Annotated in this window: 44 protein-coding genes and 1 other RNA gene (1 of these 45 only partly in view); 20 read left to right on the forward strand and 25 right to left on the reverse strand. The window is 69.6% G+C overall.

From position 1 onward, the window contains the following. Positions 1-89: 89 nt before the first annotated feature. Complete coding sequence (locus tag ACVTJA_RS19470) at positions 90-1,091, reverse strand: sensor histidine kinase (protein WP_465840445.1); 1,002 nt, start codon at positions 1,089-1,091, stop codon at positions 90-92. Between the two features lie 174 nt (positions 1,092-1,265). Between ACVTJA_RS19470 and ACVTJA_RS19475 the strand changes: the two genes are divergently transcribed. The 3 genes from ACVTJA_RS19475 (at position 1,266) to ACVTJA_RS19485 (ending at position 3,372) form a co-directional block, all read left to right on the forward strand. Further along, positions 1,266-1,676: a response regulator gene (locus ACVTJA_RS19475; protein WP_465840447.1), complete on the forward strand. Its 411-nt coding sequence runs from the start codon at positions 1,266-1,268 to the stop codon at positions 1,674-1,676. A gap of 103 nt (positions 1,677-1,779) precedes the next feature. Next, positions 1,780-2,106, forward strand: a complete 327-nt coding sequence (locus ACVTJA_RS19480) for an SCP2 sterol-binding domain-containing protein (RefSeq protein ID WP_465838139.1) — start codon at positions 1,780-1,782, stop codon at positions 2,104-2,106. A gap of 93 nt (positions 2,107-2,199) precedes the next feature. Next, positions 2,200-3,372: a CaiB/BaiF CoA transferase family protein gene (locus ACVTJA_RS19485; protein ID WP_465838141.1), complete on the forward strand. Its 1,173-nt coding sequence runs from the start codon at positions 2,200-2,202 to the stop codon at positions 3,370-3,372. On the opposite strand, the gene ACVTJA_RS19490 is transcribed toward ACVTJA_RS19485, so the two are convergent. From ACVTJA_RS19490 to ACVTJA_RS19505, 4 genes are all read right to left on the reverse strand, one after another. Further along, a complete protein-coding gene (locus ACVTJA_RS19490; protein ID WP_465838143.1) occupies positions 3,338-4,474 on the reverse strand; it encodes a hypothetical protein in 1,137 nt (378 codons plus the stop codon). The genes ACVTJA_RS19485 and ACVTJA_RS19490 overlap by 35 nt on opposite strands. 61 nt (positions 4,475-4,535) lie before the next feature. Then, complete coding sequence (locus ACVTJA_RS19495) at positions 4,536-5,114, reverse strand: MarR family winged helix-turn-helix transcriptional regulator (RefSeq protein ID WP_465838145.1); 579 nt, start codon at positions 5,112-5,114, stop codon at positions 4,536-4,538. Next, positions 5,114-8,260 carry an efflux RND transporter permease subunit gene (locus tag ACVTJA_RS19500; RefSeq protein WP_465838146.1) on the reverse strand — a complete coding sequence of 1,049 codons (3,147 nt, stop codon included), beginning with the start codon at positions 8,258-8,260 and terminating at the stop codon, positions 5,114-5,116. Before ACVTJA_RS19500 ends, ACVTJA_RS19495 begins: the two co-directional genes overlap by 1 nt. Positions 8,261-8,301: 41 nt before the next feature. Continuing rightward, positions 8,302-9,384 carry an efflux RND transporter periplasmic adaptor subunit gene (locus ACVTJA_RS19505; protein WP_465840449.1) on the reverse strand — a complete coding sequence of 361 codons (1,083 nt, stop codon included), beginning with the start codon at positions 9,382-9,384 and terminating at the stop codon, positions 8,302-8,304. A gap of 348 nt (positions 9,385-9,732) precedes the next feature. Between ACVTJA_RS19505 and ACVTJA_RS19510 the strand changes: the two genes are divergently transcribed. Together ACVTJA_RS19510 and ACVTJA_RS19515 are read left to right on the forward strand one after the other, a co-directional pair. After that, complete coding sequence (locus ACVTJA_RS19510) at positions 9,733-10,875, forward strand: acyl-CoA dehydrogenase family protein (RefSeq protein ID WP_465838148.1); 1,143 nt, start codon at positions 9,733-9,735, stop codon at positions 10,873-10,875. A 343-nt stretch (positions 10,876-11,218) separates the two neighbouring features. After that, positions 11,219-12,310 carry a M35 family metallo-endopeptidase gene (locus ACVTJA_RS19515; RefSeq protein ID WP_465838150.1) on the forward strand — a complete coding sequence of 364 codons (1,092 nt, stop codon included), beginning with the start codon at positions 11,219-11,221 and terminating at the stop codon, positions 12,308-12,310. Positions 12,311-12,371: 61 nt separating this feature from the next. Here ACVTJA_RS19515 and ACVTJA_RS19520 read toward each other — a convergent pair whose 3' ends face one another. Beyond that, positions 12,372-12,998 (reverse strand): SAM-dependent methyltransferase, encoded by a 627-nt coding sequence (locus ACVTJA_RS19520; protein WP_465838152.1) that lies wholly within the window; start codon positions 12,996-12,998, stop codon positions 12,372-12,374. Positions 12,999-13,102: 104 nt separating this feature from the next. Between ACVTJA_RS19520 and ACVTJA_RS19525 the strand changes: the two genes are divergently transcribed. The 3 genes from ACVTJA_RS19525 to ACVTJA_RS19535 are packed head-to-tail and all read left to right on the forward strand — an operon-like array spanning position 13,103 to position 14,798. Next, positions 13,103-13,588, forward strand: a complete 486-nt coding sequence (locus tag ACVTJA_RS19525; protein WP_465838153.1) for a nucleic acid/nucleotide deaminase domain-containing protein — start codon at positions 13,103-13,105, stop codon at positions 13,586-13,588. Further along, on the forward strand, positions 13,588-14,196 hold the full coding sequence (locus ACVTJA_RS19530) for a hypothetical protein (protein ID WP_465838155.1): 609 nt from the start codon (positions 13,588-13,590) through the stop codon (positions 14,194-14,196). Before ACVTJA_RS19525 ends, ACVTJA_RS19530 begins: the two co-directional genes overlap by 1 nt. 8 nt (positions 14,197-14,204) lie before the next feature. After that, entirely contained in the window at positions 14,205-14,798 is a 594-nt protein-coding gene (locus tag ACVTJA_RS19535) for a hypothetical protein (protein WP_465838157.1), read from the forward strand. On the opposite strand, the gene ACVTJA_RS19540 is transcribed toward ACVTJA_RS19535, so the two are convergent. The 3 genes from ACVTJA_RS19540 to ACVTJA_RS19550 all read right to left on the reverse strand — a co-directional run bounded on the left by ACVTJA_RS19540 (position 14,795) and on the right by ACVTJA_RS19550 (position 16,587). Next, complete coding sequence (locus ACVTJA_RS19540; RefSeq protein ID WP_465838158.1) at positions 14,795-15,676, reverse strand: NHL repeat-containing protein; 882 nt, start codon at positions 15,674-15,676, stop codon at positions 14,795-14,797. The genes ACVTJA_RS19535 and ACVTJA_RS19540 overlap by 4 nt on opposite strands. A gap of 137 nt (positions 15,677-15,813) precedes the next feature. Next, complete coding sequence (locus ACVTJA_RS19545) at positions 15,814-16,101, reverse strand: hypothetical protein (RefSeq protein ID WP_465838160.1); 288 nt, start codon at positions 16,099-16,101, stop codon at positions 15,814-15,816. A 63-nt stretch (positions 16,102-16,164) separates the two neighbouring features. Then, complete coding sequence (locus tag ACVTJA_RS19550; RefSeq protein ID WP_465838162.1) at positions 16,165-16,587, reverse strand: hypothetical protein; 423 nt, start codon at positions 16,585-16,587, stop codon at positions 16,165-16,167. A 77-nt stretch (positions 16,588-16,664) separates the two neighbouring features. Here ACVTJA_RS19550 and ACVTJA_RS19555 point away from each other — a divergent pair, with 77 nt between their 5' ends. The 4 genes from ACVTJA_RS19555 to ACVTJA_RS19570 all read left to right on the forward strand — a co-directional run bounded on the left by ACVTJA_RS19555 (position 16,665) and on the right by ACVTJA_RS19570 (position 25,916). Continuing rightward, a complete protein-coding gene (locus ACVTJA_RS19555) occupies positions 16,665-17,303 on the forward strand; it encodes an SAM-dependent methyltransferase (protein WP_465838164.1) in 639 nt (212 codons plus the stop codon). Between the two features lie 783 nt (positions 17,304-18,086). Further along, entirely contained in the window at positions 18,087-19,352 is a 1,266-nt protein-coding gene (gene ltrA, locus ACVTJA_RS19560) for a group II intron reverse transcriptase/maturase (RefSeq protein WP_465825123.1), read from the forward strand. A gap of 25 nt (positions 19,353-19,377) precedes the next feature. Further along, positions 19,378-25,419, forward strand: coding sequence for an alpha-2-macroglobulin family protein (locus ACVTJA_RS19565; protein WP_465838166.1), 6,042 nt, complete (start codon positions 19,378-19,380; stop codon positions 25,417-25,419). A 134-nt stretch (positions 25,420-25,553) separates the two neighbouring features. Beyond that, entirely contained in the window at positions 25,554-25,916 is a 363-nt protein-coding gene (locus ACVTJA_RS19570; RefSeq protein WP_465838167.1) for a hypothetical protein, read from the forward strand. Between the two features lie 67 nt (positions 25,917-25,983). Here the strand turns inward: ACVTJA_RS19570 and ACVTJA_RS19575 are convergent, their stop codons facing one another. The 5 genes from ACVTJA_RS19575 to ssrS all read right to left on the reverse strand — a co-directional run bounded on the left by ACVTJA_RS19575 (position 25,984) and on the right by ssrS (position 30,191). Then, a complete protein-coding gene (locus ACVTJA_RS19575; protein ID WP_465838168.1) occupies positions 25,984-27,123 on the reverse strand; it encodes a hypothetical protein in 1,140 nt (379 codons plus the stop codon). A gap of 114 nt (positions 27,124-27,237) precedes the next feature. Further along, positions 27,238-28,509, reverse strand: a complete 1,272-nt coding sequence (gene tyrS, locus ACVTJA_RS19580; RefSeq protein WP_465838170.1) for a tyrosine--tRNA ligase — start codon at positions 28,507-28,509, stop codon at positions 27,238-27,240. Between the two features lie 57 nt (positions 28,510-28,566). Then, positions 28,567-29,355, reverse strand: a complete 789-nt coding sequence (locus ACVTJA_RS19585; RefSeq protein ID WP_465838172.1) for a TIGR00282 family metallophosphoesterase — start codon at positions 29,353-29,355, stop codon at positions 28,567-28,569. Then, a complete protein-coding gene (locus tag ACVTJA_RS19590) occupies positions 29,352-29,975 on the reverse strand; it encodes a 5-formyltetrahydrofolate cyclo-ligase (protein ID WP_465838174.1) in 624 nt (207 codons plus the stop codon). The genes ACVTJA_RS19585 and ACVTJA_RS19590 overlap by 4 nt, the downstream gene beginning before the upstream one ends. 19 nt (positions 29,976-29,994) lie before the next feature. Then, positions 29,995-30,191, reverse strand: a non-coding RNA gene (gene ssrS, locus ACVTJA_RS19595) — 6S RNA. Positions 30,192-30,431: 240 nt separating this feature from the next. Between ssrS and ACVTJA_RS19600 the strand changes: the two genes are divergently transcribed. The 3 genes from ACVTJA_RS19600 (at position 30,432) to ACVTJA_RS19610 (ending at position 32,608) form a co-directional block, all read left to right on the forward strand. After that, on the forward strand, positions 30,432-31,316 hold the full coding sequence (locus tag ACVTJA_RS19600) for a tetratricopeptide repeat protein (RefSeq protein WP_465838175.1): 885 nt from the start codon (positions 30,432-30,434) through the stop codon (positions 31,314-31,316). Beyond that, positions 31,313-32,320, forward strand: a complete 1,008-nt coding sequence (locus ACVTJA_RS19605) for a serine/threonine-protein kinase (RefSeq protein WP_465838177.1) — start codon at positions 31,313-31,315, stop codon at positions 32,318-32,320. Before ACVTJA_RS19600 ends, ACVTJA_RS19605 begins: the two co-directional genes overlap by 4 nt. 111 nt (positions 32,321-32,431) lie before the next feature. Continuing rightward, positions 32,432-32,608, forward strand: coding sequence for a hypothetical protein (locus ACVTJA_RS19610; protein WP_465838179.1), 177 nt, complete (start codon positions 32,432-32,434; stop codon positions 32,606-32,608). Between the two features lie 15 nt (positions 32,609-32,623). Here the strand turns inward: ACVTJA_RS19610 and ACVTJA_RS19615 are convergent, their stop codons facing one another. The 8 genes from ACVTJA_RS19615 to ACVTJA_RS19650 form a co-directional block, all read right to left on the reverse strand. After that, a complete protein-coding gene (locus ACVTJA_RS19615; RefSeq protein ID WP_465838181.1) occupies positions 32,624-33,772 on the reverse strand; it encodes a cysteine desulfurase family protein in 1,149 nt (382 codons plus the stop codon). Next, positions 33,769-34,911 (reverse strand): DHH family phosphoesterase, encoded by a 1,143-nt coding sequence (locus tag ACVTJA_RS19620; RefSeq protein WP_465838183.1) that lies wholly within the window; start codon positions 34,909-34,911, stop codon positions 33,769-33,771. Before ACVTJA_RS19620 ends, ACVTJA_RS19615 begins: the two co-directional genes overlap by 4 nt. Positions 34,912-34,923: 12 nt before the next feature. Then, on the reverse strand, positions 34,924-35,529 hold the full coding sequence (locus tag ACVTJA_RS19625) for a deoxyribonuclease IV (RefSeq protein ID WP_465838185.1): 606 nt from the start codon (positions 35,527-35,529) through the stop codon (positions 34,924-34,926). Between the two features lie 19 nt (positions 35,530-35,548). After that, complete coding sequence (locus ACVTJA_RS19630; RefSeq protein ID WP_465838186.1) at positions 35,549-36,391, reverse strand: Fic family protein; 843 nt, start codon at positions 36,389-36,391, stop codon at positions 35,549-35,551. Positions 36,392-36,508: 117 nt separating this feature from the next. Continuing rightward, positions 36,509-37,849 (reverse strand): AAA family ATPase, encoded by a 1,341-nt coding sequence (locus tag ACVTJA_RS19635; RefSeq protein ID WP_465838188.1) that lies wholly within the window; start codon positions 37,847-37,849, stop codon positions 36,509-36,511. A gap of 208 nt (positions 37,850-38,057) precedes the next feature. Then, positions 38,058-39,005 (reverse strand): branched-chain amino acid transaminase, encoded by a 948-nt coding sequence (locus ACVTJA_RS19640; RefSeq protein ID WP_465838190.1) that lies wholly within the window; start codon positions 39,003-39,005, stop codon positions 38,058-38,060. A 102-nt stretch (positions 39,006-39,107) separates the two neighbouring features. After that, positions 39,108-40,523, reverse strand: a complete 1,416-nt coding sequence (locus ACVTJA_RS19645) for a patatin-like phospholipase family protein (protein ID WP_465838192.1) — start codon at positions 40,521-40,523, stop codon at positions 39,108-39,110. Between the two features lie 15 nt (positions 40,524-40,538). Beyond that, a complete protein-coding gene (locus ACVTJA_RS19650; RefSeq protein WP_465838194.1) occupies positions 40,539-41,477 on the reverse strand; it encodes an AAA family ATPase in 939 nt (312 codons plus the stop codon). Between the two features lie 188 nt (positions 41,478-41,665). On the opposite strand from ACVTJA_RS19650, the gene ACVTJA_RS19655 reads away from it, so the two are divergent. Further along, positions 41,666-41,887: a hypothetical protein gene (locus tag ACVTJA_RS19655; RefSeq protein WP_465838196.1), complete on the forward strand. Its 222-nt coding sequence runs from the start codon at positions 41,666-41,668 to the stop codon at positions 41,885-41,887. Between the two features lie 231 nt (positions 41,888-42,118). Here ACVTJA_RS19655 and ACVTJA_RS19660 read toward each other — a convergent pair whose 3' ends face one another. Together ACVTJA_RS19660 and ACVTJA_RS19665 are read right to left on the reverse strand one after the other, a co-directional pair. Next, complete coding sequence (locus ACVTJA_RS19660; protein ID WP_465838197.1) at positions 42,119-46,348, reverse strand: response regulator; 4,230 nt, start codon at positions 46,346-46,348, stop codon at positions 42,119-42,121. Between the two features lie 99 nt (positions 46,349-46,447). After that, positions 46,448-49,996 carry a glycosyltransferase family 4 protein gene (locus tag ACVTJA_RS19665; protein ID WP_465838198.1) on the reverse strand — a complete coding sequence of 1,183 codons (3,549 nt, stop codon included), beginning with the start codon at positions 49,994-49,996 and terminating at the stop codon, positions 46,448-46,450. 291 nt (positions 49,997-50,287) lie between these two features. Here ACVTJA_RS19665 and ACVTJA_RS19670 point away from each other — a divergent pair, with 291 nt between their 5' ends. The 4 genes from ACVTJA_RS19670 (at position 50,288) to ACVTJA_RS19685 (ending at position 56,342) form a co-directional block, all read left to right on the forward strand. Beyond that, positions 50,288-52,534, forward strand: a complete 2,247-nt coding sequence (locus ACVTJA_RS19670) for a DUF4912 domain-containing protein (RefSeq protein ID WP_465838200.1) — start codon at positions 50,288-50,290, stop codon at positions 52,532-52,534. Positions 52,535-52,559: 25 nt separating this feature from the next. Beyond that, entirely contained in the window at positions 52,560-54,149 is a 1,590-nt protein-coding gene (locus tag ACVTJA_RS19675) for a glycoside hydrolase family 57 protein (protein ID WP_465838201.1), read from the forward strand. 101 nt (positions 54,150-54,250) lie between these two features. Next, positions 54,251-55,726 carry a Do family serine endopeptidase gene (locus ACVTJA_RS19680; RefSeq protein ID WP_465838203.1) on the forward strand — a complete coding sequence of 492 codons (1,476 nt, stop codon included), beginning with the start codon at positions 54,251-54,253 and terminating at the stop codon, positions 55,724-55,726. A gap of 22 nt (positions 55,727-55,748) precedes the next feature. After that, complete coding sequence (locus ACVTJA_RS19685; protein ID WP_465838204.1) at positions 55,749-56,342, forward strand: SGNH/GDSL hydrolase family protein; 594 nt, start codon at positions 55,749-55,751, stop codon at positions 56,340-56,342. A 22-nt stretch (positions 56,343-56,364) separates the two neighbouring features. On the opposite strand, the gene ACVTJA_RS19690 is transcribed toward ACVTJA_RS19685, so the two are convergent. Beyond that, positions 56,365-57,376, reverse strand: partial view of a GGDEF domain-containing protein gene (locus ACVTJA_RS19690; protein WP_465838206.1) — the 3' portion only. It continues 926 nt past the right edge of the window; 1,012 of the gene's 1,938 nt are visible here — the last part of the coding sequence; its start codon lies off the right edge, out of view — the gene reads right to left on this strand; it ends in the stop codon at positions 56,365-56,367.

Genomic DNA, 57,376 nt, shown 5'->3' on the forward strand with positions numbered 1-57,376 from the left:
TTCAGCCCGAGCATCGGACGGCTCCTTCGCGTAAACGCCGCGGAGCATACCGGTGGGCGCCTCCATCCGCCAGCAAAGCTGGAATCCGCCTACACCTGCATGCTCGCAGGAGGACCAAGCTCGGCCGGAGGGGCCAGGAGGAGTGTGAGGAACAGGGTACTCCCGGCGCGGTCCACCTCCACGCCCACGCCGCCGCCGTGCGCCTCCACCTCCTGCCGGGCCAGGGCGATGCGCAGCGGGTCCTCCAACTTCTTCTCGCGGAAGGCGCGCTCCTCGCGCTGGAAGATGGCGGAGGCGTCCTCGTCGGACAGGGGCACTCCGTCGCGGCGCACCTCCACCCTCACGTGGGGTGGGGCGGGGCGCACGCGCAGGTGGATGACCTCGCCGGCCTGGGCGCGCATCAGGTGGTACAGGATGAAGGACTCCACCGCGTGCTGGATTCGGGCTCCATCCACGGAGACGTCTGGCAGGCCCGCGTTCGGGTCCACGTCCAGCACCAGCGCGACATTGGCGGCCGTGGCCGCCGCGCGCTGGCGCTCCACCGCCGCGTCCAGCAGGGGCAGGAGCGACTGCCGCTCCGGCTCACAGGCGAGCGCACCCAGGTCCGCGCGGCTGGCGTCGAAGAAGTCCTGCGAGAAGGCGATGGAGCGGTCCGCGTTGCGCAGAATCGTCTCCAGGCCGCGCTTCACCTTGGGCTCCAGCGGCGAGCGCCCGTTCAGCAGCAGGGCCGCCCACGAGCGGATGTTGGCGAGCGAGCCGCGCAAGTCGTGGGAGGCGATGCCCAGGTACCGTACCTGACGGCGGATGGCCTCTTCGTCCCAGCGCACCGGGAAGGTCCAGATCATCCGTGCGCCGTCCTCCAGCGCCTCCTCGCCAACCGCCAGCGCGCGGCCCTCGCGCTCCCAGATGTGCCGCTCCGGCGAGCGGGGCCGGAAGCCCGCGGCGCCGAGCAGCACCTCCACGGACGTCACGGAGGAGGGCAACTCCGCCAGGCCCAGGTGCTCGAGGAGGGTGCGGCCGAGCAGGCGGGGGCTGCCCTGCCTGGGGAGGAGGAGGAGTCCAGGGGCCGCCGGGGTACCGCCTGCTCCCATCTCCCTAGGGCTCTCCACGTTTTCCGCCTCCAGTCCAGCAGGTCACGGAAAGGGTGGACAGCCACTGTCGGTTTTGCAACGTGCGCCCCCGTTGGGTGGGACTGGCGCACTTTCTTGCGCCGCCGGACGCAGGCATGGTGGAAGAATCCCGGCGACGCACCCAGGGAGACTGCTCTGACCCCGCACAATGCACAGCATGCTGGCGCCCCGGTCGTTCTCGTCGTCGACGACGACCCGGACATCCTGGAGGCGCTCTCTGAGATTCTGGAGGCCGAGGGTTTCGAGATTCGCCGTGCCCGCAACGGCAAGGAGGCCCTGGAGCGGCTCGAGCCCGAGCCCCCCAACCTCATCCTGCTGGACTTGATGATGCCGGTGATGGACGGCTGGGAGTTCGCCCAGCGGATGCGGCAGAAGCCCGCGGTGGCCGGCATCCCCCTCATCGTCCTCAGCGCGGACCGCAACGTGGGCAGCAAGGCCGCGGACATCGGCGCGGTGGGGCACCTGGCCAAGCCGTTCGAGCTGAACGACTTGCTGGACATGGTGCGCCGCTCGCTCAATCCCTCCGCCGCGTCCACCAGCGCCTGACGGACGATTGGCACACGGCTTGTCTTGACCTGCCAGAGGGGCGCCATTACGGTCCCCTCCGAGTCTTGATTCTCCAATCAACGACCAGGCCAAGGAGCGAGCCGTGACCGCGCAGGACATTATCGAGAACGAAATCCCCAACGTCCTCAAGCAGAAGCCGGAGCTGGCCAAGGATATCAACGCGATCATCCACTTCGACATCACCGGCGACAACGGTGGCAAGTGGACGGTGGACCTGACGAAGCCGGACAACTGGGTGTCCAAGGGTGCCGAGGGCACGCCGAAGATGACGGTGTCCGTGAGCAACGAAGACTTCGTGAAGATTCGCGAGAAGAAGCTGAACGCGCAGATGGCCGCCATGCAGGGCAAGCTGAAGTTCAAGCCCATGGACATGGGCCTCGCGATGAAGCTGGCCAAGCTGCTGGCGTGATGACTTGCGGCCTTCGGGCCCCTGCGGCGCGTCCTCCTGTCCGGGGGTCGCGCCGCTGTCGTTTCCACCCCTGAGCTCCTCCTGGAGAATCCCATGTCGTCGCTTCCGCTCTCCGGCCTGCGCGTCCTGGACTTGTCGCGCCTGTTGCCCGGGCCCTACGCCACGCTGGTGCTGGCGGACCTGGGGGCCACCGTGGACAAGCTGGAGGAGCCGGACGGCGGCGACTACGTCCGGCAGATGCCGCCCCTGCGCGACGACGTGAGCGGGCTCTTCTACGGGCTCAACCGCAACAAGCGCTCGGTGACGCTGAACCTCAAGACGCCCGAGGGACGCGAGGCGCTGAAGCGGCTGGTGCGCGGCTACGACGTGCTGGTGGAGAGCTTCCGGCCCGGCGTCATGGACAAGCTGGGCGTGGGCGAGGCGGTGCTGCGCGCGGAGAACCCGCGCCTCATCTACTGCGCGATTTCAGGCTACGGGCAGACGGGGCCGGACCGGCTGAAGGCGGGGCACGATTTGAACTACGTCTCCCGTGCGGGGCTCATCGGCTACGGCGGCGAGGCGGATGGGGCGCCGGCGTTTCCGGGCGTGCAGATGGGAGACATCGGCGGAGGGAGTCTCTTCGCGCTGGTGGGAATCCTCGCGGCGCTGCACGAGCGTGAGCGCACGGGGAAGGGGCGCTTCGTCGACGTGTCGATGACGGACGGGGCGGTGGCCTTCCTGCACATGCACCTGGCGTCGCGGCTCTTCATGGGCACGGAGGGCGGGCCGCTGCGGCGCGGGCGCGAGCCGCTCAACGGCGGGTACGCGTGCTACGGGCTGTACCGCACGGCGGATGACCGATGGCTCGCGGTGGGCGCGCTGGAGCCGAAGTTCTTCGCGGGCGTGCTGGCGAAGCTGGAGCGCATGGACCTGATGGAGGACGCGTACGCGCCGGGCGAGGCGGGGGCGCGCGTGAAGGCGGAGCTGACGCGGATGTTCGCGGAGCACCCGCTGGCGTACTGGCAGGAGCGCTTCGCGGGCTCGGACCTGTGCGTCGAGGCGGTGGCGGAAGGGGACGAGGTGCAGAACGACGCGCAGCTCCGCGCGCGGGGCCTCTTCGTGGATGCGGAGGATGCGCGGCTGGGGCGCAAGGTGACACACCTGCTGACGCCGCTGCGCATGGGGGACACGCCGCTGCGCGAGCCGCCCGCGCTGGGACAGCACTCGCGCGAGGTGCTGAAGGAAGCGGGCTTCACCGACGAGGAGCTGAAGCGCCTGGGACACTGACGCCGGGCCGCTCGCTCCACAGCGCCTCGCCGTGCGCGGCGTGGCAGGTGTCGCCCACGAGGTCCAGCGCGAGCTGCCGGTCCTTCGCGGCGATGGACGGCAACTCGTTGAACGCGCCGAGCTCGCTCAGTCGGCGCACCGTGCCTTCGAGGTACGTGCGCGCGCGCTCCACCGTCTGGCGCTGCGCGTCCGTGGGCTTCCAACCGGTGTCATCGCGGTAGCGCCCCAGTGTCTCCAGCAGGTGCCCGTGGAACTTCAGCATCTGCACGAGGAGCGGCAGCCGGTACGCGGGGGCGGAGGCGAGGGCCGTCTCGTACTGCCGCGTCTCCGAGTCCAGCCGGTACAGCAGCACGTCCACCTGCGCGTCCAGCCGCTTGCGCCACGCCTTGCGCACGGAAGGGTGTCGCGCCCAGCCGGCCACCGCCTGGAAGAAGTGCAGCCCGCCGCACGGGTGCGCGTAGATGCCCTGGCCGCGCTTGGGTACCTCGGCGCGGCCGGCCTTCAGGCCCGCGAGCAGCTCGGCATTCGCCATCTCCAGCGTGGTGAGCGCGGTCTCCATCACCGCGTCGAAGCGCACGGTGGCACCGGTGCCGTCGCGGAAGGTGGCACCGGGCTTCAGTACCAGGGACAGCGCGTCCAGCGTCCAGGCGCTGTCCGGTGACGAGGCAAGCGCTGGACGGAAGTCGCGCTTCAGGTCCTCGACCAGCTCTCGCAGCGTCACCGGTCCCCAGGACGCCTCGAAGCGCTGGGACAGCGGGTAGCCGGCGAGCAGCAGCGTCTTCACCTGGAGGGCCGGGTGGGGGTCCACCGGCGTGCCGTCCTGCGTGTACGCGTCGAAGAAGACGTCCGTGCCCTGCGCGGCGTCGCGAGGCCGGCGGTGGAGGAAGTCCGCCACCACCACGTCCGCCGCGGGCCGTCCGCCACTCGCGCGGAAATTCTGTCCGTCCAGCACCATGCCGTGGGCCAGGGCCCAGGGATTGCGCGCGTCCGCGGCCCACGCGCGGCATCGGGCTGCCAGCAGCGACGGTGGGGCAGGGGCCTCACCTGCGGCACCGGCAACCGGCGCCACCAGTCCAGCAATGAGGATGACAGCGAGGCGCATGCGCGGCGGAAAGCGGAACGCGCGCCAGCCGGAAGTCCCGTCGGCGCGCGCCCTCAGTCTCTCACACCACCTGCTCGCGGCTGGCAAGCCGCTTCAGCATCCGCTCCAGCAGGCCGAACAGGGCCTCCTGGTCATCGGGCTCCATCATCTCCAGCAGGCGCCGCAGTCCTTCGTTCACGCTGCTGTTGAGCTGGCGATACAGCGCCGCTCCCTGCTCGGTGAGCCGCGCGACGACGGCGCGCCGGTCCTCGGCGTCCCGGGCGCGCTCCACCAGCTTCATGTCCTCCAGCCGGTCCACCACGCCCGTAATCGTCTTCTTCGTGATGCCCACGCGCTGCGCCAGCACGCCCACGTTGGTGGGGCCATCATTGCCCAGCCACATCAGCGCATGGACCTGCGTCGGCGTGAGCTGGTGGTCCTCGCACATGTCGTGGAGCGGATCCCTCAGCGAGCGGTACCGGCCGAGCTGCACGACGAGCTCGTGCAGCCGGCGGGACTTCGGGGTGGACCTGTCCTCGTCCACCCCGGAAGGGAGACCCTCGTCCGCCGGGTCTCCCTCCTCGTGGAGCTCTTGCTCCGGCTCGCCCGCGGGGGCGAGCGGCTGCACGCGCAGGGCCGGCTTGTCGTCCGGCCGCCGCATCAGGCCGTCTCCACCCGGGCCGCCGCGGCGACTCCCGGCTTGGGTTCACCATGCGGGCCCGCGTGCGGCGCCCCCGTACCCGGGGCGAGGCCCGGACCACGGCGGCGCTTCAGCTTCTCCGTGAGCTGGTCCATCAGCGAGTACACCACCGGCACCACGCCCAGCGTGAGGAACGTGGAGGTGATGAGGCCGCCGATGATGGTGATGGCCATGGGCGCGCGCGTCTCCGCGCCGTCGCCGCGGGCAATCGCCACCGGCACCATGCCGGCGATCATCGCGATGGTCGTCATCAGAATCGGGCGCAGACGTACCGGAGCCGCCTGCAGCAGCGCCTCGGTGGCCGTCTTGCCCTGCTCGCGCAGCTGCAAGGTGAAGTCCACCAGGAGGATGCCGTTCTTCACCACCAGGCCCATGAGCATGATGATGCCGATGAGGGCGAACATCGACATGGCCTGCCCGGTGATGAGCAGCGCGCCAATGGCGCCGATGAGCGCGAAGGGCAGCGACATCATGATGGTGAAGGGGTGGATGAGGCTCTCGAACTGCGCCGCCAGAATCATGTAGATGAGGATGATTCCGAGGAGCAGCGCCGAGCCGAACGACGCCACCGACTTGCCCAGCTCCTTGGCGTTACCCTCGAAGTCGTAGATGACCGTCTTGGGCAGCTCCTTGGCCGCGAGGGTGTTGAGGAAGGTGATGGCCTCGCTCAGCGCGTAGCCGCTGTTCAGGTTGGCCAGCAGCGTGATCTGCCGCTTCTGCGCCTCGCGGTCGATCTGCACCGGGCCGTCGGCCGGGGTGATCTTCGCCAGGTTGCGCAGCTCCACCAGCTGCCCGCTCGGGGCGCGCACGGTGAGCTTGCCCAGTGCCTCCGGGTCCGCCAGCGTCGCCTCGGGCAGACGCAGCTTCACCTCGTACGTGTCGCCGCCCTCGCGATAGTCCGCGAACTTGTCGCGGCCAAGGAAGGCGCGCAGCGTGCCGCCCAGCGACGCCGCCGGCACGCCGAGCTGGGCCGCGCGCTCGCGGTCCACCTCGACGTCGTACTGCGGCTTGCCGGAGCGGTACGTGAGGTCCACGTCCACCAGCCCCGGGTTCTTCAGCATCTCCTGGCGCACCTTCTCCGCGGACGCAATCAGCTCCTGCCAGTTGTCACCGCGCAGGTTGAACTGCACCGCCTGCGAGCGCGAGCCGCCGCCGGCCACGCCGGTGATGTCCTGCACCGTGACGTTGACGCCCTGGCGGGGGTGGATGATGCGGCGCAGGTAGCTCTTCAGCTCCATCTGCGTGAAGCCGCGCTCCTTCACCGGCACGAGGTTGACGATGATTTCACCCTTGTGCACTTCCTCCTGCACGCCGCCGCCGACGGTGGCGAACGTGGAGGAGATGCCGGGGAGGGCGCCGACCTGCGCGGACAGCGCGTCCAGCTCGGCCGTCGTCTCCTGCAGCGTCGAGCCGATGGGCAGCTCCACCGCGAGCTTGATGTTGCCGTTGTCCTGCTCGGGGATGAAGGTGAACTTCAGGAAGCGGGCGAGGCCGAACGTGGCGAAGAGCACGCCCACCGCCACCACCAGCGTCAGGGCGCGGCGCTTGAGGATGCCCGCCAGCAGCGTGCGGTAGCCGGACTCCGTGGCGACGAGCACCTTCTCCACCGCCGCGGACACGCCCGTGGGCGAGCCGTGGTGGCTCAGCATGCGCGACGACAGCATGGGCGTCAGCGTCATGGACACGGCGTACGAAATCATCACCGCCACGGCCACCGTCACGCCGAACTGGTAGAAGAACTTGCCGATGATGCCGTCCATGAAGGCCACCGGGATGAACACCGCCACGATGGCCAGCGTCACCGCGAGCACCGCGAGGGCAATCTGACCGGCGCCCTCCTGCGCTGCCTGGATGGGCGTCGCGCCCTCTTCCAGGTGACGGACGATGTTCTCGATGACCACGATGGCGTCGTCGATGAGCAGACCGATGGACAGCGTCAGCGCCAGCATCGTGACGATGTTGAAGGTGAAGCCCAGCGCCGCCATGACGGCGAACGTGCCCACCACCGACACCGGGAGGGCAATTGCCGCCACCAGCGTGGAGTTCAGGTTGCGCAGGAACACCAGCACGATGAGCACCGCGAGGAAGCCACCGAGCACCAGGTCGAACTGCACCGCGGCGATGGACGAGCGGATGAACCGCGCGTTGTCGGACACCATCTCCACCTTGGCGCCCTGCGGCAGCTGGCTGTTGATCTCCGCCAGCGACGCCTTGACGAGCTCGGCCACCTGCACCGTGTTGGAGCCGGACTGCTTGCGCACCACCAGCGCCACCGCGCCGCGGTCACCGAACTTCGCGCCCGAGCGGGCCTCCGCCGGGCCGTCCACCACGTCCGCCACGTCGCGCACGCGCACCGGCGCGCCGTTGGGGCTGGCGATGATGAGGTTGCGCAGCTCCTCCACGCTCTTCACTTCGGACGTGAGGCGCACCACGCGCTCGCGGCCGCTGTCCATGGTGCGGCCACCCGGCACGTCCAGGTTCTGCGCCTTGACGGCCTGGCTCACGTCGCTGATGGCGAGGCCAAAGCCGCGCAGCCGCTCCGGGTCCACCACGAGCTGGATTTCGCGCTCGCGGCCACCCGTCACGTCGATGCTGCCCACGCCCGGCTGACGCTGCAGCGCCGGCTTCACCACGTCCTCGGCCGTCTTGGTCAGCACCTCGATGGGCAGCGGACCGGACAAGGACAGCGTCATGATGGGCTGCGCGCCGATGTCGAACTTCTCCACCACCGGCGTCTCGATTTCCTCCGGCAGCTTGCTCAGGGTGGCCTGCACGCGGTCGCGCACGTCCTGCGCGGCGATGTCCACCTTGGTGTCGAGGCCGAAGCGCACGACGACCTGCGACACGTTCTCCACGTTGATGGAGCGCAGCTGCTCCACGCCGTTGAGCGTGTTGAGCGCCTCCTCCAGCGGGTCGCTGACGTTCTTCTCAATCGTCTCCGGGTCGGCGCCCGGGAGCACCGTCGTCACGGTGACGACGGGGAAGTCCACGTCGGGGAACTGGTCCACGCCGATGCGCGGATAGGCGTTGATGCCGAACACCACCACCGCCAGCATCAGCATGGCGGTGAAGATGGGGCGGGAAATGAATGTCTTCAGCGGGCTCATTCAGGAGCTCCCAAAAAGGTCATGAGAGGGGAGGGCAGGCGTCACTGCACCACGCGGACGGCCGTGCCCTCCTTCACGTCCAGGGAGGAGTCGGCGAGCACGCGCTCGTCGGCACCCAGTCCCTGGAGGACGCGGACGTAACCGGGCAGCACGCGCTCGACGCGCACGTCGCGCTTGCGCACCGTGCCGTCCTGCACCACCCACACGAAGCCCTCCTGGCCCTTGGCATTCACGGCCTGGGCGGGGAGGAAGAGGCCCTTGTCGTCGGCCTCACCCACGGACGAGAAGTCCAGCTCCACCAGCGAGCCGGGGCGTAGCGGCGAGGCCGTCTCGCCCACCACGTCCGCCAGCACCTCCACGGTGCGGTTGCTGGTGTCCACCACCGCGCCCACCGTGGCGACCTGCACCTCGAAGCGCATGCCGCTGGGGCTCACGGTGCCGGACGTCTTGGAGCCGGGCTTCACCTTGTCCACGACGGACTCGGGGACGAGCGCGCGGACCTCCAGGCCCGTGGTGTCCACCAGGGAGAACACGGGCGTGGGCGGCATCATCGCCACCGTGTCGCCGATGTTCTTCATGCGCGCGGTGATGATGCCGTCGAAGGGCGCGATGATGGCCATGTCGCGCAGGTTCTCCTCCGCCATCTTCACCGCGGCGCCGGCCTGGGCCGCCTGGGCGGCCGCCTGCTTCTGGCCGATCTCCGCCTGGTCCAGGGCCGCCGCGGCCATGCCGCCACCCTCGGCCACCTTGCGCGCGCGCTCCAGGTTGGACGTGGCGAGCTGCAGCGCGGCGTCCGCCGCCTGCTTCACCGCGCGCGCCTGCTCCACGCCGATGACGACGTTGGAGGTGTCGAGCACGGCCAGGGCCTGGCCCTTCTTCACCTTGTCGCCCACCTTCACGTTCATCTTCGCGATGGTGCCGGTGGCCTGCGCACTCAGCGTGGCCTCCTGCTTGGAGCGAACCTGACCCGTCACGCGCGTGACGTTGGCGTTCAGCTCGGTGGCGGGGGTAATCGCCTTCACACCCATCGCCGCGGGGCCCTGCTCGGCCGGAAGGGCCGGCTTGTCATGGCCCTTGGCGCACCCCGTCATCACCACCGTCGCCACCACCGCGGCCATCCACATGCGTCGAATCACGGTCTTCCTGCTCCTGCCGCGCGGATAGCGCCCCTGCCGGCGTCCGCAGCGTCTGCTCTTTGGAAATTCTGCGCTGCGGAAACTACAGTCTCTGTACTGTCTGTCAAGGAGATACTCCGGGAAGCGGACTATCTTGTGCGCGGTCCATTGAGGTCCACCGTACAAGCAGGCAGGCCCAGAGCGCTGCGGGGCGTTGGAGCGTCTCCTTCCCCGAGGGAGGGGCGTCCGGTTGTGACCGGGACGATGCTTGTGGGCTCCGAGTCCTTGTTATTGACTCAAGAATCAACCCTGTTGTTGCCTCAAGAATCAATTTCTTCCCCCCAACTGAGGACGCGCATGCCGAATCCGTTTACCGAGGAGCACGAGGCCTTCCGCAAGACGGTGCGGGCCTTCGTCGAGAAGGAGATGACGCCCCACGGCCTGGAGTGGGACCGGGCGGGCATCTTCCCGCGCGAGCTGTTCAAGAAGGCCGCCGACCTGGGCTTCTTCGGCATCAACCACGACCCGAAGTACGGCGGCAGCGGGCTGGACTACTGGTACGTGACGGCCTTCGCGGAGGAGCTGAGCCGCAGCTACAACGCGGGCGTCAACATGGCGCTGCTGGTGCAGAGCCAGATGGCCACGCCCATCATCAACGAGATTGGCACCGACGAGCAGAAGCGCGAGTTCCTCGAGCCGGCGCTCAAGGGCGAGAAGATTGCCGCGCTGGGCGTGAGCGAGCCGGGCTGTGGCTCGGACGTGGCCAGCATCAAGACGACGGCGCGCCGGGACGGGGATGACTACGTCATCAACGGCTCGAAGATGTGGATTACCAACGGCACGCGCGCGGACTTCATCACCCTGGCGGTGCGCACGGGCGGCGAGGGCTACGGCGGCATCTCCCTGGTGACGTTCCCCACGGACGTGAAGGGCTTCAGCGTCTCCAAGAAGCTGGACAAGGTGGGCAACCTGTCCTCGGACACGGCCGTCCTCTACTTCGAGGACTGCCGCATCCCCCGCCGCTACGTGCTGGGCGAGGAGAACGAGGGCTTCTACTCCATCATGACCAACTTCCAGGGCGAGCGGCTCGTGGGCGCCATCACCACCGTGGCCGGCATGGAGCGGATGGTGGAGGACTCCATCCGCTACGGCAACGAGCGCGAGGCGTTCGGCCGGCCGCTGCTGAAGTTCCAGGTGTGGCGCCACAAGTTCGTGGAGCACCTGACGGCGATTGAAGCAGCCAAGCGGCTCACCTACCACGCGGTGGACGTGTACGACCGGAAGGAAGTCCCCGCGGTGAAGGAGATCTCCATGGCGAAGCTGTTCGCCGGAGACCTCGCGCAGCGCGTGGCCTACGACTGCCAGCAGTTCTTCGGCGGCATGGGCTACGTCGAGGAGACGCCCATCGCCCGCATGTGGCGCGACGTGCGCCTCATCACCATCGGCGGCGGCACCTCCGAGGTGATGAAGGAGATCCTCTCCAAGCTCTACGGCTTCTAGAGGCTGGGGCTGTTTCCCGGGGGCCGTGCGCGTGCATGTGGCTCCCGGGCGTTGGTGCCCGTGAGGCTGTTGCAATCGTGGGACGGAGGGCTGACCTGTTCCAGGTCACCTGACCACCCGCACAAATGCCCGGGATTGCTGGGGACTCGCCCTTCCGTGAGTTGAATTGTAGTGTTTATTTACGCCCGGCCTGGAGCGTGGATGCTCCAGTGTGACGGGCTCGTGCGCGCCAACCCCGCGTTCCCTCACAGGCGGGAAGTTGGCGCGAGGCTTGCTCTAGAGGGCCCACCCCGGCTGCGTCCCCGCCGCCACCGGGCAACCCTCAACACAAGGAAGCCCCTGCATGAGCAAGCGTCTTCGCGTTCCCTCCCGATGGCTGGCCGGGTGGCTGGTCAGTGCGTCTCTCCTCGGTGCGTGCGCGCCGGAGGAGCAGGCCCCCGCGAGCGAGGCGCCGGTGGCCACGCCGGAGTCGAACGAGGCCAGCAACATCTCCGTGAGCCTGTCGGTGCCGAAGGCTTCGCTCAGTGCTCGCGAGGACGTCCTCGTCAGCGTCACCCTCCGCAATGACGGTGCGCGCGCGGCGCGGCTGCTCAAGTGGGCCACTCCGGCGGACGACGTCGAGGAGGCGCTGTTCGACGTCACGGTGGACGGCCAGGCCGTCGCCTTCACGGGCCCGCACTACAAGCGCCCGGCCCCGCAGGACAGCGACTACCTCACGCTGGCCCCCGGCGAGACGCTGACGCGCACCGTGTCGCTGTCGGCCTTCTATGACCTGTCGCGCACGGGCACCTACCGCGTGAGCTACGCCGCGCAGCAGCACGGCTCGGTGACGGCGTTCGCCTCCAACAGCGTGGACCTGTGGGTGGAGGGCCGCGTGGCGCGCGAGGCCGCCGCTGCTCCGGGGGATGTCACGACGCTGGGCGCGATTACGTTCAGCGGCCGTTGCGATGCCACGCAGCAGGCCACCATCACCCAGGCGCTGAACGCGGCCAGCACGATGGCGAACGACGCGAACGGCTACCTGGCGGGCACGGGCTCGGGCACGCCGCGCTACACCACGTGGTTCGGCGCGTACACGTCCACGCGGTGGAACACGGCGAAGTCGCACTTCGTGGCCATCAAGGACGCGTTCGACACGAAGCCCATCACCGTCGACTGCAGCTGCAAGAAGACCTACTACGCCTACGTCTACCCGACGCAGCCGTACAAGATCTACGTGTGCAAGGCCTTCTGGTCCGCGCCGCTGACGGGCACCGACTCCAAGGGTGGCACGCTCATCCACGAGATGAGCCACTTCAACGCGGTGGCCGGCACGGATGATCACGTCTACGGCCAGAGCGGCGCGAAGTCGCTGGCCATCTCCAACCCGGACAACGCGCTGGATAACGCGGACAACCACGAGTACTTCGCGGAGAACACGCCGTTCCAGAACTGAGCTGACGGTGTGATGTGATTCGCGGGGACGGGGGCGATGGTTGCTCCCGTCCCTTCGCTTTTCAGGGCATGCGGTCGTAGATGCTCGTCCAGAAGTCCGAGGACTCGCGAGCACGCAGCCAGCGCCAACGCGACAGGTCCAGCCCGAGCGTGCACACCACCACCGTACGTCCCCGTGTGGCCGTTTCGAGGCGCTCCATGGCCGCATCGAGCGCTGCACCGGTGAAGGGCAGGTAGAGGTAGTAGATGGAGCCCTCTGGCACGGCCTCGCGTGCATCTCCTTGCGCATATGTGACATCAGTGAGGCCGAGAGCCCGGGCCCGCTGACTCGCGGCGTCCACCAGCGCGGGCTCCAACTCCAGTCCGATTGCCTTCGCTCCGGTCAGCAGATGCACCAGCAGAGTGGCCTTGCCGAGCCCGGAGCCGAGGTCGACGAAGACATCACTGGCGCGGATGGGCACGTCGCGGACGAGGTGGAGCAGGGCACCCACTCCGCTCGCATGGTGGCCGATGAGCTCACCCTGTCCCGTGTGCTCCGTACCTGGCGCGGCGGTGATTCCCAGCAGGCGCTCCACCCACGCGTCACGCTCTGCCTCGGGCAGTGACTCCAGCATCGAGGCGAGCGCCGCGCCGCGGAGCGTTCCGCGACGCACCTCGTCCCGGAGGGCTTCAGGTTCCACGGCGGCCATGGCCCGACGTTAGCGGGTGTTCGGGCCCGCTGCCTGTACGTGCGTGCTCCCGTGCCGGTAGGATTGGGGTCTTCGCTGGCGCCCGGCGCCCGGGGGAATCGCTCATGGCACTCAATGAAATCCAGGTCGCGTACAACAACCCGGTCGCGGAGCAGGCTGGGAACTACCGGACGCAGCTCGCCAGCTATCCGAACCTCTTCGGAAACATGTCCATGGGCGGCCGCTGCGTGGCGTATCTCAAGTTCACCGATGGCACCTGGATGGCGCAGATGAGCGAGTCCTCCATGGTGGGCGGTGTCGGGCTCGGGTACGCGAAGCACGCGGAGCAGGTGCTCATCGACTGCTACGCCCTGGAGGCCAACGGCAAGACGGTGGAGTACCTCTACACGGAGCTGCAGTGCTGTGGCACCGGCAGCGGCATGCGCAACTGTCAAGCGACCGTGGAGAACTTCCTGACGAACCACGGCGAGCACGGTGCGCAGACGCCCGTCTACTACTCGTTCCCGTATCCCTCGGGCACTGATCATGCGAGCAAGAGCATCCGCTCGAGCTCCATCGACCAGCTCAAGCAGGAGGCGAAGAACTTCTGATGACACCTCTCATGGCCGCGAGCGTGGCGTGGTACGTGACGGGCCGCTTCTACCTGTCCTCGGACGGGAAGACGTCCCAGGATCTGGGCTACTTCCTCCACCTGGAGGGACTCCAGGGCCCGCTCTTCACGGACCCGAAGAGCCCGAGTGAAACGACGGCGCGGCTCACGTTCCGCTCCGAGCCCTTCACCGCGAGGCAGGTGACGAACGGCAACCTGTCGCTGAGTCTCGACGTGGTGGGGGACTTCCACCTCTATCTCAAGAGCGCGAAGCACGCGGGTGCATCCTTCGAGAACCCGGACTCGTTCTCCGACGGCCAGCACATCGCCACGTTCCGCCGAGTCAGCGTCGTCGCGGGCGGCGCATTCGCCGGTCCGCCCGCCTCGCATCGGGCGCTCTCGCTCAATGTCTTCACGGCGAAGCTGGTGTGGAGCACGGAGTTCGACTTCGACGGCCAGCGCTGTGACCTGGCGCGGCTGCTTCCGCACGGAATCACGCAGTGGGGCGAGGCCGGCCCCGACGTCGTCACTCCGCCGCCCAAGGGCTTCTCGAGCGTCCTCCCATTCCTCGGGTCCGCGGTAGCCGTCGGCGGACCCCCGGTTCGCTGAGAATCGCGATGTCGGAGTCCGAAAGCGAAGCACCCTGGCACATCGTCGAGCCGGAGCTCGATGAGTCATCTCCCCATGCGTGGGTGGCCGACCGCGTGTGGAGGCAGCGGCGTCAGTGGTCGCGCTTCGCGTATGAGAATGCTCGGGAGGAAGAGCCCTTCCGCCCTGACGAGGGCGGAGTCGCCATCCCCGTGACGCCGGAGTTGTTCGCCCGTGCTCGCGTGGCGCCCATCGACCCGGACGCTCGTGTGCCACCCGAGGGCACGCTGGAGGCGCAGCAGGCCCGCCTGTCCGGGACTCTCGGCGTGGGCGCGGAGTGGTCTCCGGACCGCTGGCCCGTGTGCTGCCAGCGGCTCGCGGTGCTGACGCTGGTCAATCCCACCGCGCCGGAATTGGCCCGGTGGGAAGCGAGCCACATCCGACTCACGTCCGAGGCTCTGGATGATCCGCGCTACAACAACTTCTGGACGACCACACTGGAGTGCGTGCGCGCGGGCCGGGCGCCCTACATGAGCTTCAACGTGTTCCAGTGCCACGCGTGCGGGCGCGTCCACGCGCGGCTCTTCAAGTATCCGAAGATGGCTTCGCCGAAGCCGCGTTAGTTCGGTCTGCCGGCGCGCGCGGCCACCTTCAGCTCTCCCGTCGGAGACAGGGCGAGGTGGACCGCCGCCGCCGGGCCGCTCTCACGCTGGAGCGGAATCCGCTCGACGAAGTCTCCCGCCGCGTCGAAGACATGCACGGCGTTGCAGGTGGAGTCCGCCACGTACGCCGTGCCCGCGCTGTCCACCACGACGGTGCGAGGCCACATCATCCCCGAGCCCTCACGCCCGAAGTGCCCGTAGCTCCCCACGCCGTTGAACGCCTCGTCGTAAACCACGACGCGCGCATTCCCGGAGTCCACCACGTGGATGCGCCCGTCCGGCCCTGACGCGATGCCGCGTGGCAACTGCAACTCGCCTGCGCCAAACAGGCCCAGCCATGTGCCCTCCGCGGAGAACACCTGCACACGGTGGTTCAGCGAGTCCGCCACCAGCAGCCGTCCCTGCGCGTCCACGCAGATGCCAGCGGGGCGGAGGAGTTGCCCGGCTTCCTTGCCCGCTCGGCCCACCTGGCCCACGTGCGCGCCGTCACGCGTGTAGACCTGCACGCGGTGGTTGCCCCGGTCCGCTACGTACACGCGCCCCTGCGTCCCCAGCGCGAGCGCGGCCGGACCATTCAGCTCCGTCGTCCCTCGGCCAAAGCCCCCCAGCGTGGCCACCTCCACGCCGCTCGCGTCGCGCACCACCACGCGGTGCTCTCGCGGCCGCAACTCCAGGACCTGTCCCAGGGTGTCGAAGTAGAGGAGCGCATCGCCCCCGCCAACCTGGAGCGCCGCGGCCCCCGGTGAGCCGCCGGCACAGCCGGTGCCCGCGACGGGCAGGATGAACGAGGCGGCTCCCACCGCCGAGAGCCGCAAGAAGTGACGCCGTTCCAGGTGCATCCCCGGAGCCTAGTGTTCAAACGTCAACACTGGAAAGATGCAATAATGCTGACCCGCTTGGGGTCGCCGGGACTCACTGCCTCTTCAGTGGAACGGCAGGACGCGCGAGTTCCTCGAGTCGCGGGCCCTCCGGGTGCTCACTTCTTCCGGAACAGGGCCTCCGCGGCGTTCAGCATGGCGTCGCGGCTCTCCTTCTCGTGGAGGCCGCCCTCGCCAATCTGGAACAGCTCGCAGAAGTTGGCGCCGTCCTTGTCCTTGGGCACCTCGGCGAAGGGCTCCTTGCACTCCTTGGCCACGCCCGGGTCGAAGTGCCGGCAGTTGCGGCACGAGCGGATGTCCTCGCCGCAGCCGGGACACGCGTCGCGCCTCCCCACCTGGTTGGCGATGATGTCGAGCGGGCGTCCACAGTGCGCGCAGCCGGGCATGGCCACCTCCAAGAGAGAGAAGGGGCCGCCATTGTGCCAGCCGGCACAGGCGCGCGGGAGTCTTCAGCGCTGCGGGCTGGAGACGAGCGCCGGAGTGCGCTCCGGGGAGACGGGCACGGGAGGCGGGGGCGCGGACGGGCGCAGCTCGCCCGTGGCGTCCAGCAACTGGTCGTCCAGCCGCTTGAGCAGGAAGAGCATGTACGCGGACACCGCGGCCAGCACCGACGCCAGGATTCCCAGCAACATGCCGCGCTGCCACCGGTGCGCGCGCTCCAGCACGGCCCGGCGCTCCGCGAAGGACTTGAGCTGGGCGTCCGCCGCCGTGCCGTCCAACTTCGTGGCGTACTCCTGGGCCTGGGCGGTGCCACGCTCCATCAGCCACTGTCCCTGCACCTGCAGGGCGTCCGAGCGCGTGTAGCAGTACCCCGCCACACCGGCGGACAGCAGGGAGATGCACAGCGCCGCAGTCACGCTCCGGGTGCCCATTTTCGACGTCCTCCGGACTGGCCTTTGCGCGGGTCTACACACCCGCGACCGCTCCGGCTTCCCGAAGACAGTAGCGGATGCTAGGGAGCCCCCCTGACATGGGCAAGCCCTACCGTCCTAAAGACCACTATTTCCAGAAGGCCAAGCAAGAGGGGCTACGCGCCCGCTCGGCATTCAAGGTCGACGAGCTCATCAAGCGCTTCCCCATGGTGAAGAAGGGGCACGTCGTCCTGGACCTCGGCGCGGCCCCGGGCGGCTTCCTCCAGATTCTGGCGGACGCGGTGGGGCCCTCGGGTCGCGTCATCGGCGTGGACATCGTTGCCATCCGCCCCTTCACGCAGCGGCACGTGCAGACGGCGGTGCTGGACGTGCTCGCGGACGACTTCGACGCGAAGCTGAAGGAGATGTACGACGGGCCCTTCGACGCCGTCATCTCCGACATGGCGCCCAAGACGAGCGGCATCAAGGCCACGGACGAGGCGCGCAGCCTGCGGCTCGCGGGCAAGGCGCTGGAGGTGGCCGCCACGCGCGGCCGGCCCGGCTCGTCCTTCGTCGCCAAGGTCTTCATGGGCGGCGACTTCGAGGATTTTCGCAATCAGGTCCGCGCACTCTTTGAGGAAGTGAAAGTGGTGCGTCCCGAGGCCACGCGCGGCGCGAGCATGGAGGTCTACCTGGTGGGGTTGCGCCGCAAGGCCCCCGCGCCCGCTGCAACCTGAGTTCATTGTGGAACGATTCGGCGGGCGGCTGTGTCTAGAGTGCCGCCCATGGTGCGTCGTGAAGGCACAGCCGCAGGTCCGTCGGAAAGCCCCGACGAAGAGGGCGTGCCATGCTGCACCGTTCCAGCGGGTGAAAGTCCCGTCCGGGTAATCACCGGAGAGCCCGGTAGCAGACCACCACCGAGGGTCGAGAGGTCCGAAGGTGAAGCGTGGTGTCAAAAGCCCTCCACGGCGAAAGTCGTGGGAGGGGAGCAACAACGCGGGCCGCAACATCAAGTGAAGCCTGCCGCCTCGTCACAGTTACAACCCGAGAGCCGAGCCGGGCATGTCGCGGCGAAGGCCATGCGAAGCGCGGGCAAGTCCGGATACGCGCGGAGTCTCGGCGGGGTAGAGGGCGCAGCACGCGTTGAAGGAAGGGTGCGGAACACGAGAGGCCCGTCTGCGCAGCCGACGTCCGGCAAGGGCCGCGCGTATAAGCCGAAGGCGAAAGCGAGCGGAGCGCAGCGGGAGTCCGAGGGGCTCGTAGTACCGGGGAGGGAGGCGACGAATAACGCCTCCGGAGGGAAGGGGCCCTGCTTTGGTAAGGCTTCAGCGGGAGGTAAGGGCGAGGGCATGGTTCGGCTCACCGGACCCAATCACCCCGTTCGGCAAGGGCCGGACGAGAAAGTCCGACGACTCCAGAGGAAGCTCTACGTCGCAGCCAAGCAGCAGAAGGGGCGCCGCTTCCACGCGCTGTTTGACCGAATCCACCGGAGTGACGTCCTGTGGGAGGCGTGGAGGCGGGTGCAACGAAACAAGGGCGCCGCTGGCGTGGATGGCGTCACGCTGGAGGCGGTGGAGCGGTACGGCGTCGAGAAGCTGCTGAGTGAGCTTCAAGACGCGCTCCACGCAGGCCGGTACCGGCCCCCGCCGGTACTCAGGCGGTACATCCCCAAGGCGGACGGGAAGCTGCGGCCGTTGGGGATTCCGACGGTCAAGGACCGCGTCGCGCAGATGGCGGCGAAGCTGGTGCTGGAGCCGATATTCGAGGCGGACTTCCTGCCCTCGTCCTTCGGCTTTCGGCCCCGGCTGGGCACCTTGCAGGCGCTGGAGACCATCCGCGAGAAGACCAACGGCGGACGGGACTTCGTGCTGGATGCGGACATCCGCGACTATTTCGGGAGCCTCGACCAGGGGTTGCTGATGGAGCGGCTGGAGGCCCGTGTCTGCGACCGGAGGGTCCTCAAGCTGGTGCGTGGCTGGCTCCGCGCAGGGGTGATGGAGGAGGGCCGGCACTCCGAGACAATCTCGGGGACGCCGCAGGGGGGAGTCATCTCCCCGTTGCTCTCCAACATCTACCTGCACGACTTCGACTCCGAATGGCAGCGCCAGTGCGCACGGGTGGGCGAACTGGTGAGGTACGCGGATGACTTCGTGGTGCTGTGCAAGGACCGCGAGGCAGTCGAGGAAGCCGAGCGGAGAGTCAGAAGTCTCTTCGAGCGGTTGAAGCTGACGCTGCACCCGGAGAAGACGCGGAAGGTGGAGCTGAGCGACGGGAAGCAAGGCTTCGACTTCCTGGGTTGCCACCTGCACAAGCGGATGTCGGGGAAGCTGTGGGAAGAGAAGCGGATACGCCGCTACTACCTCCACCGGTGGCCCTCGAAGAGAAGCATGGTGCGGGTGAGAGCCAGGACGAAGGAGCTGACGGACGCGAGGCTTGGCGGGGTGAAGGACGTGCGGGTGGTCATCGCCGCCCTGAATCCCGTGCTCCGAGGATGGGGCAACTACTTCCGCACCGGGAATGCGGCCCGGAAATTCGCCCAGCTCGACAAGTATGTAGAGCGGAAGCTGACGCGCTTCATGGTCCGCCGGTACGGGCGCAAGCTGAGGCCCGGGCAGGTGAATCAATGGACGCGTGAGTGGTTTGAGGGACACGGCCTGCACCGATTGCGCGGAACCATCCGCTACCCCAAGCCGTGCAAGCTGCAACGTGAACAACCATCGTTAAGCCGTGTGCGGGAAATCCGCATGCACGGTTTGAAAGGAGGCGGGTGGAAACGGAACGCTTGAGCGTCACCGCGCCACCCATCTACCAATGCACTGGACTCCCTGGAGCCGAGCGTCCTCTGTCGCCCTGTTGCTGCTGTCCCTGCTGCTGACCGCCTCGCCCTCGCTGGCGCAGGGGAAGGCGCCTCCGACGTGGAAGGCCATCGACGCGTTGGTGGACGACCAGAAGGTGGAGGAGGCCGCGAAGGGCGCCGAGGCGCGCCTCGAGCAGGCGAAGAAGGGCGGTGACGAGGCGGAGTGGGCGCGGGCCCTGGTGCGCACGGTGCAACTGCGCACCGCGCTACATGGCTACGAGACGGCGGTGCGCTTCCTGCGCGAGCAGCCCTGGCCCAAGGGCGTGCTGCCCCGCGCGACGCTGAACCTCTTCTACGCGCAGTCGCTCGTCACCTACGCGCAGGCGTACGGCTGGGAGATTCGCCAGCGCGAGGCGGTGGCCTCCACCGGTCCGGTGGACCTCAAGTCGTGGACGTACGAGCAGATCCTCACCGAGGCCCAGCGCGCCTACGAGGACGTGTGGAAGCAGCGCGCGCAGCTCGGCACCGAGCCGGTGAAGGTGCTGTCCGAGTACATCCGCCCCAACACCTATCCCGAGCGCATCCGCTCCACGCTGCGCGACGCCGTCTCGTACCTGCGTGTGCAGGTGCTCGCGGACAGCTCGCACTGGAGGCCGGAGCACGCCAACGAAGTCTATCGGTTGGATTTGCGCGCGCTGATGGAGGGCACGCCCACCGGTGACTTGACGGACCCCAATCTCCACCCGCTGGTGAAGGTGGCGGTGGTGCTGGGTGACTTGGAGGCGTGGCACCGCGCGGCGGGCCGGCGCGAGGCGGTGCTGGAGGCGCGGCTGAAGCGCTACGAGGTGCTCGCCTCTCACTTCTCCGAGTCGGACGACCAGACGCGCATCCGCCAGAGCCTCGCCGCGTTCCTCGTGCCCTTCCGCGACGTGGAGTGGTGGAGCATGGGGCAGGGGCAGCTCGCGGAGCTGGAGAACCGCGCGGGGCACCCGGTGAAGGCGCACGGGCTGGCCAAGGCCTGCGTGGAGGCGTACCCGAAGTCGGAGGGCGCGCGGCGCTGCGATGCATTGGTGAGCGCGCTGGAGGCACCGGACTTCCGGCTCGCGTCCATGCAGTCGGACGGGCCTCGACGGCGCTCGGTGGAAGTCACCCACCGCAACGTGCCGGTGCTGTACTTCCGCGTCTATGCCTTCGACCTGGAGTCGCGGCTGGCGAAGGTGGACGACTACAACATCCTGCCGTACGGCGAGGCGCTGCTGCGCACCTTCAGCGGCCAGAAGCCAGTGGCCTCGTGGAGCGAGAAGCTGCCGGCGACGCAGGACTTCCGCGAGCACCGCACCTTCGTCACGCCGCCGCTGGAGCAGCCGGGCACGTACATCATCGCGGCTTCCGCGCGTGAGGACTTCGGCACCTCGAACAACCGCGTGCAGGCGGTGTTCCTGACGGTGTCGCCGTGGGTCGTCATCACGCGCAGCACGGGGGCGTTGGTGGAGGCGCGCGTGGTGCTGGGCGAGTCCGGCCGGCCCGCGTCGGAGGTGCCGGTGCGCCTCATCCTCACCGACTACAGCAAGGGTTTCCGCGAGGTGGCCCGCGCCACCACGAATCCGCAGGGAGAGGTGTCCTTCAACGCGCCGAAGGGTCAGCAGTACTCCAACTACCTGCTGGTGGCGGGCCGCGGGCGCGAGACGCTGCTCCACCCCAGCGGCTACACCTTCTACGAGCGGGGCGAGCCGGGGGAGAGCACCGCGGCGCTCGTCTTCACCGACCGCAGCGTGTACCGCCCGCTGCAGAAGGTGCTCTGGAAGGTGGTGGCCTTCCGCGGACGCGGTGACCAGGCGCGCTACCGGACGCTGCCGGACGAGAGCCTCGTCGTGACGCTGGTGGACCCCAACAGCGAGGCGGTGGAGAAGCGCGAGGTGCGCACGAATGGGTTCGGCTCGGCGGCGGGCGAGTTCACCGTGCCCACCGGGCGCCTGCTGGGCGGCTGGTCCGTGCAGGTGTCGTCGGGTGGCTTCGCCGGCATCCGCGTGGAGGAGTACAAGCGGCCCACCTTCGAGGTGACGCTGAAGGACCCGGACTCGCCGCTGCGTCTCAACCGTCCGGCCACCTTCAAGGGCGAGGCGCGCTACTACTTCGGGCTGCCGGTGGCGTCTGGCACCGTGCGCTGGCGCGCCTTCCGCGAGCCGGTGCTGCCCTGGTGGTGGTGGTGGGAGCGCTCCTCCATGCCGGTGAAGCGGCAGGTGGTGGCGTCCGGCACGGCCTCGCTGGGCGAGGACGGCGGCTTCTCCATCAACTTCACCCCCGAGGCGGACGAGCGCTCCGCGCGCACGCCGGGCCTGACGTGGCGCTACCGCATCGAGGCGGACGCGACGGACGAGGGCGGCGAGACGCGCTCGGCGGAGCGTGCCTTCCGGCTGGGCTTCGTCGCGGTGGAGGGACGCGTGGACGCGGACGAGGGCTTCTTCCGCGAGGGCGTGGCCCCCGAGGTGAAGCTGGTGCGCAGCACGCTGGACGGCGTGCCGCAGCCCGGCCCGGGCCGCTGGCGGCTGGTGGCGCTGAAGCAGCCCTCGAAGCCGCTCATGCCCGCCGACGAGCCCATCGTCGAGCCGCCCGCCGTGGAGGTGGACCCGGAGGCGGTGCGCACTCCGACGCCGGGCGATGCGCTCCAGCCGCGCTGGGACAGGGAGTATTCGCCGAAGCAGACCCTGGCCCGCTGGCAGGATGGCGCGGAGCAGGCGAAGGGCGCCGTGCAGCACGACGCGGAGGGCGTGGCCCGCGTGAAGCTGCCCGCGCTGAAGGCCGGCGCGTACCGGCTGCACTACGAGACGACGGACGCCTTCGGCCAGACGTTCACCGTGGCGCGCGAAATCCTGGTGGCCGGTGAGGCCGCGCCCATCGAGCTGCCGGCCTCGCTGGTGTTGGAGCGCGACACCGTGCACGTGGGTGAGGTGGCGCGGCTGCTGGCCTTCTCCGGCTTCGAGGGGCAGCCGCTGGTGCTGGACGTGTACCAGGGCGACAAGCGCGTGCTGCGCAAGGCGCTCACGGGCGGGAAGGCGCCGGTGGTGGTGGAGGTGCCGGTGACGGAGGAGTTGCGCGGCGGCTTCACCGCGGTGCTCGTGGCCGTGCGTGACTGGCAGTACCTGGGCTTCTCCTCGTCCGTGTTCGTCCCGTGGGACGACAAGGAGCTGAGCCTGGAGTTCGCCACGTTCCGCGACAAGCTGCGCCCCGGCGCGAAGGAGACATGGCGCGTGACGGTGAAGGGCCCCAAGGGGGCGAAGGTGGAGGCCGGGGCCGCCGAGCTGCTCGCGTACATGTACGACCAGTCGCTCGACTTGTTCGCCCCGCACCTGCCGCCGAGCGTCGCGGCGCTGTACCCGCTCCGTGCCGCGCCGGTGGACCTGCGCCCGTCGCTCTCCATGGCCAGCGCGCAGTGGGTCGTCAACCGGGACTACGGCGAGGCGCGGGGCTGGAACCCGCCCGAGGAAGACTCGCTGCGCTTCGAGGAGGGCTATGGGCTGGGAGGTCCGGGAGCGCGGCGTTACCGAAGCTTCGGTGGTGGCCTGCAGCGCAAGCGGATGTCCGCTGCTCCGAGCGCCGCGAAGCCGATGGAGGATGCGGAGGCCAGCGCCACGCCGCCTCCGCCGCCGCCCGCGCCGCCGGGTGAGGCGTCGACGATGGTGATGCGGGAGGAGTCCAAGGCCGCCGACAAGGCGCAGGGCGGACAGGCCTCGCCGGGCGAGGGGCTGCGCTCCAACTTCGCGGAGACGGCCTTCTGGGTGCCGCAGCTCCTCACGGGGGCGGACGGCTCGGCCACGCTGGAGTTCACCGTGCCGGACTCGGTGACGGCGTGGAGCGTCTGGGTGCACGGCATCACCCGGGACTTGAAGGGCGGCTCGGTGCAGCGCACCACCCGCAGCGTGAAGGAGCTGATGGTGCGGCCGTACGTGCCGCGCTTCCTGCGCGAGGGCGACAGGGCCGTGCTCGAGGTGGTGGTGAACAACGCGGCGGAGAAGCCGCAGCAGGGCACGCTCACGCTCGACATCGTGGATGCGCAGACGCAGAAGAGCCTGCTCGCGGACTTCGGCGTGAAGAGCGCGTCGCAGGGCTTCAACGTCGCGGCGGGCCGGGGCACGAACCTGCGCTTCGCGCTCACCGCGCCCGCGAAGGTGGGGCAGGTGGCCTTCCGCGTGGAGGCTCGCGCCGGCAACCTGAGCGACGGTGAATTGCGCCCGCTGCCCGTGCTGCCCGGCCGCATGCACCTGGCGCAGTCGCGCTTCGTCACGCTGAAGGGCAAGTCGTCCAAGACGATGAAGTTCGAGGACCTGCGCGCGGGCGGAGACCCGACGCGGGTGAACGAGCAGCTCGTCGTCACGGTGGACGCGCAGCTCTTCTACGCGGCGCTCCAGTCGCTGCCGTACCTGATGGACTACCCCTACGAGTGCACGGAGCAGACGCTCAACCGCTTCGTCTCGGCGGGCATCCTCGCCAGCCTCTACGGCCAGTATCCCGAGGTCGCGAAGATGGCGAAGACGCTGAGCGAGCGTCCCACCCGCTTCGAGACGTTCGACCAGGCGGACCCCAACCGGAAGATGGCGCTGGAGGAGACGCCCTGGCTGGAGATGGCGAAGGGCGGCCCCGAGACGGACGTGAGTCTGGTGCGCGTGCTGGACCCGAAGGTGGCCACGGCCGAGCGCACCTCCGCGATGGCCAAGCTGCGCAAGGCGCAGACGTCCAGCGGCGGCTTCCCGTGGTGGCCGGGCGGCCCGCCGTCGCCGTACATGACGCTCTACATCCTCCACGGCCTGTCGCGCGCCATGGAGTACGGCGTGGAGGTGCCTCCGGAGATGACGCGCAACGCGTGGGGCTACCTCGCGCGGCACTTCCGCGAGGAGTACGCCGACAAGCTGATGAAGAAGGGCGTGGGCTGGGAGTTCCTCACCTTCCTCAACTACGTGGCCTCCACGTACCCGAGCGAGCGCTACACGGGGGACGCGCTCACCGCGTCCGAGCGCGAGCGGATGCTGGCCTTCAGCTACAAGCACTGGAAGCAGCACTCGCCGTATCTCAAGGGCTACCTCGCGCTGACGCTGAAGCGCGCGGGGCAGGGGAAGGACGCGCTGAAGGTCTGGGACAGCGTCATGGACTCGGCGAAGACGAGCGAGGAGCTGGGCACGTACTGGGCCCCCGAGGACCGGAGCTGGCTCTGGTACAACGACACCACGGAGACGCACGCCTTCGCGCTGCGCACGCTCACGGAGCTGCGGCCCAAGGACCCGCGCCGCGAGGGGCTGGTGCAGTGGCTGCTGCTGGACAAGAAGCTCAACCACTGGAAGTCCACGCGCGCCACGGCCGAGGCGCTCTACGCGCTGGTGAAGTACCTCCAGGCGGAAGGGGCGCTGGGCGTGCGCGAGGACGCGAAGGTGACGGTGGGCCCGCGCGTGGTGCAGATGGAGTTCGCGCCGGACGTGTACACGGGGAAGAAGAACCAGGTGGTGGTGCCGGGGCCTGAAATCAATCCGGCCACCATGAGCTCGGTGGTGGTGGAGAAGACGACGCCGGGCTTCGCCTTCGCCTCGGCCACGTGGCACTTCTCCACGGAGAAGCTGCCGGAGGAGGAGCGCGGCGACTTCTTCCAGGTGTCCCGGCGCTACTTCCGGCGCGAGCGCGAGGGGCGCGAGGCGGTGCTGCAGCCGCTCGCCGAGGGCGCGGTGCTCAACCCCGGTGACGAGGTGGAGGTGCAGATTTCGCTGCGCACGAAGCACGCGGCGGAGTACGTGCACCTGAGAGATCCGCGCGCCGCCGGTCTGGAGCCGGAGAACGCGCAGTCTCGCCACAAGTGGGACCTGGGCATCGTCTGGTACGAGGAGACGCGCGACTCGGGCACCAACTTCTTCTTCGAGTGGCTGCCCGCGGGTGAATACACCTTCAAGTACCGCCTGCGCGCCAACATGGCCGGCACCTTCCGCGTGGGCCCCGCCACCGTGCAGTCCATGTACGCGCCCGAGTTCACCGCGTACTCCACCGGCGCGGTGCTCACCGTGGGGCCGGCGAAGTAGGGGCGCTGTAGGGGTAACGGGGTTCCGGCTGAGATTTAATTGCGCTTAATCCCGTTAAAACACGCATTCCCCGTAGGGTGACCTCCACCTGCCGCCCGGTGCCGGGCGGCGGGCCAGACCGAGGGGGTCGACCCATGTTGAAGCAAGTCGTGCGTCCGCTGTTCCTGGGAGTGCTGGTGGCCTGCGCCTCCGCCTGTGGCGGAGGAATGGACGCGGGGGAGCTGGAGTCCGGGGACGTCGGTACGGCGGAGCAATCCGTGTGTCAGGTGGGCTCGTACTCGCAGGCCTGTCGCGACTGGGGCAGTGGTGGCTTCTCCAGCGCGACGTGCCCGGGCCAGTGGACGTGGAGCTATTGGGAGTGCAAGCAATACAAGTACTACGTGGGCTCCACGGCCTACTACTACCGCCAGGAGTGCGGCGCGCAGCAGTATGCCTGCGGTAGCAGTTCCACCGTCCGCCCGAGCTCGTCCGTTGGGGTGTGCCGGCAGACCTGCTGAGCCGTGACTCGAGCACCGTGGCCGTGCGCCTTCCGCGCGGCCACGGTGTGATTCAGGGGGCCGGACTTCAGTCCCCGCAGGTGGGCTTCTCGTCGGTGGGGTGCAGGGTGGCGATGCCGTAGGTGCCGTTGCGCGTGCCGCACCAGATGCGCCAGGCCGAGCCACCCAGGTCCGGCGCGGAGTACACGCCCCCCTCCTTCTTCGCCCCGCCGCGCGCGCAGCACCGCGCGAAGGCCCGCGTGCCGATGGCCACCATGCCCACCGCGTCCGGCGAGCGCGAGAAGCCACCCATCCGCTTCTCGCCGCAGGACCACGGCGCCACGCCGCGGTACTTGATGAGGTACTGGTCGCCCTTCTGCGCGCCGCCCCCGCGTGCCGGGCCGCCGTAGCAGAGCTTCCCCTCCGACTCGAGCTGCGCATAGCGAGGGAGGAAGTGCAGCCCGCCAATGGGGCCGCGCTCCCAGTCGTCGCCGCAGAACACGTGCGTGAAGGCGTTGCGCGGGCCGGTGCTCACCCACAGCCCGGTGAGCCACTCGATGTTGCCCTGGCGCGCGCCCGGCCGTCCGGCGATGGACAGCGCACGCTGGATGCGCGGGTCGTCGTAGTGCCGCGAGAAGAAGCGCTGCACGTCGCCCGCGCTCACGCTGACGTCCGGACGCGCGGGGCACATGTCGAGCACCTCGCGGTCCAGCGGCGACAGCGCGGGCAGCTTGCCGAAGAGGGGCCGGGTGTCACACGTCGTCGCGCAGCCCGTGGCCGGCTTCCAGTCCGCGCGAACCGTGGCCCCGCGCGAGGCGGCGAACCGGGTGTCTCCGCGCTCTTCGTCCGTCGCTTCGTCCTCCCGCGCCAGGGCGGCGAAGCGGGCCTGCTGCTCCGCCTTGCCACGCGCCTGCTGCTCGGAGTTGGCGCGGTCCGCGGCGGCCAGTTCCGCGGCGCTCGGAGCCTTGGGGGCCGCGGCCTCGGGGGCGCCCGCACACAGCACCCAGCCTTCCGCGGAGGGGCCCTTCAGCTTGCACCACGCGCGGTCCGGGCCGCCCTTCTTCAGCAGCGGGTAGGACGTGCCCGGCTCCACCATGAAGACCACCCGCTTCGACTCGGGCTGGTCCACCGCGTCCACGCGGACTTCGGACACGAAGGCCCCCGGGCCCGCCAGGGCGGGCAGGGTGGTGGCGAGGCAGAGGGCAAGGAAGGGAAGGGGAAGACGCATGGCGCGCGGGAGTCTACAGCGGCCCGCCAGCCGCTCGGGAGGAGCGGTCTGGCGGGACGGGGTGCGCGCGTGGGACGGCTGCCGCCTGCCCGGCATTCAACCGGGCTTGGGGGCTCAGGTGAGCTTCAGGCGCACCGCGTTCGGCCGGTCCGTGCGCGCCTTGCCCACCTGCACGGTGTACTCGCCGGGGCCGTACTCCGCCTTCAGGTCCATCACCTTCTCGCCGTTGACGCGCACGCTGCCCTGGGCCATCGCCTCGCGCCCCTTGTTCGCGGAGGCCACCAGCTTCGTCTCCGGCAGCAGCTTGTAGAGGAGCTGCTTCTCCGCGCCGGCCAGCGACACCTCCACCAGCTCGAGGCTCGTCTGCGAGGCCTCCTTCTTGAGGTTGTCCCAGGCCTCCACCGCCTTGAGGCCGCCCTCCTCGCCGTGGAAGCGCACCGCCATCTCCCGGGCGAAGTCCTTCTTCACCGTCATGGGGTGCAGCTCGCCCGCCTGGACCTTCGCGCGCATGTCCGCGAGCTCCTTCAGCGACTTCGCCGAGAGCAGCTCCAGGTACCGCCACATCAGGTCATCGGTGATGCTCATCAGCTTGCCGAAGATGGTCGCCGGCGGCTCGTCGATGCCCACGTAGTTGTCCAGGCTCTTGGACATCTTGTTGCCGACAATCTTGCCGTCGACCAGCTTCGCGTCGAGCCCCTCGAGGATGGGGCCCGTCATGATGACCTGCGGCTCCAGCCCCTCTTCCTTCATGAGCTGACGGCCCACGAGCAGGTTGAAGAGCTGATCCGTCGCGCCCAGCTCGACGTCCGACTTCAGCGCCACCGAGTCGTAGCCCTGCAGGAGCGGGTACAGGAACTCGTGGATGGAGATGGAGGTGTTCTCCCGGAACCGCTTCTTGAAGTCGTCGCGCTCCAGCATGCGCTGCACCGAGTAGCGCGCCGCGAGGCGAATCATCCCCTCCGTGCCCAGCGCGTCCAGCCAGGTGGAGTTGAAGCGCACCACCGTCTTGTCCGGGTCCAGCACCTTGAAGACCTGCTGCTTGTACGTCTCCGCGTTGGCCTTCACCTCGTCACGGGTGAGCGCCGGCCGCGTGGCGTTGCGGCCCGTCGGGTCGCCGATCAACCCCGTGAAGTCGCCGATGAGGAACACCACCGTGTGGCCGAAGTCCTGGAAGCGCCGCATGCGCGTCAGCAGGAGCGAGTGGCCGAGATGCAAATCCGGCCGGCTCGGGTCGAATCCCGTCTTGATGACCAGCGGCTTGCCCGTGTCATACGAGCGCTGGAGCTTCTTCTTCAGCTCCTCGGGGACCTGGATGTCCACCGTGGCTCGGGTGACTGTTTCGAACTGCTCCTCGGGGGTCGCCTTGCGCAGTGCGTCCGTAGTCATGACGCGCGCAACTTAATCCATGTGCCGCGCCAGCGGCGGCAGAACCGAGGGTGGATTTCAGGTACCCGGCAGCCGCTGGCGCACCCGCTCGATGCCGCGCGCCAGCCCCGTGCGCTCGTCGATGTCGACGACGACGCCCTGGAGGTACACCAGCTTCTCCGCCACCTCGTAGGGCGCCTTCTCTCCGAGGAAGCGCGCCAGCGAGGTCTCCTTCTTCATGCCGATGACGGAGTCCAGCGGGCCGCACATGCCCACGTCGGTGATGAAGGCCGTGCCGCCGGGGAGCACCCGCTCATCCGCCGTCTGCACGTGCGTGTGCGTGCCCACCACCGCGGAGACCTTGCCGTCCAGGTGCACGCCCATGGCGTTCTTCTCGCTGCTGGCCTCGCAGTGCATGTCCACGAGGATGCAGGGTGTCTCCTTGCGAAGCTCCTCCACGAGGGGCAGCACCACCTCGAAGGGGCTGGCCTCCATGCGCATGAAGACGCGGCCCTCCAGGTTGATGACGCCCAGGGCGCGGCCGTCCGGAAGGCGCACGAGCCCGTGCCCGCGCCCCGGCGTCCCCTTGGGGTAGTTCGCCGGCCGCAGGAGCAGGTCCGGATGCTCCTTCACCCAGGGGAGGATGGCCTTCTTCGAGTAGAAATGGTTGCCGCTCGTCAGCAGCTTCACGCCGCTGTCGAGCAGGTACTGGGCGCTCTCGGCGCTGATGCCGGCGCCGCCCTCGCTGTTCTCCGCGTTGGCCACGCACAGGTCCACCCCGTGCTCGGACACGAGACGTGGAAGGAGCGTGCGGACCGCCTGGAGTCCCGGGCGGCCCACCACATCTCCCATGAAGAGAACCTTCACGTATCCAGGAAGTCCCAGTCGCGGTACAGGCCCCGCAGCGACTCGGACTCCGTCACGATGAGGTCCATGTCCACGTCGTCGCCCGTGGTGGGCAGCACCTGGACGACCTGGTCATTGAAGGCCAGACCGACGCGGCGGCTGCGCTGGCTGGCGGCACGCAGGGTGGCGTCGTAATAGCCGCCTCCGCGCCCCAGCCGCTTGCCGTCCCGGGTGAAGCCCAGGCCCGGCACCACGAAGAGATCGATCTGGTCCACCGGGATGAGGTCCGAGGAGTTGCTCGGCTCCCTGACCCCCAGCCGTCCCGGCTCCAGCTCGCTCTCCGACTTGATGGCCCTGAACGAGAGGATGCGCCCGTGGACGTGGGAGAGCGGGTAGCAGACGATTTTGTCGTCCTGCAACGCCGCAATCAGGATGTCCCGGGTGGGCACCTCGCCCCGAATGGGGGCGTACAAGGCCACCGTCCTCGCCTTCTGATAGTACGGCGCTGCCAGGAATCGAGACTGAACCTTGAGACCCCGCGTGTCGATGATGTCCGGCGTCATCGCCTTCCGACGCGCCGTCAACTCCTCACGCAGCGTCTGCTTCCTCGCCGCCGCCTCTTCCACCACCGTCTCGCTCACCGCCGCCGCTCCGCAGAAAAAGTCCCCCGCCGCATGGCCGTGTGCCCAGCGTCCATTGAACCCTCTGAAAGCCAGGTGGGGACCGAAATCATGCCGCCGCAGGCTTCCCTCATCCCCCGTGAGAGGGGAGGGCTTGCACATGGCGGCCGAAACGGACCCCGGAATGGACGTATCGGTTCGAATTTCTGCTGGGCATCACGCGCCCCGCAGGGGACAGCCCTTTAACAAAGCTTCTGTGCTACCAAGTCCTCGAATCTATTGGGAAAACCCGTAAGAGTCTGGGGAAATGATAAGGACGGGGGGCGGCTGGGTCAAGGCTTCCTCGTGCGTTTACAAGGCAGCCTCGCGGCCCCTATGATGAAACCTACCCCGCACATGCCGCCCGCGCTTTCAAACAAGGCACTCGCGACGGTTCTTTCCGTCGCCGCCTCCGGCCTCGCATGGGCGGGGCCGGCCGTGTCCGGCCCCCATGAAGGTCCGCAGTACGGACAGGTGGAGTTCCGCACCGAGGGCGAGCATGTGGTGGGGACGGCCGCCGGCTCCGGTGGCCCCTGCCGCTTCGAGCCCGGCACGGAGGTCGTCACGGGCGAGCTCCAGGGCCATGTGTTGGTGGGCAGCGTGCTGCTGTGCCAGACGGGGCCCGGGTGCGGCGAGCGCGAGCGCTACCCCGTCCTGCTCGTCGTCAACACGTATGAGCGGGTGTTGAGCGGGCTGGTCCGGCTCCCCAAGGCATGCACCTCGCCGGCGCTGAAGGACGGCTTGCAGGTGCTGCTCAAGTCCACGGCGCCGCAGGACGACTCCCGGGACGGCGAGTCCGAGCCCGAGGAGGCCGCGGCTCCCGCGCCTCCGGGGCCCGCCGTCGCAGCGGACAAGGCGGCGCCGGTACCGCCCGTCGCCCAGGCCCGGCGCGATGCACCGGTGTCGCTGGAGGAAGGGCAGCGGCTGCTCCTCTCCGGCAACTACCTGGCGGCGCGGTCCATCTTCGAGCAGCTGGTCGAGGCGGACGGGCGCAACGCGGCGGCGGTGGTGGGGCTGGCGGCGTGTCAGCTCGGCCTGGGAGAGGTGGACGGGGCGCTGAAGTCGCTGGAGCGCGTGAAGGCCTCCACTCGGCCGGACGTGCACCTGTGGACGGCGTACGCGCACCTGCGTGACAGGAGCCGCACCCGCGCCCGGGCGTCGCTGAGCAGGGCCATGGACCTGGGCTGGGCGCCGGGGAACCGGCCCGCCGAGGCCGTGCCCGAGGCCGCGCTGCGAGACGACATCGAAGCCCTGCAGCAGCAACGCAACCGCAAGCGGACGTCCGGCCGTGAGTCGCTGGGCTCCGGAAGCGCGAGCCCGTGAGCCAGCCGCCCTCTCCAGGGAAGCCCACCCGGGTCTTCGGCAACTACGAAATCCTCGCCGTGCTCGGCAAGGGCGGCATGGCCGAGGTGTACCGCGCTCGCGTGCGCTCCGGCCCGCGCGAGGGCTGGACGGTGGCGCTCAAGCGGCTGTTGCCGGCGCTGACGAGAGACCCGGCCTCGGTGGCCCTCTTCGCCCGCGAGGCGCAGCTGTCCAAGCAGCTCCACCACCCCAACATCGTCACGGTGCTGGATGCCGGCGTGCTGGAGGGCATCTACTTCATCGTGATGGAGCTGGTGGACGGGAGGGACCTGGGGCAGATCCTCCGTCGCTGCAAGGTGCGCGGCATCCCCCTGCCGCTGGACTTCGCGGTGTACCTGGGCAAGGTGCTGCTGGAGGCGCTCGCGTACGCGCACACCGCCACCGGCCCCTCGGGCGAGCCGCTGGGCATCGTCCACTGCGACGTGTCCCCATCCAACCTGTTCATCTCGCGCGTGGGCGAAATCAAGCTGGGCGACTTCGGCGTGTCGCGCGTGCTGGTGGACGGCAAGCTCCAGGGCGGCGAGGTGCTGGGCAAGCCGTACTACCTGTCTCCGGAGTCGCTGCTCGGCGAGGTGAATCCCGCGGCGGACCTCTGGGCCGCCACGGTGGTGCTCTACGAGCTGCTGACGCTGGAGCGGCCCTTCGTCGGCGGCTCTCCGGACGAGGTCTTCGCCGCCATCTGGTCCCGCCAGTACAAGCCGCTGCGCGAATTGCGCCCGGATGTGCCCGAGGCCCTGGAGGCGGTGGTGGACCGCGCCTTCTCCAAGCACCCCGAGGACCGCTTCACCACGGCCGAGGAGTTCGCCCAGGCGCTCACGCCGCACTACGACGAGCGCGTGGGCACTCCGCTGGCCATCGCCGCCGTGGTGCGCGGCCTCTTCGGCGCGAGCGATGACGTGCCCTCTTCGTCTTCGTCGGGGGGCGCATCGCCCGCGCCGGGGACGTCGGGCTCGGACGCGGGGTAGGGGGCGGCGCCTCGGCCTCCCGCTCGCCATGGGAGGCAGTCACCCGTGCCGGGCGCCGTGGAGATGCCGACATTTCCTTCCGCACGCGGTGTCGCGCAGGGGAGGAGAGCGATGGCGACCGAGCCCAAGCAGACGAAGCCCGAGCAGGATGCGCCCGAGCGCAAGGCGCGGGAGGAGGAGCCCCGGCGGCCCTCCAAGGCCGACGAGGCCCGCGAGGACGGGATGCCAGGCTACGGCCAGCCCGACGAAGAGGTGCGCGAGAAGTCCCTGCCCGAGCAGAAGTGGTAGGCGCGGCGAGTCCCGTCAGAGTCCGGACAGGGCCCGCACCTTCGGCACGTGCTGGCGGAGCGCGTGGACCACCCGCTCGACCTCCGCCCCGGTGGTGGACGGGCCCAGGCTGAAGCGCAGGCTGCCGCGCGCCTGGGTTGGCGTCAGTCCCATGGCCCGCAGCACGTGCGAGGGCGACAGCGTCCCCGATGCGCACGCCGCACCGGCGGAGACGCAGATGCCGTCCAAATCGAGCGCCATCAGCAGCGCCTCGCCCTCCACGCCGTCGAAGCGCAGGTTGCTGGTGTTGGGCACGCGTGGCGCACCGGCGCCATTCACCTCGACGCCGGAGATGCTCGCGAGGACCTCACGCTCGAACGCGTCTCGCAGCGCGCCCACGCCGGCCGCGACTTCGGGCAACTCCGCCACGGCCAGCTCCAGCGCCAGCGCGAAGGCCTCCGCGTAGGGCACGTTCTGCGTACCCCCTCGGCGTCCGCCTTCCTGATGGCCCGGCGTCAGCGCCCGGACGTCCACGCCCTTGCGCACCACCAGCACGCCCGCGCCCTGCGGCCCTCCAAACTTGTGCGCGGACAGCGACAGCAGGTCCGCGTCTACCTCTCGCAGCGACATGCGGACCTTGCCCGCCGCCTGCACCGCGTCCGTGTGGAAGAGCACGCCGCGCTGCCGGCACGCGCGCGCCACCTCCGCCGCCGGCTGCACCACGCCCGTCTCGTTGTTGGCCCACATCAGCGAGCACAGCGCTGTGTCCGGCGTCAGCGCGTCCAGCACGTCCTCCGCGCGCACGCGCCCGTCCGGCCCCGGCGCCACACGCACGACGCTGGCGCCCTCGCGCTCCAGTTGCGCCACCGCGCCCAGCAGGGCGGGGTGCTCCACCGCGGACGTCACCACGCGGCGTCGCTCCAGTACGGGCCTCGCGTGGAACGCGCCCACGAGGGCCAGCGCGTCCGCCTCGCTGCCGGAGCCGGTGAAGGTGAGTTCCTTCGGCTCGCAGCCCAGCACGCGGGCCACCTTCGCGCGGGCGGCGTCCAGCCTCGCGCGCGCGTCGCGGCCACCCTGGTGCACGCTGGAGGCGTTGCCGAAGCCGCCCTGGGAGAAGGCGCGGGAGAGGAGCGCCGCCACCTCCGGACGCACCGGCGCGGCGGCGTTGTAGTCCCAGTAGATCACGTGTCCTGCGCGCACAGCAGCGACACGGGCCGCTCACCCGCGACGCCGAAGGCTTCCTTGAAGCGATTCACGAGCTCGCGCTTGAGCGCCTTGCGCTGCGCCGCCTTGCCGGACAGCGGCAGCCGCGCGCCCGCCATGCTGCCGTGGCCTCCGGACGAGCCACCGTAGTCCTCGAAGATTTCGCGGATCAGCCGGCCCGCGTTCATCCGCCGGTCCTTCACGCGCAGGCTCATGTAGAGCTGGTTGCGGTAGGTACCGAAGGCGAGCGACCACTTCGTTCCTTCGAGGAACATCAGCCGCTCGGCGACTTCGGCCACCATGTCCGGGGAGTAGACCTCCTCCAGGTCCGTGATGATGGCGGTGCCGTACACCTTCGCCCGCTCGAAGGCCGTGTGGTACAGCTGGAAGTACCGCGCCGGCAGCTCCGGATGCTCTATCTGCGCGAGCATCTGCTTGTTCATCCGCGGGAACAGCCACAGGTAGCTGTCGATGTCCGTCTGAGTCGTCTCGCGGCCGAGGTCTCGCGTGTCCGCCTTGAGGCCGTAGAAGAGGGCGGTGGCCACCTCCTCGGAGGGCTCCAGCCGGGCCGCGCGCAGGTACTCCACCAGCATGGTGGACGTGGCGCCGAAGTCACCGCCCACGTCGGCGAAGGGCGAGGCCAGGCTCTCCTCGCGCAGCGGGTGGTGGTCCACGACGATGTGCGCGTCCAGCTTCGCCGGCAGCGAGTGGTTGCCTACCTTGGGCTGCGTGTCCACGAGACCGAAGAGGTCGTATTCGTCGAAGTCGATTTGCGAGACGTGGGAAATCGGTAGGCGCAGCACCTTCACGAAGGCGATGTTCTCCGCCCGGCCGATGATGCCGCCGTAGCCGACGTGGGCCTCCACGTTCGCCCGGCGCTCCAGCAACTGGGCGAGCGCCACCGCGGCCGCCATCGAGTCCGGATCCGGATTGTCGTGCGTGAGGATGAGGGCCTTCTTGTGTCCCTTCGCCACCCGAAGGAGCCGCTCCAGCTTGTCGCGGGCGGGCAGGGTGGCGATTCGTGGCGGGGGCTCCGACAGCTCGCCTCCCAGGGGGGCACCAGGAGCTCCGCCTGGGGCTCCAGAGGCGCGGCGGCTGTTGAAGGAGTGTGTCACGGGCATGGGTGCTCTTCTTTACTTCCTCCGGCCGAGGGATTCGAGAAGCCGGATGTTCTCCCCATAACGTTCGGGAAACGGTGTCTCCAGCACACCAATGGTGTCGACGAAGCGCGCATCCTTCACGAGGCACCGGAAGGCCGTGAGCCCGATCGCCCCCTTGCCGGGCTCCTCGTGGCGATCCACGCGACATCCCAGGGGTTTTTTGCAGTCGTTGAGGTGGAAACACCGCACCCGGGACAGGCCCACCAGCCGGTCGCACGCGTCCATGACGGCCTCGTACCCGCGGACGGTGGACACGTCATAGCCCGCCGCGAAGAGGTGGCAGGTGTCCAGGCACACCCCCAGCCGTTTCTCGTGTCCGACCTGGGACAGAATCTCGGCGAGGTGCGCGGGCTCCTCGGCGGCGAGATTCACCAGGTAGCTGCCGTGGGCGATGACGGGGATGCCGGAGCGCTTCGCCTCCGCGCGGAAGGCGAGCCGCTCCTCCTCGGTGAGGGGAGGTGCGCTCCAGCCCCGCGCGTTCCTGGTGAAGATTTGAAGGGCGCGGGCGCCGTGCTCCTCCGCCCTCGCGAAGGCCTGGCTCACGCCTCCGGCGATGGACTCGTGAGCTCCGATGAGCACGGCGGCCGGACTTCAGGCGCTAGCTGTTGATGGCCTTGTACTTCCGGGCGAGGTCCTTGAAGAACTTCACGCCGTTGTCGAGCGAGTTCTCCATGGCGTCCATCAGCACCGTGCGGAAGGCAGCCACGGGGCCCCGGAAGGACTCGTAGTAACGCTGCCGGTCGATGCTGTGGATGATGGCCGGCATGTAGCCGTTGCGCACCAGGATGAGGTTGCTGCACATGCGCCCCACCTTCCCGCTGTGCTCGGTGAAGGGGAAGATCTGCAGGAACCGGTGCTGCACCGTCGCGGCCTGCTTGATGGGGTGGAACTCGCGGAACTCGGCGCTCGCCGTGTAGTCCACCAGCTTCTCCAGCTCGCCCTGAATCTTCGCGGGCTGGGAGATGTCGTGGAAGTACGTGCGGTGGAGCGGCATGTCCTTGCGCAGCCCGGACCTGTCACGCTCCTTGGCCAGCTCCTTCTCAGTGCGCTCGCGGCGCTCCAGGCGGGCGCGCTCCTGCTGCGCCTCGGGCGTGTTGCCCAGGAACAGGTCGTGCATCCGCTTGATGGTGGTCAGCGTGATTTGCGCCTGCTTCTTGGCGCCCGCCGCCTCCTCGCGGATGTAGTCGCAGACGGCCTTGTGGTTCCGGATCTCGAGGACGACCGGAATCATGGAGGCTTCCGCGTTGGTGCGACCAGGGAACAGCGCGGCCATCAGCTCCTGGTGGGTATAGACGACTCCCTCCAGAGCGGCGTCGTGGTAGATCCACGACATCTCGAGCCTGTCGAGGAACTCGCGCGCCGGCTGCTTGTCCTTGTAGATCTCGAGGTACTCGCGCAGCGCCTCGTTCTTCTCGTCGATGTCCTGGTAGCGTTCCTTCACGGACTACGGCTCCTTCTCGCTGCGGGTCCACCATGGGGGGGATTCCGAAGCATGCGGCCGAGCAGTACAACGGCGTGCGGATTCTAGAAATTCCGCGCGGTTGTAACAACGAAATCATCACAGATTGACGAGGAAGACCTCGCACGCCTGGTCGAGCAGGTCCTTGGAGAGCGCGGGCGGCATCTGCCGGTAGCGGGCCGCGTCCTTGATGAGGGACACGAGGTCACGGGGGTGGCAGGCGCGCAGGTCCATGCTGCGCGGCTTGTAGTAGTGCTCGATGAGGTAGGTGACGGCCTGCTCGACGTAGGGGACGCCCGCGGCCTCGCAGACGCGGCGGAAGATCTCCCGGTAGGACTCCTCGTCCGGGTTGCTGACTTCAATCTTGTACTTGATGCGGCGCAGGAAGGCCTCGTCCACCAGCTCCTTGGGGTCCAGGTTGGTGGAGAAGACGAGGAGCTGGTCGAAGGGAATCTCGAACTTCTTGCCGGTGTGCAGGGTGAGGAAGTCCACCCGCTTCTCCAGGGGGACGATCCACCGGTTGAGCAGGTCCGTGGGGTGGACCTTCTGGCGGCCGAAGTCGTCGATGAGGAGCATGCCGCCGTTGGCCTTCACCTGGAACGGCGCCTCGTAGAAGCGGGTGCTCTCCGAGTAGATGAGGTCCAGCGTCTCCAGCGTCAGCTCGCCGCCCACCACGACGGCGGGCCGGCGGGTGAGGAGCCACCGGTTGTCCATCTCGAAGGTCTGCCGGCGGCCGGAGGCATCGCCGCCCATCTCCAGGGACACCGGCGTGTGGATGAGCCGGTCGAAGACCTGGATGATCTGATTGCCGATTTCGATGCAGTGCGGGACGTACACCTCGCCGCCGAACATGTGCGAGACGGCCTCGGCGAGGCTCGTCTTGCCGTTGCCGGGCGGGCCGTAGAGGAAGAGCGAGCGGCCGGAGTTCACCGCCGGGCCCAGCTTGTCCATCAGCTCGGCGGGGACGGTGAGGTGGCTGAGCGCCATCACCAGCTCCTCCTGGCTGACGACGGGCGTCTCCTCCGTCTGGCTGGTGACGAGGGCGTTGTACTGCTCGATGGGGACGGGCGCGGGGCCGACGTAGGTGGTGCGGGTGAGGGCGTCGCGCGCGTACTCGCGGCCCTTCTCGGTGAGGATGAACTCCACGGAGGCGCGGCCGAAGCCCTTGCCGCCGCGCAGGTCCACCAGCTTCTCCGTGGTGAGGAAGTCCACCACGTGCTCGATGACGCCCGGCCACGGCAGGCGCATCTCCTCCGCGATGGCCATGCCCGTGCCGGTGCCCGCGTAGTACAGGAACTTCAGGGCGATGTCGGACAGCAGGCCCATCTTGAGCCCGGTGTCCTCCACCGATTTCGGCTCGGCGGGAGCGATGTCCAGGATGGACGGGTTCTCGAGCTTGAACGGATTGTCGTCGTCGTACGCGTACCCGGCGGGAGCCATCGGGGCCTTGTTCTAGCCCATCCGCCGCACGCTTAGGCAGCCGACATGCGGTGACGGTTGCGTGCACGACGCCCGCACGAGGTGCGGGCGGGGAGACATGCTCGCACCCCGCCTGCCTCTCCCCTCGATGAAGGGAGAGGGAACGAGGGGCCGCGGGGGCGTCACGGCGTGGTGCCGGACGCCTGCCCGCGCGAGCTCGCCGCTTCGCTCAGACGTAGGTGAGCCACTCCGCGTAGCGGGGCTCCTGGCCGCGCACGGTGCGGAAGTAGGTCTCCTGGACGAACTGGGTGATGGGGCCGACCTTGCCGGTGCCCACGGTGCGGTTGTCCACCTCGCGCACCGGGGTGATTTCGGCGGCGGTGCCGGTGAAGAAGATCTCGTTGCCGATGTAGAGGGCGTCGCGGGTGAACGTCACCTCCTCCACCGTGCGGCCGCTGTCGCGCAGGAGCTGGAGCACCGTGTCGCGGGTGATGCCGTCCAGGATGGGCGAGGACAGCGGGGGGGTCTTGATGACGCCCTTCTTGTTCACCATGAAGATGTTCTCGCCGGACGCCTCGGCCACGAAGCCGCTGATGTCCAGGAGGATGGCCTCGTCGTAGCCCGCATTCACCACCTCGCGCTTGGCGAGGATGGAGTTGACGTACTGGCCGGTAATCTTCCCGCGCACCATGTTCACGTTCACGTGCATGCGCGTGAAGGAGCTGACCTTGGCGCGGATGCCCTCCTTGATGCCCTTGTCGCCGAGGTACGCGCCCCAGTCCCACGCGGTGACGGACACGCGGGTGGGATTCACGGCGCCCAGTCCCATGGCGCCGTCGCCCATGAAGGCCACCGGGCGCAGGTAGGCGCCGTTGGCGAAGAGCGCCTTCTGCCGGCGCAGCACCTCCAGGCACGCCTCGAAGAGCTCGTCCTCGGAGTAGGGCATCTTGAGCTGGATGATGTGCGCCGAGTCGAGGAGGCGGCGGACGTGCTCGCGCAGGCGGAACACGGCGAGGCGACCGTCATGCGTCTTGTACGCCCGGATGCCCTCGAAGACGCCGAGCCCGTAGTGCAGCGCGTGCGTCATCACGTGCACCTGGCCCTCGTCCCATTTCACCATCTTCCCATCGAGCCAGATCTGATCCGCGCGCAACGTAGTACTCGAAGTCGAGCTCATTCGAAGGTTCCTTCAGCGGGGGATTTCAAGATGGGACTGCCCCGGCCTTCTAGCCAGCCCGGCCCTATGAGGTCAAAGCACGAAAGCGATTTTCGCGATGACTCACAGCACGGGCGGCAGCGGGGTGAGCATGCGGCGGAGGAAGGGCATCTCCTCGGCCAGGGCCTTGCGGCCGAGGTGGAGGGCCTTCGAGGCCAGCTCCACGTTGGGCACCACCTCCAGCGGTGACAGCGTGCGGGAGAACCGCTTGATGTGGTGCGCGTAGGGCAGGTTGGGCGCCACCGTCATCGCGGCCAGCCGCTGCAGGGGCAGCCAGAAGGGCGTGGCCAGCCGGGGCGCGAAGCCGTCCAGCCCGAGGATGAGCGTGTTGCGCGTGCCGATGCGCCCGCGCGCCACCGCCTTCCACGCGGCCTTCGCGGGCAGGTTGTCCACCAGCCCGCCGTCGATGAGGCGCGCCACGCCGTGGTGCGAGAGCATTCCCTCCAGCAGGCCGTGCATGCGCGGGTCCTCGCGCAGCACGTCGTAGTGGATGACGCCGGGCAGCGCGGAGGAGAAGCCCGCCGCGTCGAGCGCGTCGAATTCAGAGGTGGCGTCGTCCGCGCCCAGGTGGAGGCGCACGGTGATTTCCGGGCGGGTGAAGAGCTCCGCCACGGCGCCCATGGAGGCCTGGATGCGCCGGGCCACGCCCGCGGGGTTGAGCAGGCCCAGCGGGCTCGTGCCCAGCAGGCGCTCGTAGTACTCCAGCGGGCGGGGCAGCATGCCGCGGCGGATGCCTCCCACCGAGATGATGGTGGGGATGGGCAGCTCCTTGAGGCGCAGCCCGCTGCCCTCCGGCCCCGCGCCGAAGAAGCGCCCCAGCCCCGCGCGCAGGAACAGGCGCAGCGCGGCGGGCAGGCCGTAGCGGCTCTCCGTGGAGATGAAGCGGAAGAGCTTCCGGAACGACAGCCCCCGGACGATGTTGATCATCTCCGTGGGGTCGAAGCGCGCCATGCGCGCGCGCATGATGGCCAGCACGGCGCCCATGGACGCGCCGGCAATCAGCCTCGGCTCCAGGCCGTGCTCGTCCAGGAGGCTCATCACGCCCAGGTAGACGAAGGCGGTGCCTCCGCCGCCGCCCGCGACGAGCACCAGCTCCTTCTGGCGGATTTCGCGGTCCAACGCCTCCAGCGGCACCCGCTCGCGCAGCCGCTTCGCCACCTCGTCGCGCGCCTTCAGGGCGTGCTCGCGGAGGTCCTTCACGTGGGGCACCAGCCTGTCCCGCGTGGGCGGGCGCGTGCCGCCGAGGACGGGCGTCAGGCGCCGCTCGACTTCCTCACGGAAGGGCGTGAGCAGCGCGCCCACGCCCACGTCCAGCCCGCCGTGCTGCACCTTGTAGAGCCGCGCCAGTGACAGCGCGGTGCGGAGGATGGCCTCCTCGCGCGCGTCCAGGAGGTGCGGGGACGCCATGGCCGCGCGCACGAGGTTGAGCTCCAGCTCCTCGAGCGGCCGATTGATTTGAAAGCGTTCCTTCAGCAGCACGGGCGGGCGCGCGCGTCAGGCCTGGGCGATTTGCGGCAGGTTCGCCCGGGCCTTCTCGATGTCGCCCTCGTACTTGAGGACGAGGTTGAGCGTGGAGGCCACCAGGTCCGAGGTGAGCTGCTCCGCGTTGAGCAACGCGAGACTCTGTGCCCAGTCCAGCGTCTCGCTGATGGAGGGCGCCTTCTTCAAGTCCAGCGAGCGGATGGCGGCGACGGCCTCCACCACCTGCTCGGCCAGCGTCTGGGGCACGCCGGGCAGGCGCGCCTTGACGATGCGCAGCTCGCGCTCGCGGTCCGGGAAGTCGATGTGCAGGTGGAGGCAGCGGCGCTTGAGCGCGTCCGACAGCTCGCGGGCGTTGTTGGAGGTGAGCAACACGCGCGGGACGTACTTCGCCTTGAAGGTGCCCAGCTCGGGGATGGTGACGGCGTTGTCCGAGAGGACCTCGAGGAGGAAGGCCTCGAACTCCGGGTCCGCCTTGTCGATTTCGTCCACCAGCAGCAGGGCGGGGCGCTCGGAGACGAGCGAGCGCAGAATCGGGCGGGGCAGCAGGAAGCGCTCGGAGAAGAACACCGCGTCGCTGGAGCCCAGCTTGTTGGCGGCCTCGGACAGCGTGGAGGCGCCCTGCACCATGTCCCCAATCTTGTCCTTGAGGAGCTGGGTGTAGAGGAGCTGCTTGGCGTACTCCCACTCGTAGAGGGCCTTGGCCTCGTCCAGGCCCTCGTAGCACTGGAGGCGGATGAACTCGCGGCCCAGGGCCTGGGCCAGCGCCTTGGCCAGCTCCGTCTTGCCTACACCGGCGGGGCCTTCCACCAGGATGGGCTTGTCCATCCGGTCCGCGAGGAAGGCGGCGGTGGCGATTTCGGGGGAGGAGAGATAGCCAACCTGTTCCAGGCGCTCTTCCGCGTCCGCCACGCTGCTGAAGCCGCGGCTGTCTTGCGTCGAAGGGGTGCTCACGCCTGGAAACTTAACCGACCCCCTCCACACCACTGCGGCAAAAATGCCAGGGTTCCGGCACCCGCGGCGTGGGCTTCCTGCCTCCCTGCCTTGCAACCCGCCGTAAATACGGTGGGAAATTTTCTTCGCATCGCGGGCACATGTCGTGCATCTACCCCGCGCATTCACGAAGCGGCGAGGTAGCAGTCATGTTCTGGGCGTGGTTGAGGATGGCGATGGCGGTGGCGGTGGTGCTGTTGCCCGGGGGCTTCCCGCTCCTGCTGGCCTACATCGCGGTGCGGACGCTCCGTACCCGGTGGCACAACGCGCGGCTGGAGGCGCACAGCCACGGGCGCGAGGCCTCGCTCCGTGACGTGGTCTCCTCGCTCCACTTCAAGGAGCTGGTCGCCGAGGCGCGAGCCGCCCTCTGACTTCCGCGCCCGGGTAGGGCACGGATGTCATGGTTGAACAAAGAGCCCCCGGGATTCTGGGGCACTTGAAGAGACTCCCACCCCGGACCGCCCGAAGCGAGGCGCTCCGGGGTGAGTCGTTTCTGGGCCAAGGAGTTCCCGGCGAGGCCTGCCCGGGTGCCGGGCTTCCGGCGGGTGGTGCCGGGATTCCGAAAGGGCGCCGGAGGGTGCTCCGGCGCCCGGGCTCGGGCCCTACTTGTCGAGCTCGTCGACCAGGGCCGTCCAGTCGTCGTCTTCCTTCGCGCCGCCGGTGGGCAGCGGAATCATCACGGTCCGGTCGGTGGGCTCGGACTCATCGGGGACGACGGGGGCGGGCGCGGGGGCCGCGGCCTTCTTCGCGGCGGGCTTCGCCGGAGCCTTCGCGGCGGGCTTCGCCGCGGCGGGAGCGGCGGCCGGGATGACCTGGTTGACCTGGGTCTTCAGGGCCAGGTCCTCGTCGTCGGCGGGAGCGGCCTTCGCGGCGGCGGCCTTCGCGGGGGCCGGAGTGGCAGCCGCGGCCGGGGACTTGGACTTGAAGCGAGCCAGCTCCAGCTCGGCGACCTTGAGGGCCTTGCTCTTCTCCTGCACGGACTGCTGCAGGCGGGCCACTTCCTGGGCCTTGATGGTCTCCCGGCGCTCGAGCTCCGCCTTCTGCTTGGCGTTGAGGTCTTCAATCTCCTTGAGCTGCCGCGTCTCCAGGTCCTTGCGCTCCTTCTGCGCGGTGGCGAGCCGGGCCGCGGCCTCGTTGGCCTTGCCCTCGGCGGCGGCCACCTTGGTGTTGAGCTCCTTCTCCACGCGGGCCTTGGCGCCCTGCGCGTTCTCCACCGCCAGCTCCAGGTCCTGGATCTTCTTCGTGCGCGCTGCGAGCTGCGCCTGGAGGTCCTTGGACTTCGCCTCCGCGTCGGCGGTGCGGGCCTGGGCCTCCTGGGTGAGCTGGGCGATGCGCTGCTCGGCCTTGGCCAGCTTCGCGGCCAGGTCGTCCGCCGCGCGCTTCGCCTCCGTGCGCTCCTGGGCTGCCTGCTGCGCCTGCTGCTGGGCCTTCGCCTCGGCCTGCTGGAGCTGCCCGGCGAGGTTGTTGCGCTCGGCGGTGAGCTTCTGCTGGGCGGCGCCGGCGGCCTTGAGCTGCTCCTCGCGGTCGGCGAGGGCCTTCTTGCCCAGCTCGAGCTGGTTGTTGAGGCCGGCCATCTGCTGGCCGAGCGTGTCCGCCTGACGCTTGGCCTCGGTGGCCTGCGTCTGGAGCTTCGTCTCCAGGGCCTTGAGCTGCTCGGTGCGGGTGGCGACCTCGCGGTTGAGCACCTCGCCCTGACGCATCTTCTCCTGCGTCACCTGGGTGAGCTTGCGGAGCGTGTCGGAGAGCTCCTTGCCCTTGCTGGCCAGGTCGTTCTGGAGGAGCTCCTCCTTGCGCTGCGACTCCTCGGTGAGCGCATGCAGCCGCTCTTCCAGGTTGCCGCGCGCGTCCTCCACCTGCGCGAGCTGCGCGGACAGCCGCGTCACCTCGGCGACGCTGGCGCCCAGCTCGTGCTTGGTGAGGGTGAGCTGCTCGCCCAGGTCCTCGCCCTGGTTGCGCGCCTCGTTGAGCTGCGACTCCAGCGTGGCCTGGGTGTTGGCGGCGGCCTGCCGGGTGGTGGCGTGGGCCTGCTGCTCCTTGCCCAGCGCGTCGCGGGTGGCGGCGAGCTGGCCCTGCGTCTGCTCCAGCGTCTGGGTGGTGGCCTCCAGCTCCTGGCGCAGCCCGTCGCGCTCGGAGGTGAGGTCCCCGATGTGCGCGCTCGTCTCGGCGGCGAGCTTCTCGTGCGCGGCCTTCTCCGCCTCGAGGTTGCCCTGCGTCTCGGACAGCTCGCCGCGCAGCTGGCCAATCTGGCCGGTGAGCTGGTCCTCCAGCGCGTCCTTCGCCTCACCGAGGGCCTTCAGCTCCGCGGTGCGCTGGTCGCGCTCGCGGGTGGTGCGGGCCAGGGTGTCGTTCGTATCCTGGAGCGCGCCCTGCGTCTCCTGGAGCTCGGCCTGGAGCGCGTCGCGCTGGCCGATGGTGGAGGCGAGCTGCTCGCGCGTCTCCTCCAGCGCGCCCTGCGTCTGCGTCAGCGTCTGGGTGGTGGCCTCCAGCTCGCCGCGCGTCTCCGCCAGGGCGCCTTCCGTCTGCGCCAGCCGCTGCTGCGTGTCCGCGAGCGTGGCCTCGGTGCGGCCGAGGGTGTCCTGCGTCTGCGCGAGCGTCTGGCTGGTGGCCTCCAGCTCGCCGCGCGTCTCCGACAGGGCGCCTTCCGTCTGGGAGAGGCGCGTCTGCGTGTCGGAGAGCGTCTGGGAGGTCGCCTCCAGCTCGCCGCGCGTCTCGGAGAGCGTCTCCTCGGTGCGGGCCAGCAGGCCCTGCGTCTCGGAGAGGGTGCCCTCCGTGCGAGACAGCGTGTCCTGCGTCTGGACCAGCGTCTGGCTGGTGGCCTCCAGGTTGCCGCTCAGCTCGGCGATGCGCTCGTCGCGCGTCGCCACGTCACCCTGCAGGCCCTCGATGGTGGCCTCGCGCTGGGCGACGGTGTCCTCCAGCGACGCGACGCGCGCGGTGAGCTGCTCGCCGAGGCGCTGAGACTCCTCCAGTTGCTGGGTGAGCGCCTGAATCTGGCCGGTGAGGTCCGCCTCCAGCTCGGCCTTGGCGGAGCGCAGCTCCTCCAGCTTCTGGGTGAGGTCCTGCTCCAGCGCGTCCTTGGCCTGGTTGAGCGCGTTGAGCCGGTCCGAGAGGTCCGTCTCCAGCTCTTCCTTCGCCTGCTGAAGGGCCTGCAGCTCGGCGGTGAGCTCCGCCTCACGGTCCGCGAGGTGCGTCTTGACGGCCTCGACTTCGCCTTCCAGCTCGCCGATGCGCTCCAGGTGCTGCTGGATGTTGGCGTTGAGCTCCGCCTCGTGCTGCTCGTTGCGGGCGATGGTCTCCGACAGCTCGCGCTCGAGGGTGCCAATCTTGGCGTCGCGATCCTCGACGCGCTGGGTGAGCTCGGCCTCCTGGGCGTCCTTGTCCAGCCGGAGCTGGTCGCGCTCGCTGGTGGTGCGCGCGAGGTCGCCTTCCAGGTCCGCCACCTGCTGCGTGAGGCGGGCCTCCAGGGCATCACGCTCGGCGTTCAGCCGGACGATTTCCGCGTCCGCCGTCCGGCCGTGCTCCTCGGCGGCGGTGGCGCGCGTCTCCAGGGCGCGGACGGTGGTGTCGCGCTCCTGCTCCGTCTCGGAGAGGCGGTCCTGCAGCGCCTGAATCTCTCCGCCCAGCTCGGCGTAGCGCGCGTCGCGCTCGCTGACGGTGCGGGCCAGCTCCGCCTCGAAGTCGTCACCGCGCTTCGTGAGGCTGGCAATCTCCGCCTCGTGGGCGCGGAGGGCATCCTGGAGCTTCTGCTCCTTGACCTCGAACTCCAGCGTGACGACGCCGAGGTGCTTCTCGAGCTTGTCGTACTCGCCGCGGAGGTTCTCCAGCTCGGAGGCCCGGCGGGACAGCTCGTCCTCGCGGTTGTGGACCTCCTTGCGCAGGAGGTTGATGTCCTTTTCCTTGGAGGCGACGACCTCGATGAGGTCCTTCTCCGCGGAGAACTTCTGGAGGAGCAGGTCGTCCACGGCGGCGCCGTGCTCGCGCTCCTTCTGGAGCATGGCCTGCTGGGCCTCGTTGAAGCGGCGGAGCAGGTCGTCCACCTGCATCTTCAGGCCCTGCAGCTCCACGTCCTTCTCGTGGAGCCGGTCCTCGCCGGAGAGGAGCTCACGCTCGCGCACGCCCCAGATTTCGGAGAGGCGGGCGAGCTGGGCCTCGCGCGTCTTCAGCTCGTCGCGGAGGATTTGAATCTTGCCCTCGGGCGTGCCCATCAGCTCGCGGCGCGGAGGCGGGCGCTTGAGCTGGCGGGACTCTGCGAGGAGCTCCGCCTTGCGGTCGGCGATGGACTGGAAGGCGCGGTCGAGGAAGGCGCGGTCCTCGTCCGTCATCGCGCTGCGGCGCTCGCGCTTGGGGAGCTTGGGCGGGCCGCCGGCGGTGGTGCGGATGGGAGGCGGCATGGGCGGCGGTGCCTCGCGGGGCGCGCCGTTGAGGGCCGCGTCGAGCGAGGCGTCCGACTCGTCCGTGCCCGCCGGGACGATGCCGTGGCTCATGGACGCGAGCTCGCCCATCTCGAACGGGATGACGAGGTAGCCGTCCGCGGCGGCTGGCGTCTGACGGTGCTGCGTCAGGCCATCCACGCCCGTATCGGAGGAGAGCAGGAGGACCTTGAGATTCTGTCCCCACTTGCCCTTCTTGATCTGCCCGCAGAGAACGAAGCCGGATTGATCCGGCAGCTCGGCGCGCAGGACGACCAGATCCGGCCGGCGCTTTTCCAGCTCACGCTGCGCGTCAGACGCAGTCGCAGCCATGGCCGTCTGATACCCCGCGCTCTTGAGCACGGTGGCCATGCTGAGGGCGAACTCGTTCTGGCTTTCGACGATGAGGACCCGACGCTCCATGAAGCCCTTTGATCCGGAAAAAGTGCTGTGAAAACCGCAGCATCCTATCGGGCGCGTGCAAGCCTTGGAAAGTTTATGGGTGGCGCTCGGTTGCCTGCTTCACGAGCCCTTGCCGCGGACGACGCCCGGGGAGGTACGTGCGGGCGGGGGAACGCGGGAGGGGTTGGCGCCCTCGTCCCGACCGGGGAACGTCGTCGGTGGCGTGTGGCGGTCGAAGCGGATGCCGTCCGGTGGACAGTAGCCGTGGGCGAGCTGGGCGAACCACGGGTTCAGCGACGAGGGGACGGGCTCCGGCGCGGGGCCCTCGTCCACGGGCTCGCCCCTGGGCTCGTCCTCGACTTCGCGGAGGTCGGCCTCCTCGTCGAGCAGGCGGGCGTTGGCGGCGGAGACCTCGGCCTCCTCCACCTCGTCGCTGCTGATTTCATCCGGCTCGTCGAGACGTGGGCGCGGGTGGGCAGGAGTCGGAGAGTTGTCGGCCCCGTCGTCGATGGGCTGGGCCTCGTCGGCGGAAATCTCCTCGGGCTCGTCCTCGGAGCTGGCGGAGCTGGCGGGAATGGAGGCCTTGAGGGACGGAGGCGGAGGGCGGGAGGCCTGCGCTTCCATGGGGGCCAGGCGGGGTGGACCCTCGGGCATCAGCCGGGGTGGACGCTGGCGGGGAACGGGCGGCGGAGCAGCGGCGCGGGGGGGCAGCGCAGGCGGGCGCTCCGGCTCGGTGGTGCCTCCGCGAATGGGCGCGGGGCGGTCGGAGTCACCCGGTCGCAACATCGGAGGCGGGCGCTCGGACTCGGAGGGGGTGGAGCCTCCGCGGATCACCGGCGGCAGCACGGTCTCCGAGGTGATGGGGCGGGACGCCAGGGGGCGCTCCGCGTCGGACGCCGCGGCACCCGGGCGGAGCACGGGGGGAGGACGGTCCGAGTCCGTGGAGGCGGTGCCGCCGCGGATCATCGGTGGCAGCCCCGTGTCCGGAGACGAGGCGCTGGAGCGCAGCATCGGAGGCACGGCCGTCTCGGAGGTCGGCGGGCTTGAGCGGACCACGGGCGGCAGTGCGGACTCTGATGCCGTTGAGCTGGAGCGCAGCGCCGGAGGCAGGGCCGTCTCCGAGCTCGGCGGGCTGGAGCGAACCACCGGAGGCAGTGCCGTCTCCGAGTTCGGCGGGCTGGAGCGAACCACCGGGGCGGGCGCCGACTCGGAAGTCGGTGAGCTCGAGCGCCCCAACGGCGGCAGGCCCGTGTCGCGAGGCACCTGGGGAATCGAAATCTCCGAGCCCGGAGCGCCCGAGCGCGACAGTGGGGGCAGGCCCGTGTCGCGGGACACCTGGGGGATGGAGACTTCCGAGCTCGGAGAGCCCGAGCGCGAAACGGAGGGCAGCCCCGTTTCCGAGGTCGGAGAGCCAGCGCGCGGCGCCGGCGGCAGACCCGGCTCGGAGGCGCTTCCGGCGCCAGTACGCGACGCTGGAGCACCGCGCTCGGAGTCGACGGACGAGGTGCCTCGCGACGGCGTGGACAGCGCCGACATGCGCCGTGACGGAGTCTCCACGCGGGCCGAGGTGCTGCGCCCACTCAGGGCACGCGAAGGCTCGGGCGCTGACGATTCGTCCTTCCTGCTCGTGGCCCCGGATGTACGGCCCGAGGCGGACGGCGTGAACTCTTCGTCACGCATGAACAACGAGGCAGGCACCTTGACGATGGGCGTCGGCGCTGGCGGCTCGTCATCGCGTTCAGGCGTGACGGGCGTGCGGCTCCCGAGGACGGAACCCGCGGCATCCTCGCGAGCGCTCGGGCCAGGAGCTCGCGTCACCGGCGTGGGCGCGGGCGGCTCCTCCCGGTCCGCCGCGACAGGCGCGCGGACCACCGGAGTCGGAGCGGGAGGCTCCTCCGCATCGGCGCTCGCGGGCGCGCGGACGATGGGCGTGGGCGCGGGCGGCTCCTCCGCATCCCTGGAGGCAGGCGCGCGAACGACAGGTGTCGGAGCCGGGAGCTCTTCGCTCTCGGAGGTGGAGGTGAGGGCACCCCGGACGATGGGCGTCGGCGTCGGAGTCGGCGCGGGCGGCTCCTCCACGAGCGAAGGCGCTCCGGCCCTGCTCGACGTGGACGACCTCAGCGCCACCGGCCCACCGGACTCCGCGCGGCCCGAGGTGGGAAGCGTCGAGTCCACGATGACGGAGGCCGGCGACGGGCTCTGCGCTGGGGCTTCTTCGCGCAGGGGCAGGCCCATCACCACGGGCGGCTCGGAGGGCTGCACCTCCAGCTCCGTCTTGACGAGGCGCGTGTCGAGCCCTTCGTCCAGCACCTGTCCCATCACCAGCGGCAGTTCCTCGCGCGCGGGCTCGGAGCCGCCGGCCTTCGCGGCCTCCGGCTTCGGAAGCGGCTTCACGGGCGTCGGCTCCGGCGGCAGCAGCGCCGCGAGCCGGTTGGTCGGCGTGCCCGTCACCATCGTGGGAGAGGGCAGGTCTTCCTCGCTCCGAGGCGCCACCACCGACCGCTTCTCCAGCAGCGAGTCGTAGAGGTCGATCAACCGCCCGCGGATGATGCTCGCGTCGAGCACCTCCTCCGCGTGCGCGCGCGCCCGGCGTCCCAGCTCCACGCGGCGGGGGATGTCGCGCGCCAGGTCGACGATATGGTTCGCCAGCGCCTGCGTGTCCCCCGGCGGGAAGAAGAGGGCAGTGTCCTGGGGGATGAGCTCGCGGGTGACGGGCAGGTCCGCGGCGATGACGGGACGGCCGGCGGCGCAGTACTCGGACACCTTCGCCAGGGGACCGCCCTGCAGCCGGTTGCGCTCCACGTCGTCGAGCGGGAGCACGCCCACGTCCGCCAGCGCGAGCACCTTGGCCACGTCGTCATGCGCGACGGGCGGCTGGAACTCCACGCGCTCCTTCAGCCCCAGCTCCTTCACCAGTTCATCCAGGTGCGGCTGCCAGTCCGCGTGCTGCGCGCCCACCAGCGTGAGCCGCACATCCGCGCGCTGAGCCGCGAGCGCCACCGCGCGCAGCAGCGTGGGCAGGCCCTGCCACCCCACCTGGCTGCCCAGGTACATCAGCCGCAGCGGCTGCCCGTCCGGCGCGCCCATGGCGACCGGGTCGTACGCCTTGAGGTCCACCGGCGCGCGGACCACGTGGATGAGGTCCTCGCTCGCCCCGAGCGACTGGATGTACGAGCGCGTCGTCTGCGAGCCGGTGATGATGAGGTCCGCGTTCATCAGGCAGAACAGCTCCTGCCTGCGAATCTTGGAGAGGAATCGCCGGTCTCCTTCCGTCTGCGGGTGCGTGTAGCGCAGCTCCTGCGACGGGAAGGTCTGCGCCTCGTAGATGAGGCGGTGGCCGTAGTCGGCCTTCAGCTCGCACAAGGCATAGCCGCCGAACGGGTCCGTGAAGTGGGCGAGCGCGTACTCCTCGCTCTCCAACTGGCGGCGCACGGCGCGCTCGAAGGCCTGGATGCGGGAGGCCAGGTCGCCCGAGCCTACCGGCACCCGCAGCAGCCGAGCACCCTGGTACTTCTCGATATGGGAGTGGTCAGGTGTCTTCGCCGACAGCACCACCACGGAGAAGCGGTCCGGCAGCGCCTTGAGGTACTCCGTGACACGGCGCGACGAGCCCGACGGGCCGGGGATGACGTCGAAACTGCACAGGAGCAGTCTGGGCAGGTCGCTCAAGCGTGGGCAGGATACTTGGCCCCATCCTGGGTGTCATCGGGCGATGCAGGGGAGGGGGGGTCGGGCGAAGAACACATGAAATGCTGGCACGTTGACCCTCCACTGCCAGCGACCTAAAGGCCAACCTTGTCTATGGACGACCTCAAGAGTGTAACCGTCAGCCATCTGAGAGAGCTGGCCCAGAAGCACCTGGGGCGCGGTTACAGCAAGCTGAAGAAGGAGGAACTCATCGCCGCACTCGCCGCGTACGTCCCCACGCTGGCGAAGCTTGCTCGCCTGGCGGGCATCACCGTGGCGCGCAAAAGTTCCAGCAAGAAGGCGCAGGCGAAGGCCTCGGCAGTGAAGGGCTCGACCGCGAGGGAGTCCAAGGCGTCGAAGGAGGAGAAGGACAAGAAGGCTCGGGAGCCCAAGGCCGCTGCCAGGGGCGTGAAGGAGTCGAAGGAGTCCAGGACGCCTGCTCGCCGGGAGTCGAAGCCGGCCGCCAGGGAACCGAGCGCGCCTGTCGTCACTGTTTCAACGCGAGGCCGGAAGACAGCCGCCGAGGAGAAGAGCGTTCCAGCGAAGGCGAAGCCCGCCGAGAAGCCGGGCCAGGGACGCGTGTCCGCGCCCAAGCGGGTGGCGGCCAAGCGGGCGTCCGAGAAGCCGGGGGCTGCCCCGCCTGCCCGCCCCGCGCAGGTGGTGAACTTCCCGCCCAAGCCGCGCGCTCCCCGTGAGCCGGCGATGCCCACCACGTCGGCCGCGGCCGTGGAGTCGTCCGGTGAAACGGGAGCCGGTGCGTCGGCTCCGACTCCTCCCGCCGAGGTTTCCGTTGTAGCCGAGCCCCCGCCGCCTCCTCCCGTGCAGCACGACGCGGAGCCGGTGGTGGACGGCTTCTTCGTGGCGCGCGTCGTGAGCCCGGACGAGGCGCGACGCCACCACATGGTGGATTCGGCGCAGCCTCCTCCTCAGGCGGGGGACGACGAACGGCTGGGGGAGCTGCCCGCCGGCTATCAGGATGACAGCACGCTGTTGCTGCCGAGAGATCCGGAGACGCTCTTCGTCTCCTGGGACTTCAGCGAAGCCGCGCGGCAGCGGGCGCTGCAGGGGTTGGATTCTCCGCGCGCGGTGCTGCGCGTGTTCGACGGCGAGAAGATGGCGCGCGAGCTGGACTGCGTGCTCGAGTCGCGCGGCCTCTACATCCACGGTCTGGAGCCGGGCCGGCACTACCGCGTGGAGGCGCACTTCGTCGGGAGGGACGGGCGCAGTCGCCGTATCGGTCACTCCAGCAATCGGGTTGCATTGCCGCCGAGCGGCACGTCCACGGACACCTCGATTCGATTCCTCCGCGTGCCTCAGCGCATGCCGGAGCCGCAGCCGCTGCCCGAGGTGGTGCCGCCGGTGCGTGCCCGGACGCCGGAGGCCGAGGAGCGCGAGTACATCACCTGGCGTCGCGTGAATCTGCCGGGCAGCGCGGGCGCGCAGGACATCCCCGAGCTGCGCCGCGAGCGCATCACACCCACCGCGCAGGAGGAGTCCCACCTCGAAGCGCCGCCGCGAGCGCCGGGTGCGTCGGACCAGCGCTACGTGCAAGCGCAGGCGCGTGTGCCGGGGGCTTCGGACATGCGCTACGTGGATTCCGCGGGGCGTGCGCCGGGTGCGTCGGACCAGCGCTATCTGGAGGCGCCGGGACGGGCTCCGGGAGCATCGGACCAGCGGTACGCGGAGGGTGGGGCGCCGCGGCGCGAGCGTCAGTACCTCGACGTGGGGCGTGCGCCGGGTGCGTCGGACATGCGCTACGTGGATTCCGTGGGGCGTGCGCCGGGGACGACGGACACACGGTACCTGGAGTCTCCGGGCCGTGCGCCCGGGGCTTCGGACCAGCGCTATTTGCAAGGCGTCGCCCAGCCGGCCGGCGGTGGTGCCCGGTCTCCGTACCAGTACCTCGACGTGGGCCGTGCTCCGGGGGCGTCGGACATGCGCTACCTGGACTCAGCGGGGCGTGGAGGCGGCGCCGCGGACACGCGCTACCTGGAGTCTCCGGGAAGAGCGCCCGGTGCTTCGGACATGCGGTACCTCGGGTCCGCTCCAGGGGCTCCGGGTGCTCCGGACGCGCGTTACCTGGAATCGCCTCCGCGTGCTCCGGGGGCTTCGGACGCGCGTTACCTGGAGTCACCGGGAAGTGCACCCGGTGCTTCGGACGCGCGTTACCTGGAATCGCCTCCGCGCGCTCCGGGCGCTTCAGACATGCAGTACCTGGAGTCGCCTTCGCATGCTTCAGGCGCATCGGACATGCATTACCTGGAGTCGCCTCCGCGTGCTCCGGGCGCTTCAGACATGCGTTACCTGGAGTCTTCGCCGCGAGCCCCGGGTGCATCGGACTCGCGCTACCTGGAGTCTCCACCGCACACGCCGGACGATTCCGACGTGCGCTACGAGAACTTCTTCACCTGGCCTGCTGGTACCTCGGAGCCGCGCACCACCGAATCCGCGCAGCGTCCTTCCGATTCAACGAAGGAGTCTCTTCCCGGCAAGCCGCCTTCGGGCAGCGGCCGCTCGTGAACCCGCACGGATACCCTGAACGCTTATGAGCCTGGGCTCTCTCGCGCTGGTCCTCCACGCGCATCTTCCCTTCGTCCGACACCCGGAGCACGAGGACTTCCTCGAGGAGGACTGGCTCTACGAAGCCATCTCCGAGACGTACCTCCCGCTGCTCCTCGTGTTCGACAAGCTCGCGGAGGACGGCGTCCCCTTCCGCCTCACGATGACGCTGTCGCCCACGCTCGTCGCCATGCTGCGCGACGAGCTCCTGGTGTCGCGCTACGCACGCCGGCTCGACCTGCTCTGCGAGCTCGGCGAGCGGGAAGTCCACCGCACCCGGAATGACGCCACCTTCGGCCGGCTCGCCCGCTTCCACCGCGACCACTTCGAGTCGCTCCGCCGCGCCTTCAACGACCGCTACAAGCGCGACCTCGTCCCCGCGTTCCGCCGCCTCCAGGACGCGGGCCATCTGGACATCATCACCTGCAACGCCACCCATGGCTTCCTGCCGCTCATGCAGCAGGTCCCCGAGGCCGTGCGCGCGCAGGTGACGGTGGCCGCCAACCACTACCGCCAGAACTTCGGTCGGGATCCGGCGGGCATCTGGCTGGCCGAGTGCGGCTACTACCCCGGCCTGGAGCGCGTGCTCGCCAACGAGCGCATCCGCTACTTCTTCGTGGACACGCACGGCCTCACGGATGCCACGCCGCGCCCGCTGCACGGCCCCTACGCGCCCATCTTCACCGAGGCGGGCGTGGCCGCGTACGCGAGAGACCCGGAGAGCAGCCAACAGGTGTGGAGCACCGAGTTCGGCTACCCGGGCGACCCCGCCTACCGCGAGTTCTACCGGGACATCGGCTGGGACCTGGACCTCGACTACATCCGCCCGTTCATCCAGCCCACCGGCGACCGGAAGAACACCGGCTTCAAGTACTACCGCATCACCGGCAAGACGAACGACAAGCAGCTCTATGACCCGGACGCCGCCCGCGAGCGCGCCGCGGTCCACGCCGGCAACTTCCTCTTCAACCGCGAGCGGCAGGTTGAGTACCTCGCCTCGCGCCTGGGTGGCCGCAAGCCCGTCGTCGTCGCGCCCTACGACGCCGAGCTCTTCGGCCACTGGTGGTTCGAGGGCCCCCTGTTCCTCGACTTCCTCATCCGCAAGGCCGCGTACGACCAGAAGACCCTCAGCCTGATTTCGCCCTCGGACGACCTGAGGGAGCACCCCGAGAACCAGGTGGCCACGCCGCCGCTGTCCTCGTGGGGCGCGGGCGGCTACGCGAACATGTGGCTCGACGGGGCGAACGATTGGATCTACCGCCACCTGCACCACTGCGCGAAGCAGATGGTGGAGCTGGCGCGCGACTTCCCGGACGCCGACGCCCTGAAGCGCCGCGCGCTCAACCAGGCCGCGCGCGAGCTGCTGCTCGCCCAGTCCTCCGACTGGGCCTTCATCATGAAGACGGGCACCATGGTGGAGTACGCGCAGCGCCGCACGCGCGAGCACATCCTCCGCTTCCAGCGGCTGCACGACGAGCTGCGCGCGGACGCCATCGACGAAGGCTGGCTCACCCACGTGGAGGGCCGAGACAACCTCTTTCCGGAGCTGGACTACCGCGTCTACCGGCCCGGCTGAGCGCTCCGGGAACAGGCGGGGCGGCAGGTTGTTTCCCTGGCGCCCTCCGAATGCCCCCTTTCGCTTGCGGTGAGTCAATTCCGCTTTAGCTAGGAGTACATATGAACCCTTCTCCCGTCGCTCCCCGGAGGGCCCTGGTCGCGGCGCTCCTGCTCGTGTTGCCCGGTGTCGCTTCCGCCCAGGCTCCGGCGTCCCCGCCGGCGGCTCCACAGGCCCAGCAGGCGCAGCAGGGCGGCGGCAATCCGCTGCAACCCGCCACGCGCGAGGCCCAGGCGCTTCCGTCGCTGGCGCCGCTGGTGGAGTCCGTGAAGTCCGCGGTGGTCAACGTGGACGTGCAGGCCCGGGGCGGACGGGGCGGCGGCTCGGAGGACAACCCGTTCTTCGACCGTTTCTTCGGCGGCGGACGGGGCGGGCGCGAGCCGCTCCGTCAGGGCGCGGGCTCCGGCTTCATCATCGACCCCAAGGGCATCATCCTTACCAACAACCACGTGGTGGAGGACGCGGTCTCCATCACCGTGCGGCTGGATGACGGGCGGACGTTCTCCGGCGACGTGCTCGGCAGGGACCCGCTCACCGACGTGGCGCTGGTGAAGCTGAAGGAGAAGGTGGAAGGGCTGCCCACGGTGAAGCTGGGCGACTCGGACGCGCTGCGCGTGGGTGACTGGGTGGTGGCCATCGGCAACCCGTTCGGCCTCGCGTCCAGCGTGAGCCTGGGCATCGTCTCCGCGCGGGCGCGTGAGATTGGCGCCAGCGCGTACGACGAGTTCCTCCAGACGGACGCCGCCATCAACCCCGGCAACTCCGGTGGCCCGCTCTTCAACATGAAGGGCGAGGTGGTGGGCATCAACACCGCCATCGTTGGCGGCGGCACGGGCATCGGCTTCGCGGTGCCCAGCAACCTCATCAAGGCGCTGCTGCCGCAGTTGGAGAAGGAAGGCGCCGTCACCCGCGCGTGGCTGGGCGTGGGCATCCAGGACCTGACCCGAGACCTCGCGGGCGCGCTGAAGTTGTCGGTGACCGAGGGCGCCATCCTCACGCAGGTGAACCCGGGCTCGCCCGCGGCCAAGGCCGGGCTGAAGCCGGACGACGTCGTCACCGCCATCGACGGGCGCATGGTGCACACCAGCAGCGAGCTGACGCGCACGGTGGCGCTCAAGCGGCCCGGCAGCGTGTCCACGCTGACCATCTACCGCGAGGGCAAGAAGCAGGACGTCAAGGTGACTCTGGGCACGCGGCCGGACCTGGAGGGCGTGGCCAGCAAGCCGCGCGTGGGTGACGAGCAGGAGAGCTCGCGGCGCGTGGGCGTCAGCCTCCAGAACCTGGACGCGCGCACCGCGCAGCAGGCGGGCTTCACCGAGCGCCAGGGCGCGCTCATCACCGACGTGCTGCCCGGCTCGCCCGCGGACCGCGCGCAACTGGAGCCCGGCATGCTGGTGGTGGAGGTGAACCGCAAGCCGGTGGCCAGCGCCGACGAGCTGGCGAAGGTCATCAAGGGCGCACAGTCCGGCAGCACGCTGCTGCTGCGCGTGGCGGACGCGCGAGGCAACCGCTCCCTGCGTGCCCTGCGGGTGCCGTGAAGCACACGGGACACGGAGCGGCATGAGCGTCAACTACGTCGCCCTCGGCGACAGCACGGCGGTGGGAGTGGGGGCGACGCGCGGCGGGGGCTACCCCGAGCGCCTCGCCTCGCGCCTGCGCAATGACGGGCTCCCGGTGGGCCTCACCAACCTGGGGCAGAGTGGAGCCCGCATCCGCGACGTCTTCACCGGGCAGGTGAAGCGCGCGGTGGCCACGCAGCCCACGCTGGTGACGCTGGGCGTGGGCACCAACGACATCTGGCGTGGCACCCCGGTGGAGGAGTTCCAGGAGGAGTTGGACCGCATCGCCCGCCGGCTGAAGCAGACGGGCGCGCCGCTGGTGCTGGTGAACATCGCGGACATGGCGCTGGCGCCGGTGGCGAAGCTGGTGCCGAGCGCCCTCTACGAGGGCCGCATCGAGCCCTTCAACGCCGCCATGGCGGAGGTGGCTCGCGCGCACGGGCTGCACCTGGTGGACTTGTTCCTGGCCAGCAAGGAGATGATTCCGCACAACCCGCACTTCTTCTCGCACGACGGCTTCCATCCGTCCGCCGAGGGCTACGAGGAGTGGGCGGACCTGATGCTGCCCACGGTGCGCACGCTGGTGTCGCGCTGATTGCCGGGCTCCGGCGCGCGGCCTACGCCTTGGCCACGCCGCCCGGAGTCGTGGTGGGCGCCACGGTGGGCGCGTCGGCGGCGGGCGCATGGGGGCCGCGCTCGCGGCCGGGGTGCATCTCCATGCCGGGCTCGTACGGAGTGGTGCGGTTGCGGCCGGTGCGCTTGCTGCAATAGAGGGCCGCGTCCGCGCAGTCCACCAGCTCCTCCTGCGTGGCGGCGTCGGTGGGGTAGTGGGCCACGCCCACGGACACGGTGACGTGGTTGCCGGGCAGGCCGGGCTGGGACAGCGACACGTTGTCCGCCACCGCGCGGCGCAGCTTCTCCGCCACCTCCACCGCATCTTCTTTGGTGGCCTGCGGGAGCAGCAGGACGAACTCCTCGCCGCCGTAGCGCGCCAGCGTGTCCACCTTGCGCACGCGCACCTTGAGCGCGTCGCACACGCGGCGCAGGGTCTCGTCGCCCACGCGGTGGCCCGCCACGTCGTTGAGGCGTTTGAAGTGGTCCACGTCCACCATGAGCAGCGCCAGCGGCACGCCGAAGCGCTGCGCCCGCGCCAGCTCCAGCTCCATGCGCTGGAAGAGGTGGCGCCGGTTGGGCACGCCCGTGAGCGGGTCCGTCATGGTGAGCTTCACCGTCTCCGCGTGCAGCCGCGCGTTCTTCACCGCCGTGGCCGCCAGGTCCGCCACCGCGGTGAAGAGCTCGATTTCCTCCGCGGAGAAGCTGGCCACCTCGGGGCGCTGGAAGTTCATCACCCCCAGCAGCGCGCCCATGTGCACCATGGGCACCGCCAGCAGCGCGCCCCGGTCCATCGCGCCCTCCACCAGCCCGCGCTTCGCGAAGATGCTGGTGCGGTCCTCCAGGTCCGGCAGGTACACCGCCTTGAGCGTCTCGGCCGCGCGCCCGCACGCGCCCTCGCCCATCGCGAAGGTGAGCCCCTCCGAGCCGCGCCCCTCGGGCCAGGCGTGCTTCACCTCCAGGAGCCCCTCGATGTTGAGGAGCATGATGGAGAAGTCCGGAATCTGCAGCCGCTCC

The sequence above is a fragment of the Pyxidicoccus sp. M6 genome, from assembly GCF_055568925.1.

Bases quoted from the DNA above. Each gene is read 5' to 3' on its own strand.
- ACVTJA_RS19470 (WP_465840445.1), bottom strand. From the start codon at position 1,091: ATGGGAGCAGGCGGTACCCCGGCGGCCCCTGGACTCCTCCTCCTCCCC.
- ACVTJA_RS19485 (WP_465838141.1), top strand. From the start codon at position 2,200: ATGTCGTCGCTTCCGCTCTCCGGCCTGCGCGTCCTGGACTTGTCGCGC.
- ACVTJA_RS19490 (WP_465838143.1), bottom strand. From the start codon at position 4,474: ATGCGCCTCGCTGTCATCCTCATTGCTGGACTGGTGGCGCCGGTTGCC.
- ACVTJA_RS19495 (WP_465838145.1), bottom strand. From the start codon at position 5,114: ATGCGGCGGCCGGACGACAAGCCGGCCCTGCGCGTGCAGCCGCTCGCC.
- ACVTJA_RS19500 (WP_465838146.1), bottom strand. From the start codon at position 8,260: ATGAGCCCGCTGAAGACATTCATTTCCCGCCCCATCTTCACCGCCATG.
- ACVTJA_RS19505 (WP_465840449.1), bottom strand. From the start codon at position 9,384: ATGTGGATGGCCGCGGTGGTGGCGACGGTGGTGATGACGGGGTGCGCC.
- ACVTJA_RS19510 (WP_465838148.1), top strand. From the start codon at position 9,733: ATGCCGAATCCGTTTACCGAGGAGCACGAGGCCTTCCGCAAGACGGTG.
- ACVTJA_RS19515 (WP_465838150.1), top strand. From the start codon at position 11,219: ATGAGCAAGCGTCTTCGCGTTCCCTCCCGATGGCTGGCCGGGTGGCTG.
- ACVTJA_RS19520 (WP_465838152.1), bottom strand. From the start codon at position 12,998: ATGGCCGCCGTGGAACCTGAAGCCCTCCGGGACGAGGTGCGTCGCGGA.
- ACVTJA_RS19525 (WP_465838153.1), top strand. From the start codon at position 13,103: ATGGCACTCAATGAAATCCAGGTCGCGTACAACAACCCGGTCGCGGAG.
- ACVTJA_RS19530 (WP_465838155.1), top strand. From the start codon at position 13,588: ATGACACCTCTCATGGCCGCGAGCGTGGCGTGGTACGTGACGGGCCGC.
- ACVTJA_RS19535 (WP_465838157.1), top strand. From the start codon at position 14,205: ATGTCGGAGTCCGAAAGCGAAGCACCCTGGCACATCGTCGAGCCGGAG.
- ACVTJA_RS19540 (WP_465838158.1), bottom strand. From the start codon at position 15,676: ATGCACCTGGAACGGCGTCACTTCTTGCGGCTCTCGGCGGTGGGAGCC.
- ACVTJA_RS19545 (WP_465838160.1), bottom strand. From the start codon at position 16,101: ATGCCCGGCTGCGCGCACTGTGGACGCCCGCTCGACATCATCGCCAAC.
- ACVTJA_RS19550 (WP_465838162.1), bottom strand. From the start codon at position 16,587: ATGGGCACCCGGAGCGTGACTGCGGCGCTGTGCATCTCCCTGCTGTCC.
- ACVTJA_RS19555 (WP_465838164.1), top strand. From the start codon at position 16,665: ATGCTAGGGAGCCCCCCTGACATGGGCAAGCCCTACCGTCCTAAAGAC.
- ACVTJA_RS19565 (WP_465838166.1), top strand. From the start codon at position 19,378: ATGCACTGGACTCCCTGGAGCCGAGCGTCCTCTGTCGCCCTGTTGCTG.
- ACVTJA_RS19570 (WP_465838167.1), top strand. From the start codon at position 25,554: ATGTTGAAGCAAGTCGTGCGTCCGCTGTTCCTGGGAGTGCTGGTGGCC.
- ACVTJA_RS19575 (WP_465838168.1), bottom strand. From the start codon at position 27,123: ATGCGTCTTCCCCTTCCCTTCCTTGCCCTCTGCCTCGCCACCACCCTG.
- tyrS (WP_465838170.1), bottom strand. From the start codon at position 28,509: ATGACTACGGACGCACTGCGCAAGGCGACCCCCGAGGAGCAGTTCGAA.
- ACVTJA_RS19610 (WP_465838179.1), top strand. From the start codon at position 32,432: ATGGCGACCGAGCCCAAGCAGACGAAGCCCGAGCAGGATGCGCCCGAG.
- ACVTJA_RS19620 (WP_465838183.1), bottom strand. From the start codon at position 34,911: ATGCCCGTGACACACTCCTTCAACAGCCGCCGCGCCTCTGGAGCCCCA.
- ACVTJA_RS19635 (WP_465838188.1), bottom strand. From the start codon at position 37,849: ATGGCTCCCGCCGGGTACGCGTACGACGACGACAATCCGTTCAAGCTC.
- ACVTJA_RS19640 (WP_465838190.1), bottom strand. From the start codon at position 39,005: ATGAGCTCGACTTCGAGTACTACGTTGCGCGCGGATCAGATCTGGCTC.
- ACVTJA_RS19655 (WP_465838196.1), top strand. From the start codon at position 41,666: ATGTTCTGGGCGTGGTTGAGGATGGCGATGGCGGTGGCGGTGGTGCTG.
- ACVTJA_RS19660 (WP_465838197.1), bottom strand. From the start codon at position 46,348: ATGGAGCGTCGGGTCCTCATCGTCGAAAGCCAGAACGAGTTCGCCCTC.
- ACVTJA_RS19675 (WP_465838201.1), top strand. From the start codon at position 52,560: ATGAGCCTGGGCTCTCTCGCGCTGGTCCTCCACGCGCATCTTCCCTTC.
- ACVTJA_RS19680 (WP_465838203.1), top strand. From the start codon at position 54,251: ATGAACCCTTCTCCCGTCGCTCCCCGGAGGGCCCTGGTCGCGGCGCTC.
- ACVTJA_RS19685 (WP_465838204.1), top strand. From the start codon at position 55,749: ATGAGCGTCAACTACGTCGCCCTCGGCGACAGCACGGCGGTGGGAGTG.